Here is a 57,671-nt window from a genome sequence, read left to right on the forward strand (position 1 = left end):
TCAAACTCTCCATAAAAGTTAAGTTTAAATCTTGTATTGCTCAAAAAACTAATAATTGACGTTTACTTCATGTTTTGTTTAGTTTTCAAAGTTCAAATCATCGCGTCTTTAGCGACTTTTTCATATTAACATCTCTTCAACATCGAGTCAACATGTTTTTCATTTTTTTTATTTCTTTGTTTCTTTTTGTCGAACCATCTTGGCGACGTATATAAATATAACATCGCATTTAGAATATGACAAGCTCTTTTTTAGTTTTTTTTATAAAAAAAGAAAAAAATTTATTTTAACTACGAAGGAAGTGTAATACCACATGTCGAATTAGCCATAAACTATATAGAAAAGGGGTTTAGAAAATGGATCTACAACCAGACATTCTCGTAAAATTGCTTATATCAGCAATGCTAGGTTCCGTTATTGGTTTAGAAAGAGAATTAAAAAGAAAACCTCTTGGTTTAAAAACATGCCTAGTCATTTCAATAATGAGTTGCCTATTAACAATTGCTTCAATTAGTTCAGCCTATACATTCCATAGCAGCGACTTTTTAAATATCTCCATGGATCCATTACGCTTACCAGCCCAAATAGTATCGGGAATTGGTTTTCTTGGAGCTGGCGTTATTCTTCGCAGAGGTAACGATACAATCGCTGGCCTAACAACAGCTGCAATGATTTGGGGAGCTTCAGGTATCGGAATAATTGTTGGGGCTGGTTTTTATGCCGCAGCATTTGCTGGAGTTGGGTTATTAATTATCAGTGTTGAATTAATTCCTTATTTAATAAACAAACTCGGTCCAAAAAAATTAAAAGAAAGAGATATAAGCCTAAAGCTAACAGTTATAGGAAAAGAAAATATAAATATTGTGATTGATCAAATAACTGCGCAAGATATAACAGTTAAAAATATTAAAATAAAGGGCTTAAATAATGATGAGCATTATATACAAATGAAATTACTAGTGTTTAATAAACGAAGAACAACAGAAATTTATTATGACATTGAACAAATAGAGAACATCCGTGGAATTGAAATAGAGAGTATATAATAGTGATAACTTATTATTTATTGGTAAAAATAAGTGTTACGAAATTGCGATGGAGGAATAAGCTTGAAAGTATTTCGTAACCAGCCAATCTATTTTAAATCCTATACATTATTTAAAATTACAGTCATTTTATTATCATTGATTGCTATATTTGGAACAATTATTCATTATGCAGAACCTTTTACGTTTCCAACTGTTTGGGATGGAATGTGGTGGTCAATTGTTACTACGTTTACAGTAGGTTATGGTGATTATGTACCTCTTTCTCCAGTTGGACGTTTTTTTGCCGTTATATTAATTTTATTAGGTACCGGATTCGGTTCTTATTATATGATTTCATTCACAGCTCAAACTTTTCGAAATCAAGACGCAGATTTTAGAGGTGCACTTACATTTTCAAAAAAGAACCATATTGTAATCGTTGGTTGGAACGAACGAGTTAAGAATGTAATTAACCAATTGCACGCTTCTTCAATTTCTACCCATATCGTATTAATAGATGAAAGCCTAGAACTATTACCTCCAGAGTTAGGGAAAGTGCATTTTGTAAAAGGCTCTGCTTCCAACGATTCAGTTTTAGAAAAGGCAAATTTTAAATTTGCTAATACAATATTAATTACAGCAGATCAAAATAAAAATGAACAAGAAGCAGATATGCAAACAATTTTAACAATCATTGCAGCAAAAGGCGTTAATCAATCGATTCACTGTATTGCAGAAATCTTAACGAAAAATCAAGTAATAAACGCATATCGCGCTGGTGCCAATGAAATTATTGAAGCTCATTTACTAACTTCATTTGTTATGTCAGGATCGATAATGCATAAAGGTTACTCAGATGTAGTACTTAAACTAACAAATCAATTAGAATCATTTACAGTTAAAATATTAAATGTTGATCAAAAAATGATTGGAAAATTCTATTATGACATTGTAATAGAAGAATTAGACAACGATAAAATGATTATTGGTATAATCCGGGATAAACAAACAATTATTAAACCTGATAAAAGTATTCAGATTGCTAAAGATGATTTCCTAATCTTACTTAATTAAGCATAATTTCTACTTAATTAAAAAGAGCCAATCATAATTTTATGATTTGGCTCTTTTTTTTATAAAAGTTCATCTTCAATTTTCTTAAGAATTTCAAACCCTTTAATTTGATATTTTCTAGGCACTTTAGCATCTGGATCTATCGGTTCTTGAAACTGGTTTAAAGATCCAGTTAAATTCCCTTCATAACCAATATTATCATCAAGTCCCTCATTATAAACGTGTGTTAGTAAAAATGGAGACTCAAATTGAATAACTGCTCCATCCATATCTAAGGATCCTGAAGTGACATTGAATGGAATTCTTAAGTACTGATACCCGTCGTCATCTTGCATTAATAAATCAAAACTTCCATGATCATAGTCCCAATTTGCTCCAATAACAAACCCATGATTTTTTAATTTCCCCTCAATATCATTAAGCGGAAATATTTCATTCTCTAATTTTGACTTTAAAGGATACATATGCTTTTCTCCTCCTTTTTGAATAGTATTTTCTTACTTAACTAAAAACATGAATTTAAATTTTAAATCCATAAAAAAAACCGTTGTTAAAGTAAATTTAACAACGGTTTTTTATTATTTTAAACGTTCTTCTAATTGCATTTTCAGTTCTTCAAAACCTGGTTTTCCTAATAATGCAAACATGTTTTTCTTATATGCTTCAACACCTGGTTGATCGAAAGGATTTACACCAAGTAAGTATCCGCTCATGGCACAAGCAAGTTCAAAGAAGTATACTGTATAGCCAAAAGTATATTCATCTAATTTCGGTAATGTAACAATTAGATTTGGTACTCCACCATCAGCGTGTGCTAGTATTGTTCCTTCAAATGCTTTTTTATTTACAAAATCAACAGTTTTACCTGCAAGATAGTTTAATCCGTCAGAATCATTATCCTCTAATTCAATTGTTAGTTCATGACGTGGCGTTTCAACAGATAATACTGTCTCAAATAAATCACGTCGACCTTCTTGAACATATTGACCAAGAGAATGTAAATCTGTTGAAAAGTTTGCTGAAGATGGATAGATCCCTTTTTGGTCTTTCCCTTCACTCTCTCCAAATAATTGCTTCCACCATTCACCAAAGTATTGTAATGATGGTTCATAATTAACAAGCATTTCAATTGTTTTACCTTTGTTATATAAAACATTTCTTACAACTGCATATTGATAAGCTTGATTATCTTCCAATTCTGAAGTGCTGTACTCGTTATATGCATCTTGAGCACCCTTCATCATTTGTTCAATATCAATACCTGCTGCTGCGATTGGTAATAAACCTACTGCTGTTAAAACTGAGTAGCGTCCACCTACATCATCAGGAATAACAAATGTTTCGTATCCTTTTTCGTCCGCAACAGTTTTTAATGCACCGCGCGCTTTATCAGTTGTAGCATAAATACGGTTTTTAGCTTCTTCAACACCATACTTTTCTTCCAGCAGCTTTCTAAAAATACGGAATGCAATTGCTGGTTCAGTAGTTGTCCCAGATTTTGAAATAACATTGATTGAGAAATCTTTATCTTTTAAAACTTGAATTAAATCATGCATGTATGTAGAACTAATATTATTTCCTACGAAGAACACTTGAGGTGCTTTTCTTTCTTCTTTAGATGCAATGTTAAAAAACGAATGCTGTAACATTTCAATTGCTGCACGTGCACCTAAATATGATCCACCAATTCCGATTACTAAAAGAACGTCTGAATCTGATTTGATTTTCTCTGCTGACTTTTGGATTCGAGAAAATTCCTCTTTGTCATAGTCATTCGGTAACTCTACCCATCCTAGATAGTCGCTACCTGCACCAGTTTTTTCATGAATCGTATGGTGAAATAACTTCACTGCATCTCTTAAATATGCAATTTCGTGATCTTGAAAAAACATTTTTGCTTTTGAATAGTCAAATTTAATATGAGAAGTCATACATCAAACCTCCTTAAATAGTTGTAATACCTTTACAATGTACCTAATTAAATAATTGAAAGCAAGTAAATACAATTAAATTTATGTGAAAATTTTAACAAGAATCAAAATGATAATTTTTCACCTATGTACATAATCAAAATCAAATGAGGGATACTATTTTTGAAGGTCATAAAAAGGAGGTTAACCTATTATGAGTACATTACAACGTATTGCACTTATTTTTACAATTGTTGGAGCTATAAACTGGGGTTTAATCGGATTTTTTCAATTTGATTTAGTAGCAGCAATTTTTGGTGGTGCTGATTCTGCTTTTGCTCGAATTATATATGGTATCGTTGGTATTTCAGGACTAATTAACCTTGGCTTACTATTCAAACCTTCAGAAGAGCTAGGAACACATCCTGAGACAAACGAAGTTAGATAGATATACACAACAAAAAGGAAGGGTATGCCCTTCCTTTTTAATTCGTCATATTTTCTTTCTTCATCTCAACATGAAGCCATTCATTTAATTTTTTATGCAGGGTGCTAAATCCATCTGGTTTTAATTCTCTTAATAATCGAGCTGCATGTTTTAAATTTTCTTCACCATTAAATCCTTGATCGATACTTGCTCCTTTTAAAGACAAACTAATTTTTCCTGTCATCTCATCAATAGACAGTACACGTACATTTACTAACTGCCCAACAGAAATATAGTCTCGAATATCTCGAACATATCCATTAATAATTTCGGAAATATGTACTAGTCCTTGTGTTTGGTGATCAAGTGAAATAAAGGCACCATACGTTTGAATCCCTGTTACTTTACCAGTGTAAACTTTTCCAATATTGTAGTTTTGTGCCATTCAAAACACTCCTAATTTTCGTTCAATTCCACTAACTAAATTTTAGCACACACAGACCAACTTTTAAAGTTTGCTATAAGGCTTATATGAGATACTACCTTTGAAATTCCCTTATTGTATTATAGTCACTTTAAAGGTTGGGCTATTTCATTTTTTTTTAAATAATTACTTATGTTTATTAGAATTGACGAAAAACTTATAATTTAAAAGTATTTTAGTGATTTACATAACATATGGTGACATACGGAGCATTATTAAGATTAGAATGTATTCCTTCCGTTTGGACATAATAATCCAAAAACTTAAAGGAGAGTTTGGATGATGAATCATTCTGGAACAATACAGTCGACATATAAGATTTCTGGTCTTGATGTTTATTATGAACTATACGGATACCACAATTTTAATAAGCAAGATTCAAAAGTATTTGTATTAATTCACGGATTTTTGTCATCTTGCTTTAGTTATCGTAGGCTGATACCATTTATCTCAAAAGAACATGTTGTTGTCGTTATCGACCTACCTCCATTCGGTAAAAGTGGTAAGCAATTAAACTTTAAATATTCGTATGATAACTTCGCTAATGTAGTAATCTCACTTGTGAATCATTTGAAGTTGGAAAACATCTATTTAGTCGGACATTCAATGGGCGGACAGATAGCATTATATGTAACGAAGAAAAAACCAGAACTTGTTAACAAAGTGATTTTATTATGTAGCTCTGGTTATTTAGGCAGAGCAAATCCTCACCTAATCATTTCATCTTATTTTCCTTTTTTCTATCTTTATATAAAGAGGAATTTAGCTAAACAAGGAGTTGTCAATTCTCTAATATCAGTTGTTCATGATCAAAAGCTAATCGATGATGAAATGATAAATGGCTACCAGGAGCCTTTTATGCAAGATGAAATTTTTAGGGCGCTAACTAAGATGATCCGTGATCGAGAAGGAGATTTGAGTCCTGCAGATTTACAAGATATATCTGTACCAACACTTTTAATTTGGGGTGAAAAAGATAAAGTAGTTCCATTAGCGGTTGGGGAAAGATTACATCGTGATTTAAAACATTCAACATTATTTACTTATCCAGAAGCCGGACACTTAATTCCTGAAGAAATTCCCGAACATATTTATGATCGTATATCAAATTTTATATAAATAAAAAAGGGCTGTCTCATAAGTCAGGTAAACTGACATATAGACACCCCTTTTTTATTGTAATAATAACTCATTTTTGTATCTAAATTTTGATTGTGCACGTTAGCTTTTAAACTGGAGATACTAACCAATCCATTCAGAGAATTTTTTAGAGCTTGAATATGGCTTTTATAATTCAAATACTGGCAAAGTAATTATAACCTTTAAACCTTTACCATCACTATTCATAAATTTTATTTTACCGTTGTGCTGGTCAATAATATGCTTTACGATCGCCAATCCTAATCCTGTTCCACCTTCATTTCTAGACCTTGCTTTATCTACACGATAGAACCTTTCCCCTAAATGCGGAATCTCTTCGACTGGAATCCCTTTACCTTCATCGATAATCTCCAGAGTTACTTGTTTATCTTGAGATAAATTGATATAAATGCTTTTTCCCGAAGGTGTATAACGAACTGCATTATCTATTAAATTGTGTATAACTTGTTGGAAACGGTCTGGATCAACGTTAGCAATGATCGATTCATCTAAATTCTTTTGAATTGTAATACCCCGCTCTATTAGTATTTGTGAATATGTTTCGATTGTATCTTCAATTAATTGCGCAATTACGTTCGGCTCTTTATTTAATGGAAACTGTTGTCCATCTAAAGTAGCTAAATCAAGAAGATCCCTTACTAATCTTTGCATTCGACTTGCTTCTTTTTGAATGATGCCAACATACTTTAGTTGTTGTTCTTGTTTTATTACTCCATCTAATATTGCTTCACTATATCCTTTTACATAACTTAACGGCGTTCTTAGTTCATGAGAAACATTAGCTAAAAACTCTTTTCTATTTTCATCTTCTTTTTGTAAAGAATCAGACATTGAATTAAATGCAAAAGCTAGTTTACCTACTTCATCACCACTATTATAGTGGATACGCTCCGTGTAATCACCATTTGCCATTTTATATGAGATTTGTTCCATTCTAGATAACGGCTTAATCATTTGTTTTATTATACTTCTGCCGATTAAAAGAATAATGAAAGCAAATAGCAATGTATTAATCATAAAAATCCATTTTGATTGTTGGATTAGTTCGGTAATACTCCTTAAAGGTAGATTTAAATAAATAATCCCTTCAAGTTTTTCTTTTTTTACAACTGGAACTACGACACCGATTATTTGATGCTTAAATCTTTTTTCAAATCCTGTCTTCGTAATTACTTTTCCTTTTAATAAAGTTTCGCGATCGTCTTCAGTGATAAACGATTCATGACTGACATTGTATGGGATACATGCACTTAAGTCTCTCGGATTACTAATAAATAAAACACTTGCATTTGAAACAGCATCAAATTTTGAAACAAATTTTGAAAAGTCATCAACATTATTTGTTTGATGATAGTGTTTTACTAAGTTAGTACCTTCCTGAATTAAAGTTGAACGAACATATGAAACATATAATTGCTTATATGCAAACTGAAACATTAAAAAGAAAAAGATCGTTGTACAGATTACCATTAAGCAGATTGTTAGCCATAGCTTCTGTAAAAATGAAAGAGAATTTGCTATTTTCCTCATCCGTTTATCCCAAATTTATATCCTACACCCCAAACTGTAGAAATATAATCTGCGTCCTGTCCAAGCTTAATTCTCAATGTTTTTATATGTGTATCAACTGTTCTAGCTGTTCCGAAATAATCAAATCCCCAAACCTTTTCTAAGATTTGTTCGCGGCTAAAAACATAATCTTGATGCTTACAAAAAAATAGCAATAAATCATATTCTTTCAACGTAAGTGATAATGGTTTATCAGATACAAAAACATTCCGGGCTTTTTCATTGATTTTTATCTGACCAATATGAAATATAGAAGAATCCGAGTTTTTTGTTCTTCTTAGCACAGCATCAACTCTTGCAATTAATTCACTAGGGCTAAATGGTTTTACGATGTAGTCATCCGCTCCCATTTTTAACCCATTTACCTTATCCCATTCCTCACCTTTTGCAGTTAAGAAAATAACAGGAACATTTGATGTCTCTCTAATTTGTTTACAAAGTGCCCAGCCGTCCATAATCGGCATCATAATATCTAAAATAATTAAATCATAGTTTGATTGGCTAATTTTATTCAATGCTGTTTCACCATTAATTGCTTGGTCCCAACTATACCCGCTGTTTTCTAAATACATTCCAACTAATTGACAAATTTCTTGTTCATCATCAACAATTAATATCCTTCTATCACTCATGTCGAATGCCCTCTCTTAACAATAATTGGAAAGGTCCTCTCCCTACTGCCGCTTCTTTTTCAATTTTCATCGTTTTAGTATTTATTTGGTACAATTTATTTAAATCATAACTAGCTGCATACGCTGAATGTTTAAATCCAATTGCTGCATATGGGTTCGAGCCAACTTCAATAAATTTAGTCTGATTTACAACGGTAGGATCTAACTTATAAATTTGATTTGTACCATGAGCTATTGTAAACAATCCGTCATCATTTTTAAAAAAAGATATCGGCATTAGAGGAGTATGAAGTGACTTTTGTTTCTTGCCAGTAGTAGTCGAGTATACTTTCACATCTTCATTTTCACTTTCGCCATTTCCGTGTCCACCAACAAATAATTCAGAAGCGTCATTATTTAATATTAGACCAATTGATGTATTTGGTACTTCAATCGTTTGTTCTACTTTATAGTTGTCTAAGTTAATATTAATCACTTTTCTCTCGTTAAATAAACTAACAAATAGTTTATGGTGAGTCGTATCTTCAACCATAGAGATAGGATTTTTACCTATATTCAATTGTTTAAGCACGATACCCTTTTGATCAAAAAAAGTTATCGTATTCTTTTTTCCATTCGTTACAGCAATCGTATGATTACTCTTTAAAGAAATCATATTCGTAATACCAACACCGGCCTTCCAACTCTTGACCTTTTCACCAGTTGAAAGATGGTAAATATCTATATTAGGATCTACTGGATGATATACTGCAATATCCTTTTCATTTTGCAATAAAGCCGCTCCACTGACATCTCTATTTAAATCCCAATCTGCTACTTTATGTAAGTCATGTGGATCAAGAAAAGTTAAACTACCTACTTTTTTATTTATCGAGATGAGTACATTTTCAGAATCCTTAATATGCGACATTTTATTTGGAAAACAGCCCGTACAGAACAAGAAAAGAACGAGTGTGCTAACGAAAGCAATTCGATTCAAAATACTTCCCCCCATAAAGTAATCATATAAAAGAAGCTATCCTTTTATCAAAGATAGGATAGCCTTCGTTCTTATTTAATTTACTGTAACTTCTTTTTCAGTATGGTCATGTAATTCGCCTTTTTCAACATGAACCTTTACAGTGTTTGTTCCTTTATCTTTAAACGTGTACTTAACCTCATATTCACCAGGTGCAACTTCTTTTGCATCTGTATAATCGTGCTTTCCATTCTCATCTTTCCATGTTTCAATTCGAACGTTCGCTTTTTCAAGTGCTTTTCCATCATTCGTCATCAAATGAATCGTAAAAACATTTTCTTTGTTTACATCAAGATTCTCGATACCCATTAAATGAATCATTAGATCGCTATGGTGGTCATCTCCACTATGAGATTCATGTTCACTTTTTCCAGTTTCACTATTAGATGAAGTAGTAGCAGGAACTTTAAAGTCCATTTTAGGCATCGAATGCTGATCTCTAGCAGTCACGTGAGCAATTACATAGTAATCACCTGGATCTGTAAATTTATAGTTTGCTGAATAAATACCATCTTCACCATTTTTTGCATCTAGCATAGCCATACTATCTTCACCTGTTTTACCAATTTCAAATTGAACTTCATCTGCATCAGTAACTGCTTTATTATTCTGGCTCACTTCAGCGCGAAGTGTAACTTCTTTATTTAAATTAATAGCTGATGTAGGAAGAAGAATATTTACATCAACCGGTTTTTCGACTGCATCTTGATTCTTCGCGTTAGAACAACCAGCAGTCATCATAATACTGACAATTAATAAGCTTAGTACCTTTTTCATATGTATTACCTCCTATAATTCTGCCGAGTTAAACAGATCACTTATCTTAATGTTTTAAACAGTTTTAAAGTAAACTCGATAGAGAAAATATCTATATAGCAAAATAAAATGACAAAAACAATCTAACACATAGATGTGATGAAAATGTGATAAACTTCTCCAAAAAAAAGAGACCTTCCTTAGTAAGTCCCCATTTTGAATTATTTTATTCACGTAATGCTTTTTTTTCTTTTGATTCCATTAATTCTGTTATACGCTTTTCTTCCTTTGCCGATGCTCTTTTAATTAGATAAAACGTAATAAAAGCACCAATCATAAAAATAATTAATGAAATAACGGCAGGAATATACTCTGTTTTATCTTCAGGAAAATATAAAAACTCCATCATAGTCCCATCACTCCCACTGCAATTATACAAAGTATCCTAAAATAATCAAAGTAAAATGAGTATTCTCTAATTAAAAAAATCTCTCTTTCGAAAAAGCTTTTGAAATTAATTTAATTAAAAAAATGAGTCACCTAAGATGGGCCAAAATAAATACTGTTTTATTTAAGTTAGTAATTTTTCTAGAGCATTTTATTGTAAACTTTTTTATGTATATTTGATTGGAACGAAAGGGTGCCCGACTCCTATGGGAAATGCGGGAACCTAAGACCCGACAGGCACAGCCGATCAGGTCTCGCCCAATAGAAAGCGAGCATCCTGTAGTGGAAATCTACAATACTCAACTCAATTATCAACAAATAATCTTACCATATTATTATCTAACTTCTCTATCAACAAAATAAAAAACCAACTGATTTAAAATCAATTGGTTTTTAATATGAAGATATTCTTTTCTTTAATAATGAAAAGTCAACTAAGTCTCCTAAAGTCGCTGGAGCAGGCTTTTTCATATATTGCTTATCTTTTTCTACTAATTTATAAATATGATACGTAGTTAAAGCATCATCTAGTGCTTTATGGTGATTTCCAGTTCCATCTTTTCCATATTCTTTCATTGCGTTCCATAAACCCGTTTGATTTTGGTTTCCAAAGAAAGTTTTATACTCGAGGCATAAGTCTCTTACTTCACCATTAATCGGGAACGAAATAGATGCAGCTTCACAATTGTGTTTTAGTACCCTCATATCCATATTGCCCCAAGTGATGACTGTCGTTCTATAATTCTTTGTCGCTTCATTTAATATCTCACCAAGTTCTTTTAATTGTATTCCATTATCAACATTCTCTTGTGAAATATTTAGAAACCTTTTACATCTTGAGGATAACAATGGAAACTGAAGCGGTTTAACAAAAGAAGAATAAGTTTGATTAATCTCGTCATTAATAACACTTACAAAACCAACTTCAATAATTTCCGGAAAAAATTTGATCCCTTTTGATTTTCCATCTGGCATTGTAAATTCAAAATCAATAAATAGGAACTGCTCTTTCATTACCTCACCTCCAGAAAAATAAATTTTCTGATTTTTCCTTATTGTCTTATATGATTAACGAATATTCAAGTAAGACAATTTGACTATTTTCTACTTATTTACTTATTTTATTAATACAACCAATTTGTGTAAAAAATAACATAAGATGCCCATCAAGATGAAAAATCGTGTTAAAATAATATACGTTCGTTTAATTAATTTTAAACGAATTAAAAAATCGAAAGTAGATAGAGGGCTATTATGAAGAAAATTATTGGATTTATTATTATTATAATAAGCTTTCTTGTCTTTTATTTCACATCTCAGCAAGCTATGATGGCATATGAGACTTCAAAAAATATTCCCAAAAAGAAGGTTGAAGAATTACCTGTAGTTTCTTTATCACAGAACAGTGTTTTTTATGACCGAAACAACAATCCTTTTTATATACCTGCTTCTGGTGATAATAGAATAAATTTAAAAAGCAGTGAAATTCCTCAGCTAGTAAAGGATATTTTTATTTCTACCGAAGATCGATATTTTTATTCACATAAAGGTATAGATTTATTTGGTGTTGCTAGGGCATTTATGGTGAATGTGTCCAATAGTGGAATAGAACAAGGAGCTAGTACGATTACACAGCAGCTTGCACGAAATTTATATTTAACTCAAGCACGAACTGTAGAACGCAAAATAAAAGAGATTCAAATCTCACTTCAATTAGAAAAACAGTACACTAAAGATCAAATTTTAGAAATGTACATTAATACAATTTATTTTGCAAATCGAAATTATGGAATTGAAGCTGCTAGTAAAGCATACTTCAGCAAATCAGTTAAAGATTTGAGTATTGCTCAAACGGCTTTCGTTTGTACAATTCCAAATAACCCGACTTTATATGATCCTTTGAGAAACTTTAATAATGCTAAAAAACGCCAAGAAAGAATCTTGGGTATACTTAGAGATCAAGGGAAAATAACTGAAAAACAATATACAGCTGCAATGAAAGAAAAAATTACTTTAAAGAAAGATAGTAAAACACAGGAATATCCCGATTATTATTCTTATGTGGATTCTGAACTTAAAAGAATTTTAGCTGGTAAAAAAGGAAAATTTAATACTAGTAAACTATTAGCAGCACAGCAAACTGAGTTAAAGAAACTAAAAACGCCTGATGAAAGAGCGTTATATTTACAAAATCAGGGCTTGAAAATCTACACAAGCTTAAATCCATCAATACAGCAAGTTACGGTCAGCGCAGTTAATCAAGGAACAATTTCAACGAATACGCAAGGCGCAGCAGTTGTAGTAAAAAATGATACACATGAAATTGTTGCAATTTCAGGTGGAAGAGACTATGAACCTCATAGTCTAAATCGAGCGTTCCAGTCTTATAGACAACCGGGCTCGACAATTAAACCATTATTAGTATATGCACCATATATTGAAACATTTGGTGCTACACCAGATACAAAAGTAAACGCAGATAACTATTGTAAAGGCACATATTGTCCGAAAAATGATAGTAAGAAAGAATACGGAGATGTAACAATCCGTACTGCTATGCAGAATTCATATAATACTGCGGCAGTTAGATTATATGAACAGCTTACACCACGCGTTGGATACACATATTTAGATAAATATGGTTTTAACAAGATTACAACGGAAGACCGAATGGAACTAGGCCGTGCTCTTGGTGGCTTCAATATCGGTATGTCGCCTTTAGAAATGACAGAAGCATACTCCACATTTGGTAATAATGGCGTATACTATCAAAATAGTGCGATTAAAAAGATTACATTAAGAGATGGCACAGTCTTATACGAAAACGAACCAAGATCAGTTCGTGTATACAATCCGTCAACGAACGAAACAATGAGAAGCATGTTAAACTCTGTAGTAAAAGACGGTACTGCTAGACATATTTATATGCCACTGAACTATATAGGTGGTAAAACAGGTACAACGAACGATAATACGAATCTATGGTTCATGGGATTAACTTCAAATTATACGGTTGGTACGTGGATTGGTAATGATAAGCAAAGAATTCCAATACCAAAAAACTATTCTTACCCACCTACTCAACGAATTTGGCAATATATCGTTGTAAATGGTCGACTATATTAATCTATAAACAAAAAAAGTAGCACTTTTGATTCATTCAAAAGTGCTACTTTTTTTAAAATGGCATTGAAGTTTTAAACTTAGCTAAAAGTGTAAATGCGCCATATACTACTCCGCTACCAACTAATCCCCAAATGATTAATTGGATCATGATAAAACCTATAACCCCTATAATTGTGTAGTTAGATTTTTGCTTAATTAAAAATAAGATATAAAATGCAATTACTGCTACTATTAAAACAATAGCAATATACACTAAAGATTTATTTAAAAATATAGCAATTAATCCACCTATTAAAAAGACAAAAGAGTACTTTTTAGTTGCTAATAAGTCTACTCCTTCGTTATCCTTCGAAAATAGCAGTAAAGCAAATTGCCAGATCATATCAGAAATTAATTTGAATCCACTCAAAACTAAATAGAAAAGAAATGCGATACCTATAAATGTAAGAATTCTAATTTCCTTTTCTGGAAGAATATCTGTAAGTGGCTGTAGAATACCAGATACTGATAAGAAGTTTATAGCCAATTGAAAGAAGTTTAGTGTAATCGCGACTGTAAACATAATTATTGATAAAAGTGCATTAAAGCCCGTGTAATATATATTTTTCATCGAATGTCTCCTTTCTTCTCTATCTCAAGAAGTTTTTAAATGATCAAATCCTTAAGTAGAGGATGTCTCGCTTCTCTTCGAAATTTTATATACACAACTTAATTATTTTACCATAAGTTTGTCATAATTTTGACGATTTTTTTCTTTTAAGAATTAGTCCGTTTAAATTTCGTATTTAGGTATGAATTGACTTGTTAGCTGAATGTACAAAAAAAGCTGCTAAATTACAAAAGTAATTTAACAGCGCATTAAATTAATTTCGTTTATCTTTAATAGCAACTGTACATCTTGAGATACAAATCAATTGCTCATCCTCAGAATAGATTTTTATATCCCAAACCATTGTCGTTTTACCAGTATGTACTGCAGTTCCAATAGCAGTTACAACCCCATCACGTACAGATCTAAGATGATTTGCGTTAATTTCAAGACCAAAAGCAAGTTGATTCTCTTGATCAATCATCGAAAACGTCCCTACACTTGCAACTGTTTCAGCTAAAGCAACTGAAGCACCTCCGTGTAAATAACCGAATGGTTGATGTACTTTGTCAGTTACTTCCATTTTCATCACTACTTTTCCCTCTTCAACCGACTCGATCGTCATACCTAAAGCATGCATTAAGGTCATTTTCTCCTCCATTTATTCTCCGCCTCTCGTTTATCATTTCTGTTTTAATACCAGTAGTTGGGCACATAAGTTCAACTACTTCTATTTTATAATAAAAATTCACTTATTTTAAATTCGAGATAATTAAAAGATTTTCCTTTTAAACAAGAAAATAACCAGGTCTACGTTATAATACCCCTTGCTAAAAATTGCAAGGGGTATTTTGTTTATAGTACACCATCAAAACGTTCTTCTGCATATTTTTTTAATCGATCTAATTGTTTAACTAAAATTCGTTTTTCAAACCAACTGAATATGAAGCCCATCATTGATTCCATTTCCAATTTACACTCATAGTCTAAATTGGTTTGATTAGCTCCTATAGAAGATAGGTGATAGATAGCATCAACAGTAAAATTAGAATGCTTTAAACGGACGCTAAGCTCTTTTGGAGGTTTATATGAAATGATTTCTCCTTCGTATTCTTGAATCTCCTCGTCCTCTTTTAGCTTTTGCTTAAATTTATGCCCCACTGGATTTTCTCTATTATAATTTTCATCATACTGATTCTCGATAAACCCATCCATCCACTTTTTCATGTGCTCATCTGAGTCGATTACTTCAAAAACAGCTTCTATCGGCGCATTAATAGTTAAGCTATAATTTGTTGTTTTTGACATAGTCCATTCACCAGCCTAATTTTTTGATTGCTGCCTAAATACTTGTAACGAATTTTGTTCATTCAATCCTTTTAAATCTGATTCAGTAAATCTTCCAGTTCCTTGTTTTATGATATAAACAGTTAATTTCTTCTTTCCCCAATGCTCAAATACATCTCCAACGGTTTGAAAGTATAAATCCAAGTGATGTCCTTTAACGGCTGCACCTTTATCAGCTACGACGCCATAACCGTATCCAGGAATAAATAAGATCGTTCCAATCGGAAAGATATTTAAGTCAGCTGCTATAGTTGAAAATAAATCCCTCTTTACTTCCACACCTGAATAAGTAATTCCGTATGAATGGTCCTTGGGACTTTTCCCTGTCGATTCTCTTCCAGCTGTATATCCTGTTGCTGTAACTGTTACCTTTTTATAATTATTCCAATTCGTATTATGTTCGATGTTTTTTGCCATTGTTTTCATTATGCTTTCGTTTGTAATCGTTGATTTATTTTCTTCAGCAAAAACTTTATTTATTACAATAGCGTCACTAAACCAATCCTTTATAGTAGCTATTTGAACATTGGCAAGGATTTTAAAAGACGAAAACAAAGCAATAATGAATAAAATAGATAAAATAACTCGACTAAATAATTTTTTACTTATACCCAATGAATCATTTCACTCCTTTTCATCTTTTCATCATTCCCTAAAACAAAAAAAATATAAAAAAACTTTCTCAAGCTAGAGAAAGTTAGAACATTTGATATCCATTTTTTCTTAATGACAGTATTACAACACCTGACATAATCGCTCCCACTAGACCAGCTGATAAAATAACAATATCACCTGTTCCAACTGCCATAAGGTTCGCTTTTAATGTCTCAAAAGCACTTGAAGTATTAGTAAAATACTTTATTGTACTAATCTTGTCCACAATCATCACGATTAAAAGAGGATAGATTACTACCATGAACCAAGTCGTTCGAAAAAGCATATTTGCAAGGAAGCCAATTCCAAATGCTAATACGAAAAATAACAATATAGAAATTAGTAAAACCGGAATACTCATCACCATATAAAAAACACACCCCACATTTTTTCTATATACAGTGTAAAACCTTCTCGCCTTGTCGTCAATTTTTTAAATATTCTAACTTTTAAAATATTACTTAATAAAATGATAAGTTGAATATTGGAACTGATCCCCCGGATTTAATCCTTTTACTACTCCCATTGGTTCATTGGGTGGATTTTCAATTAAATATTTAATTAGTAATGATGAGGTAGGATCCTTAAGTAGTTCATCTTCCGATAAAAATCGTGCATCTGATAATTCTTCCTCTTGAATCGAAATAGTAGTATCATCTGCTTGGAGTAAAAAAATTAGCATATTATCACTGATTTCTTCACGAATAACGCCAGTTCTTACACCTATTAATCCAATTAAAGTTGCTTTTACACCAGTTTCTTCACTAATCTCTCTTAGCACTGCTTGATCAACCGTTTCATCTTGCTTTACAAACCCTGCTGGTAAAGACCATAAACCTTTTAATCCGCTATATTTTTTCTTTACAACTAACCATCTTCCGGCAGAGTCTTTAACTAACCCCGCTACTCCTAGCCATACATTGCCTCTTTTACTCATAAATGTTAACCACCTTTTTAGACAAAGAAAAAGCTCGACCTAAGTCGAGCTTTAGACTGACTACCAAGCGCTCGTCTTCATCGTTACATCACTTGCTTTAAGCGGCGCACATTACCTTCTTTGGTAACTCCGCTTTCCAACAAGCATTCGCACCTTTTTAGACAAGCGTTTTTAATCAGTTTGATCTCATTTTTATTTTGACGCCTATAAATATAGCTCGACCTAAGTCGAGCTATATTACTTATAGAAAGTTTAATTTACCTTTTTTAAGAACTAACATCGGTCCGCCAAGTACGAATAAGTAGCGGTTATCGATTACTTTTTTCATAAATGAAGCTTTCCAACCAGTTAATTTTTTACCATAAACTACACCAATTGCATCGTCATGTCCTAATGAACATACAGTACCTTTAATGTCTGGTTTAAATTCTTCTAATTCGCCTCTTCCACGAACTAATACTGATAAGTTGTGTGCCACATTAAATCCTTGTTGAATTGCAATTTGTGCTGTTGGTGGGTATGGACGGTTACTTGCTTCATCAATTAATAAAGCTGAGTCTCCTACGATAAATACATCATCGTATCCTGGAACACGCATATCTTTAGTAACTTTTACACGTCCACGCATTGCTTCAAAACCAGCTTGTTCTACTAATGCATTTCCACGTACACCCGCTGCCCAAACAACTGTTGCAGAGTTAATTTTCTCTTCTACTTCGCCTTTAGCAACGATGATTCCTTCTTCAGTACATTCTTTAATTGCTGTACCAATTTTGAATTCTACGCCCTTTTTCTCTAATTGAGAAACTGCATAATCAACTAACTCTGGATCAAAACCTGGTAATACCATTGGAGCAGCCTCTACACAAATAATACGAACTTTTTCACGATCGATATCATACTCTTTGCATAATTCTGGAACACGATTTGCAAGTTCACCTACAAATTCAATACCAGTGAATCCTGCACCACCAACGATAATTGTTAATAAATCATCGCGCTTTTCAACTGGTGTGTTGTAATATTTAGAAAAGCTATAATCAATATGCTCACGAATTTGACGAGCAGCATTGATGTTAGCAATTGAGAATGCATGTTCTTTTAAACCTTTAATTCCAAAAGTTTCTGACTCAAAACCAAGTCCAACAACTAAGTAATCATAGTTTAATTCGCCGCTAGAAAGAATTACTTTCTTCTCTTCAGGTTTGATTTGAGTAACAGTATCTTGTATAAAGTTAATTTTATCTTGATTAATCACGTCTTTAATATCAAGACGTGTACGGTCATGATGTAATGTACCTGCTGCATTTTCATGTAACCATGTTGCTTGGTAGTGGTAGCTATTTTTATTTACTAATGTAATGTCCGCTTCATTTGCAGATAATGTTTTTTGAAGTCGAGTAGCAGTAATGATTCCACCATACCCAGCTCCAAGGATTACAATCTTAGGCTTATTCATGATATACATACCATCCTTTTAAATTATATTAAGTACTTTCAATTTGCTTTAATATCTCTAAATTTATAAGTAAGCTCAGTAGTGAGCAATCTAATTCATTATAACTTAGTACATTAACGAGCAAACTACTATATAGGGATATTTGTCTAAATATTTCGTAATAATTGTCACAAAATGTTAACAATTAGCCTATAACAATATTAAAGTTTTTTGCATAGAATTTCAAGCATAATCTAAACGCTAGAATTCTCAAAATATTAAGCCAAATTAATTATTTCTTAATTCATCCCCCAGTTTTACTAAAAAAATTTCTACATTAATTTAATGACCCAATTTTATTTTATCAGCATAAAATATGATACTATTTTATAATAGATAACGATCATTTATGCATGAGGGGGTTATTCCGTTATGAAAGATGAAAAAGTATATGATATTACAATAATTGGTGGAGGACCAATTGGTTTATTTACTGCTTTTTATGGTGGAATGAGACAATCTAGTGTAAAAATTATTGAGAGCTTACCTCAACTTGGCGGTCAATTATCTGCACTTTACCCTGAAAAATACATTTATGATGTAGCTGGCTTTCCAAAAGTACGCGCTCAAGAGTTGATCAATAACTTAAAAGAACAAATGAAAAAATTTGAACCTACTGTATGTTTAGAGCAATCGGTTCATTCAATTACAAAAGGTGATGATGGAGTATTCCATTTAGTTTGTAATGATGGATTTGAGCACTATACAAAAGCTATTATCATTACCGCTGGAAATGGTGCATTCCAACCACGTAAACTTGAAATTGATGGTTCTGAACGTTTTGAAAAAGCAAACTTACATTACTTCGTAGATGACATGAATAAATTTGCTAGTAAACGAGTTGTTGTTTTCGGCGGCGGCGACTCTGCTGTTGACTGGTCGTTGATGCTTGAACCAATCGCTGAAAAAGTAACATTAGTTCACCGTCGTGATAAATTTAGAGCTCATGAACATAGCGTAGAAAACTTAATGAACTCTAAGGTAGAAGTATCAACTCCTTTTGTACCTGTTGAAATCGTTGGTACAGAACGTATTGAAAAAGTTATTCTTCAAAATGAGAAATCAAAAGAGCGTCTAGAAATTGAAGTTGATGATGTAATCGTTAACTATGGTTTCGTTTCTTCTTTAGGACCAATAAAAAATTGGGGCTTAAAGATCGAAAAGAATAACATTGTTGTTAACTCACGCATGGAAACAAATATTCCAGGCATTTATGCTGCTGGTGATATTTGTACTTACGACGGAAAAGTTAAACTAATTGCTTCTGGCTTTGGTGAAGCACCTACCGCAATCAATCATGCGAAAGCGTACATTGATCCATCAGCGAAAGTACAACCAGGCCATAGTTCTTCAATGTTCTAATAATAAAATTAATTAATCAAAGAACTGTCTAATAGGCAGTCTTTTTTCGGAAATGTTTGTGATGTATTGAACAATACATCCCAAAATTAGTGAACCATTTCACAACTAACTTCGTAAAAATTCATCTCATTTTTTTATCTACACTATATAATAGTACCTTACTTAAAAAAAGATTCAACAATTTAAACTAAATTTGTAAAAATATTAACAAATAAGAAATTAGTCTAGTTTGTTTAATAGAAAAATTCTATTCTTTTGATTTACATTCTTCCTACTGCCTTCTTTTGTATATTTCATGTATATTATCTAATTCAATATAAACATAATTCTCTTGTTCAAACACATAAAAAACCTCCCCTAATAGTTTGTTTTTCAACATTAACTATCGAGAAGGCTTATGATTCACAAGATTTAATACTTTTAGGGTTGTAATAAAATTGCTTGTGTACACTCAATTTCGCCATGTAATTCATAACCCTAAACAAATCATCAATTTGTTAACACTCTTCAGGAGTACCAGCATTCGTAGCTGTTCTAAAGCTTGAGCCACATCCACATGATGCAATTGCATTAGGATTATCGATTGTAAATCCTCCACCTAATAATGACTCTTTAAAATCAATGACAACTCCTTTTAAAATTGGAGCACTTTCATTATCAATTAAAAACTTAATGCCATGATATTCTAACTCCATGTCATCGTCATTTTTTTGTGGATCGAAACCAAGACCATATGATAATCCAGAGCACCCTCCACCTTTGACACCTAAACGTACAAAAGTATTTTGATCTTCTTCGTTTTCAATCATTTCTTTTATTTTTAAGCCTGCTTGTTCAGTAACTGTAATCATTTATTTCACTCCTCTTTGAGTATAGTATATGCCTTCTGTTATTGTAACTGCTGGGCCTTTCATCAAAACATCGCCATCAGCAGACCAAGTTATTTGTAAATCTCCACCTTGTAAGTGAACAGTAATCGGTTCATCTCGATTATATTTACTTTCTTGGACCATCGCGACTACTGCAGCACAAGCTCCTGTTCCACATGCTTGAGTTATTCCTGAACCGCGCTCCCATACAGAGAAATTTATCTCATTATGCGGCAAACATTCGATAAATTCAACATTTACGCTTTCTGGGAATAATTCATGTTTTTCAACAAATGGGCCTAAAGTTGTTAATGGAGCATTCTTTATATCACTTACTTCAAAAACGGCATGAGGATTTCCCATTGAAACAGCTGAAAATTCATAGTATTCTTCTTCAAATAAAATTTTATCTTTAGCAAATTCTTGTTCATTACCGGTCATTGGAATTTGAGTTCGTTGAAATACTGGTTTGCCCATATTGACTGTTACTTGATTAACAACATTATTTTCTACATGTACTGTTGCTTTTACAATTGTACTTATCGTTTCAATCGTAAATGAATTATTATTTACAATCCCATTTTCAAATGCATACTTTGCAACGCATCTTAAACCATTGCCACAATTTTTAGCTTCTGATCCATCATTATTAAATATTCGCATTTTTACTTCTGCAACTTCTGAAGGACAAATTAAGATTAATCCATCACTACCAATACCTGTATTAACATTTGAAACGTCAACTGCAAGATTAGAAAGTTCTTCTTCTTTTAGTTTTTCTTCAAACATATTTACATATATATAATTATTTCCTAGTCCATGCATCTTTGTATAACGAAAAGAATTCATTTTCATGACTCCCTATTTTTTTTTATTAATATAAGTATAGAATTTAAATGAATTGAGCACAATAAGAACATCCCCCGTTTCTCGATATAGAAACATTTTAAGAGCATTCACTATTTTGAATGCTCATTTTTTTTGCCCTTATTATTCACTTTTATATAATTCAAAAATAGTGTACTCATTAAAATAAAATTTGTTATTTGTAATCTCAATTCTTCTCATACTTTTTACCTAAATATAAATGGTAAGAGATAAGAAAATAAAAAATGGGGTAAGTTGTAAGATAGAGGGGTTTATTGTTGAAATAGCTCGAAAAAACGCAAAAAGCACTGCTAATTTTTAACAGTGCTTTTTATATTAACATATTTTCTTCTAAGAAAATATAAATATTATCAACTAACTCAGTAGCAGTTTCACCAGTTACAACTTCTCCTTCAACTAGTGCAAAAAGTGATAGACTACATTTTCCGCAATATCCAAGGCAGCCATATTCTAGTATGTCTAGATTTGGATCACGTTCTAGTTGCTCTAACGCTTTTTGCGCTCCGTCAGATAGGTTTTTTATACAAAATTCGACTAATGGTCTCACTATTTTTCACTCCTTGCTCTTCATAAAGTTACTCTTTTTTTCTTAAAACGTCAATCCTTTTGAGAATAAATGGAAGGTGCTTTATTTTACCGAGTTAAGCGTTGTTATTTTAGCATAAAATATATATAATATAATTGTCGAAAAATAGAAAATTTTTTTCATTCAACGCTAATAAAACTAAAGGGGAACATCAACTATGAAAAACCTCGTATTACTAGGAGCCGGATATGGAAATATTCGTGTTTTGTCACGTCTATTAACTTCTGATTTGCCTGAGGATGTTCAAATCACATTGATCGATCGAAATTCTTTTCACTGCTTTAAAACTGAATATTATGCATTAGTTGCAGGTACAGTTCCAGAACAGCATATTAGAATTCCATTACCAACTCACGAGAAATTAAAGGTTGTATATGGGGATATTACAACAATTGATACGGCAAACAAGAAAGTAGAATTAAGCAATGGGAAATCAGTTTCTTACGATGATTTAATTATCGGTTTAGGTTGCGAGGATAAGTACCATAATGTACCTGGTGCAATGGAACATACTTATAGTATCCAAACAATTGAAAAAACAAGAAACGCATACGAAAATGTTAACAGTTTACCACCAAATTCTGTAATAGGTGTTGTTGGAGCTGGCTTAAGTGGAGTAGAAGTTGCAAGTGAATTAAGAGAAAGTAGAAGCGATTTACAAATTTTACTTTTTGACCGTGGAAGCCGTATTTTATCAATGTTTCCAGAAAAACTTAGTTATTATGTACAAAACTGGTTTATTGAGCACGATGTTAAAATTATTAGCAATTCAAACATTACAAAAGTTGAGCAAAATACGTTATTTAATCATGATGATGAGATTCATTGTGACGCTGTTATTTGGACAGCAGGTATTCAACCAGTTGAAGTTGTCCGCAACTTAGAGGTAGAAAAAGACAATACTGGTAGAATCGTCGTAACGAAATATCATCACATGCCAAATGATGAACATGTTTATGTAGTTGGGGATTGTGCTGCATTACCATACGCACCTTCAGCACAGTTAGCTGAAGCTCAAGCTGAACAAATTGTAATGGTTTTACAAAAAAAATGGGCAGGTGAAGACCTTCCAGAGGTAATGCCTCAAATAAAATTAAAAGGTATTATGGGATCATTAGGTAAAAAACATGGTTTTGGACTATTTAACGAACGCCCACTTCTCGGACGAGTTCCAAGATTGATTAAATCTGGAATCTTATGGTTATATAAATATCACAATGGTTGATTAATACACGTTCTTTAGATTTACTATATACTAAAGACCCCTTAACTAAGTTGATTGTTAAGGGGCTTTTTTTTATTATTCTGTCTTGTCAGGTCTTATAACTTCTTTTACACTTTCAACCATTCCTAAAAGCTTTGTAGCATCTGTTGGAATGACAAGTTTAGATGCATGACCGTAAGCTACTTTCTCTAATGCTTCCATTGAACGTAATTGAACCATTTCTTTTGTTGGTTCTGCATTTCTCCAAACGTCTAATACAAGTTGTTCTCCTCTAGCTTTAGCTTCAGCAAGTTTAATGATTGCCTCTGCTTCCCCTTCAGCTCGTAAAACTTGAGAATCTTTATCTCCACGTGCTTTTTCAACTTGGCTTAAGCGTTCCCCTTCAGCTTCAAGAATTTTTGATTGCTTTTCTCCTTCTGCTTTCAGGATTTTCGATTCTTTCTCACCTTGTGCATTTAATACTTTTTCACGACGTGTACGCTCAGCTTGCATTTGTCGCTCCATCGCATTTTGGATATCAACAGGAGGAATAATATTTCTTATTTCGACACGATTAACTTTCATGCCCCATTTGTCAGTTGCTTGGTCAAGAACTGCACGAAGTTTATTATTAACTGTATCACGACTTGTTAATGTCTCATCTAAATCTAATTCACCAATTAAGTTACGTAAAGTAGTAGCAGTCAGATTAGAAATCGCAGACAATGGATTAGCAATTTCATATTCATGACGGACAACGTCAGTTACTTGATAAAAGACAACTGAGTCAACTTGAATACTAACATTATCTTTTGTAATCATTGATTGTGGTGGAAAATCTACAACAGTCTCACGTAAAGTTTTTTTACTAGCTACACGTTCAACAAATGGCATTACTATATGAATTCCACTCTCTAATTTACGATGGAACTTACCTAATCGTTCCACTAAATATACTTCAGATTGTCTTACAATACGAATACTTGATAACAAAAGTATTATTACGAATAAAACAATAATACCAATTATAATTGGACCAACCATAGAGCCTACATCAGACATATCATTTCTCCTCAATTAATTTATTTGTCACATACAAAGTTGCACCTTCTATTTTTGTTACAACTACCTTTTCATTTAAAGTTAATGGCTCTGTCGAACGGATTGTCCATTCATCACCATAAACTTTAGTCGTACCTACTTTATCATCAAAAACTTCTACAGAAGCTACTATGAGCTCTTTGCCAAGTAATGCATACACCCCATTTTCGATCGTTTTATGCTGGTGGATTCTCTTAGCAAATTTCTTTGTACTAAGCCATAAAATTATTGCACTAATAATAAAAACAATAAAAGTAAAGGTGTTTGAATCTGTTAAATAATTTACAACTGATGCTAGAATGCTCGCAATACCAATCCATAAGAATACAAAAGTTAATGAGAACATTTCAATAATAATTAATAAAACCCCAATTACAAACAAGTAAAGCGCAACCATCCCACCCCTCCTCCCAGTTCTATATATATGCCAAAAATTGTAATTTATTTTACACTTCTATTCTATCATGTAAATTTAAGCTTTTTGCATAAAAATATTGAATTTTATTAAAACATTTTAATTTTGGAGGAATATCAATTTTAAAAAAACCCCTTACATTTTGTAAGGAGTTAAAAATCATTACTGTTCAATTGCGTTATAAACATCTTTTAATTTTGGATTACCTTCACCAACTACATTTCCATTTACTAATACAACCGGATAGAAAAACTCGTCATTTCTTACACGTTCGGCAAAATCTTCTTTTTCATTATTCTCAACATTAAATATATCAACGTATTGAAAATCAAACGATAAGTCAGGATATTTTCTTTGAAGTGCAGCTTGAAGCCATTCAAACGTTTCAATTGAGGACGGCATTCCTACACAACTAGCACAAATTACTTCAGCCCCAAAAACTTCCACTAAAATTTTATTACTCATTTTCTCCTCCTAGCATACAATAAATGTGTGTCCCAATATTTTCAAACACACAAAAGTACTCTGTAATAGATTTTTTCCTCTTAACTGATTATAATAAAATTAGTGAAAGGAGTCGATATGAATGGACATGAAAGAACAAGTACAAGAAGTTTTAGATAAATTAAGACCGTTTTTATTACGCGATGGTGGAGACGTTGATTTAGTTGATATTGAAGATGGAATTGTTAAGCTTCGCCTTTTAGGCGCTTGCGGTAGCTGCCCAAGTTCAACGATCACTTTAAAAGCTGGTATTGAGCGAGCTTTATTAGAAGAAGTACCTGGCGTAATCGAAGTAGAACAAGTTTTCTAATATTTACCATATTAAAAAGAGAGGGAATTTCCCTCTCTTTTTTGTTTTTCACCGTCTGAATCTGCTATTTTAACCAATTAATTTCTCGGATGCCTAACTTTGATGTTGGTAATCCGATTAAATCATAAAACCCACCTAAAAAAGACTCAAATTCCTTTGTATTTTCAAGATAATAAACTAGCTTGCGTTCATACCGCTTTCTTTCTGAATCACTTCTAGCCAAATAGTAGCCTTCGACCGTTTCAAAATAATGAACTGGAAAAAGTAACCTAGCAAATAATAACCGCCAAGCAAACGTTGATAAAGGACTTTTCTTTTCATAACCATAAAAAAATGAAAGGATTTTCTTTTGATAATTATCCGTGTTCTCTAGATATTCATCTCTCACCCATTCAGCAAGATCACGGCTCGGATGATCATAAATCCACTCAATCGGAACTTTTGCAAAATGAATCTCTTTTAATCGACGCTCCGTCATTTTTTGATGACAGATTGTTGCTGCATCAACAACTTGGGGGGTATCATCTAATTCGGTGTCTACAACATATTGGATCGCATTCTCGGTCATTCCAAGATAATAGGGAAAGGATTCAATAAAAATTTGTTCAAAAAAATTATCTGGGTGGCTATTTACTTTATTTTGCCAAAATCTTTCTAATTGCTCTAGCCTTTTCTCCCATAAATTCTTCCATTGACCAATCCTATTTAATCTTTTTAATTCCTCTGAATATTTTCTGCCTCTCAAATGAAACGTTGCTAATTCTTCCCCATAATTATTACTACGTTCGTTTTGTCTCGTACTTTTAAATAAGGAATAATTATTCCCATCAATTTTACTCACATAATACCCTTGAACATTTTGAACAAAAGTTGCGACTGACTGATCTCCTGTTGAGCTCATAAAGTCACTTAAACCTTTCATTTCCTGTAAATCGTCCTCTTTTAAACTGCCAATAGGAGCTAGAAAATACACCCTATTCCGCTGCCAAAACATGTAATATGACTGTACTTGAAGTAATTCAGCTGGTTGAATTTGATAATGATGAAACATGTCTTGAATGATGTTTTGGTTGCGAATAAACATCACCACTCACATCCTTCTATAACCTACTTATTAATATATATGTCACAAATCCCAAAACCTGTACCATACTTTTTACTTTCAACAGATAAACCGAATGGCCATACACAAAAAAGGAGAAAATGACGTAGTATAAATATGAAAAGTGGAAGTAGGTTGGTCAGCCCTGACAAGCGGTTGTTTTTTAACCTTTAATGGAATTGGCTTATAAACTCGTAAGGCCCTCCGTCGGAACTAGACATCTCGAAAAGTGTTAGCATGTTGCTAGCCACATAGAAAATTAACACGCTTCATAATTTTTTATCTATTATTAGCTTTTTTTATAAAGGGGAATAATGTTCAGGTATCGAATCATATATAATTAATCCTCTTATTTCTTTATTAAATAAAGTAACAATTCAGTGAGTAGACAAAGTCCCGAGAATTTATAGTAATTAAATTAATCGATAAGGAAAAGGTGATGACATGGATTATTTAAATCACGATTTAGAAAAGACTGCATTATCGTTGTTAGAAAAAAGAGGCGTAACACTCGATGATATTGCTGATTTAGTATACTTTTTACAAAGTAAATACCATGAAAACTTATCTATGGATGAGTGTAAACACAATGTTGAACGAGTCTTAACAAAACGTGAGATACAAAATGCTATCATTACTGGTATTGAATTAGATATCTTAGCAGAGCAAGATAAGCTTCAGGAGCCTTTGTTAGCTATTATTAAAAAAGATGAAGGCCTTTATGGCATTGATGAAATAATTGCCTTATCAATTGTAAATGTATATGGTTCAATTGGTTTTACAAATTACGGTTATATTGATAAATTAAAACCTGGTATTTTAGAACGATTAAATGACAAATCAACTGGTTTAGTGAATACGTTTTTAGATGATATTGTTGGAGCTATTGCAGCTGCGGCATCTAGTCGTCTTGCGCATCGTGCAGCGCATAAAAAAGCTGATCAACTTAAAGCTGGGGATGAATAAAAAAAAGGGCTCATAAGTTAATTACTTATGAGTCCTTTTTTTATTTTTAAATGTATTTAATCCACTCTTCTAATGAATCTACTGAATATGTAGGCTGCTTTTCATAATTTGAAAGCATCTCTCTAGTCGTAACCCCAGTATGAACAATTAATGTGTCCACACCAGTATTGATCCCTGCCATGATGTCAGTATCATAGTAATCCCCAATCATTAAAGTATCCTCTTTAGCAACTCCTAATACTTTTAATGCTTGCTCCATAATAATTGATTCTGGCTTCCCTATAAAAATTGGTTTTACTGTAGTCGATACAGCGATTACGGAAGTTAATGAACCGTTTCCTGGTAATAAACCTCTTTCAGTAGGAATAGCGATATCACCATTCGTTGAGATAAACGTAGCTCCATTTCTTACCGCGATACATGCTTTAACTAATTTCTCATAATTAATATCTCGATCTAGACCACTAACAACAAAATCAGGATTCTCATCTGTAATTGTCAAACCAACTTCTTCTAATGCAAATTCTAAGCCCTCTTCACCAATCATATAAACAGTTGCATCTGCTTTTTTCTCTTTCATGAAGTTTGCCGTTGCATTGCTTGTTGTAAATACTTGTTCTTTTGTAGTTGGTATATTGAACGAATTAAGTTTATCGGCTACCTGCTCTGGTCTACGTGTAGAATTATTTGTGACAAAAAGATAAGGAATATTTTTTTCCTTCAGAGCCTTAATAAAATGACTCGCCTCTTCTATTTGTTCCTCTCCACGATACATAGTACCATCTAAGTCGATTAAGTATCCTTTATATTGTTTCATTTTGACACTCCTTACTAGTCAGACTGTTCACTTCGAAAGAATGTAAACAAACTATAATTTATTTTTCTTCATCGCTACTAAAAGCATTGATTACACCTAGCTCTTTATCTAAAAAAGTTTGAACCGCAATCGGGAATTCTTTGTATGCTTCTATATTTTCACTTAATGTAATTACTATATTTTCAGTAATTTTCACTGTATAGTCTTGTAATAAATGTTTTCGAATCGGAATTAACTTCTTTATTGAATCTCCAATAGAAGTAGTAATTACTTTTTCATCCATTAATATATCGACAATATCATCATAACTTCCTGGATCTCTCATTATAAAGCCATCAATCATTGTATTACCAATATCTAACATACTGTCAATTAATAGATGTGTCATTCTTTCCAAAGCTAACTCGTCTGTTTTATTATTTGGTTGGCTATTTGACTCATAAAATTCAAGTAGTGAATTCATTACTTCAATTCGATCTAATATGTTTTGACGATTTACAAAGTACATATGTACACTTCCTTCTCAATTCTATCTTCTACATTTTACGGACTTATATTTATTTTATAGCTAAATTCGAAAAAAATCGACAAATGAAAGCGTTTCTTACCGAATTTTGTTATATTATATAGGTGAATATTTTTTGGGGCTAATTTTTGAAGTATGAATTTGTACTATAGGGATGAAGAAGAATAACCCCATATGCAATTTAGAATGTTTTATAAAGTGTGATGATGCATTTTATATTGCTTTAAAAGTTACTTCCGGTGATTTACTAGAAGGAAACTTTATGCAGTAATTTAGTCGAAGCTCATTCAATTAGAATGAGCGACGTAAATTGTGTGACATATTAAATATCATCATCATCTTAATTAAGTATAATGGAGGAATTAAAAATGTCTGATCGTTTTTTCTTATATGATGACACTACTCAAGCAAAAACCCGTTTTGTAAGCTTTATGGGAGAAGAACAAAGACATGATCTTGCTTTAATCTATTCAGATCGTCATTATGGAAAAGTTATCATTTTAGATATGCTAAGTAACCGATTTGCAATTATTGGACAAGATGATTTAAAAGAAGAAGGATATTTAGAATTTGCTTTTGGAATTTCTGAAGAAAAGGCTGCTGAATTATTAGATTTCTTAAATGAAATCATTTACTAATTTCTTGTGGATAAATAAACTATTTTTATTAAATAATCAGAAAAAAGTGGATAACTATAAAGTTGTCCACTTTTTTTGTGATTAAGTCCTCACTTATACACATTTTGTTGAAAGATTCAAACTTATCCACAAGGTTCATACTGTTTTAAAAAATCAAAAAATAACTTTATCCACAGCTAGAAAATAATAAAAACTGATGGGGAGCCATCAGTTTTTTACTTTTTTTACAACAAAATATTTACATCCAAAATTACAGTATTCATAAATATATTCACGTAACGTGCTGATTTTAGAATCATAAGGGACATTTTTTTGAGAATCATCAAAAAATCCTCTTAGTCTTAGCTGCTCATAGCCCCAGTCTCCTACGATGTAATCGTATTTTGACAGGATTTCAGCATATCTAGCTTTAAAGGCTTCTTCATTGAATCCTTCACGGTAATCTTCAACTATTTCATAACAAATATTCTGTACGCAAACCAAATTGTATTCTCCTTCCTTTTACTCCCATAAATATGTAACCAACATTTTTGGCATACTAATTTTACATTGATTATTAAAAGGTGGTATTAATATGCGAAAATATTTAGTCTGTTTGTTAACTTTATTTTTATTAACTGGCTGTTCATTTGGTCCAAGTAAATCGAGACAATTAAATTATGAAGACGTAACATATCAAAATGAACATCGATCAAATCCAACACCAAAACAATTAAATACAAAGCCAATGGAATTAGGTGATGTAAACGCTAAAATGTCAAATAACTCTTACAAAGATTATGGCTTTTCTAGACTACAAAAGCAAGATGTTTTAGGTAAAGATGGTGATTATACACTAACAATTGATAAACAAGAAGTATCAAAATTCATCTCATATTTAGTTGTAAAGTTACCAGATGTAGATGATGCAGCTGCATTAGTGACAGACCAAGAAGTTTTGATTGCTTATCGAGCAAGTGGAGATAAAGCACTAATTAAATCACAGGTCGAAAAAACGGCACAATCTGCACTACCTACTTACTATCATATCTATACTTCTAATTCAATGAAAAATATTAATAGTATCGAGGATTTAAATAAGTACGGCCAACTTAATGATGGACAATTAGAACAAAATATACAAGAACTAGCTGAAGGATTTGACATAAGTAAACAAAGCATGCATTTTGATCAAATTTCAAAATAATGAATAAAGCACTAGCATAATTTGCTAGTGCTTTATTATTATGCTTGTTTTGCCGCCTCTACTTGTTCGTCAGCATGATATGAAGAACGAACTAATGGTCCAGCCTCACAATGTGAGAAGCCTTTTCCTAATGCTATTTCTTTCAGTGCTGCAAACTCGTCAGGAGTATAATATTTCTTTACAGTTAAATGTGTCTTTGTTGGTTGTAAGTATTGACCTAAAGTAATGATATTTACACCTGCTGCACGTAAATCATCCATTGCTTCGTAAATTTGTTCATTTGTTTCACCTAGACCAAGCATAATGCTTGATTTTGTAGGAATGCTAGGGTTAATCTCTTTTGCTCTACGTAAAAATTCAAGTGATCTGTCATACGTAGCTCTTGCACGAACACGTGGAGTTAACTCTCTAACCGTTTCAATATTGTGATTCATAATATCTGGTTTTGCATCCATTAACATTTTAAGGTTTTCAAATTTCCCACCCATATCAGAAGGTAAAACTTCGATTGTCGTAAATGGATTCGCTTTTCTAACTTCTCTAACTGTTTCAGCAAATACAGCTGCTCCACCATCTCTTAAATCATCACGAGCAACCGCTGTAATTACTACGTGCTTTAAGTTCATTTGTGTTACTGATTCAGCAACACGTACTGGCTCTTGTAAATCAAGTTCAGTTGGTAAGCCAGTTTTTACAGCACAAAAACGACAAGCACGTGTACAAACCGCACCTAAAATCATGAATGTTGCTGTTTTTCTAACTGCCCAACATTCGTGGATATTTGGACAACGAGCTTCTTCACAAACAGTGTGAAGATTTTTTGAACGCATCATTTTTTTTAATTCTGTGTAAGATTCATTTGTATTTAATTTTATTTTTAGCCACTCTGGCTTTCTTAAATATTCTTCCTTTTTTGATGCCATTTGAAATTCCTCCAACGTCTATTCGTTTACGACTTATTTCATTTTTTCTTCCAATAGTATATATATTACTACATTTTTGGTCGATATGAAAAACTTTCGTTTGATTATCCCTATAATTTCCATTTATGAAAGTTGCTCCTTTAACCAAACTATAAATATAAATCAATTTAAAGGATGATGGTTTTGAAAAAAATAATTGTACTTTTTTGTATGGTGGTTATCTTCATAGTACCATCATTTACAAATGCAGAAGAAATTGATCAAGCCGAGCTAAATAAAGAACGAATGGCCTTATATAAAAAAGGAGAAACACTAACCTTTATCCCTTGGTATTATTTTGCGGCTATCGATACATACGAACGAAATGTACGAAGTGTAAGAAGAGATATACCAAAACGCGAAAATGGAGTCCTTTCAATCTATATTAAGCCTGAGGATTGGAGCGGACTTTCAAATCCAGTTAAGAAAGACACTTACGCTCCTACTATTCATTTATTTAGTGGGATTGGTTTAGATGGAAATAATGATGGTAAAGCATCAGTAGAGGATGATGAGGATATTTTATACACTTTTATTCATCGTTTACATTTCTACGGGCCAACAAGACAATATATTCGAATGATGCTTTGGGATTATTACCAAAGAGCAATAACTGTTGATATGATCGATGAGTATGCTCGATTATATCAATATTTTGGAAAATTAAATATTGAAGGAAATGCTTTCCCATTACCAATTAATAGTACACATAGTTACCGTAGTACTTGGGGTGCTCCTCGAAGTTTCGGTGGACGAAGAGTTCACGAAGGGACCGATATATTCGCAAATTATGGGACGCCAGTGAGATCAACCTGCTATGGAATTATTGAAACAAAAGGTTGGAATCGAATTGGAGGATGGAGAATCGGAATTCGAGATTTAAATAATAACTATCATTACTACGCTCACTTAGGTGGTTTTAATAAAGATATTCAAAAGGGTCAAATAGTTGAGCCTGGTACACTAATTGGCTATGTTGGAAGTACTGGCTATGGACCTCCTGGCACATCAGGGAAGTTCCCACCTCATCTACATTATGGCATATACAAAGATAACGGCTATGGTGAATGGTCTTATGATCCATATCCTAGACTTCGACTGTGGGAACGACAAAATAGAAATAAAAAATAACATAAAAAGAGGCTGTCCCATGAGTATTTTTTTATGGGTATCCTCTTTTTATTGAAAGTAAGAATGTGGAACGTGAATAAAGGGCATCCAATAGTCAGATCCTCTTGACCTTTTAGGACACCCTTACTCTCTTTTGAATAGTTTATTTTTTTCCATTTGTTATTGACGGTATTTGTTTTGTATTCGGTGTAAATGGAATATAATTTGGTACTTCTCCATCAATAATTTCAGTAGCAATCGGTACTTCAACTTTAACCTTTGTTGATTTTGTACTAAATGGAATAATTACATTCATGTTTACTTCCACATTCATAATAATTTCGACTACAGAATTATTAAATCCAAAAGGCTTAACTTCCTGCGAAACATTTGCTATCGTATCGCCTACTACAGAAAAGCGCACCGGAATGGTAGGTCCGAGTTTACCTAATAGTACTGTATTTGTAATGACACCTATTGGAACCTTTAAATAGAGTCCGTCATGGTCTGTCTCCATTTTTTTCTTTTCTGCACTCGATAAGGATAAAAATGAAAGATCCCCATTTTCAACTCTACGTATGTTTTCTTCAACATGTCGTGTAGTAGAACCAATAATTTTATTGATTAAATATGTATTCGTACTAATTACTTCTTTCCCATTTCCATCTACATCTCTAACGATAATATCCTGTCCCTTTAATTCCTTAGACGCAGATTCATATGCTTTGTTTACAATTGAAGATGCAATTCGTCTCGTTTGTTTCTCAGAATACTTTAAAATTGTAGGTGAGAACATTTTATCAATTTTCCAAAATGAATAGATAGAAAAGATTAAAAAGACAATGGTAATCACAACATATTTATTAGGGAGTACTTTATCTATTGATTTAAAGATTTGAGTATATCCTAATTTAAAACCAACTAATGATTTATTCTTTGAAACAAAAATTTTTTTCTTTGGAACACGTCTATACTTAAACTTTTTCATTGTATCCATGCCCCCTTACTAATGGGTATGCATGTCACTGCCCGTTCATTCTTATAGTATTTAGAGCACAAAAAAAGATGTTCCAACTATTTCATTGAAACATCTCGTTTACTGATAAACTCTTTGTTTTAACGTTTGATCACATTCGATAATTATCAAACTTAATTCATTCATTAGATTCACTTCGTAAGGAATACTTAGCATTTTACCGTTTTCTTCACTTATTCGAATTATTGGACGATCTGTAGCTGCCTCGTTTTGTCTTGTAACAATTCCACTTCTTCCATCACATAATTTTACATATAATCCGGTCGGATAAATCGTTAGTAATTCTTTAAATATCCCGACTAATTTAGCATCAAACAAGTTATCAATACCGCTACTTAAAAGATTTAATCCTTCACTCGGTAGCATTGCTTGTCTATAAACTCTGTTTGAAGTAACAGCATCATAAAAGTCAGCAACCGCAATTATTTTTGAAAATAGGTGTATATCCTTGCCAGAAATACCTTTTGGATAACCGCTTCCGTTGATCCTTTCATGATGTTGTAATGCACACTGTGCAACTATTCGATGAAGATTTATTGTATCCCGTAACAATTCGTATCCTGCAAATGTATGTTGTTTAATTAACTCATATTCTTCTTCAGTCAAACGGTCCGGTTTATTTAAGATTTTTTTTGGAACAGCTATTTTCCCAACATCATGTAAAAGAGCACCTAATCCTAGTAAATCCAGCTCGCTTGTATTTAGTTCTAACTTGATTCCAATTGCTAATGAATACAGCGTTACATTTAATGAATGTGCAAATATGTTTTTATCATACAATAATACGCTCGACAATAAAGCTAGAGCATCTTTATTAAGTATTAATTCATTTAGAAATGATTCTATTCTACCTTTAAGTTTAGGTGCAACCTTTTCTAATGAAAGCCAATTTAGATAATGTGTTTCGTTTTTGAATTTAACGAACGTGTCATTTATTTTTTTTATATTTTCAATGCGAAATTCGTCTGAAATTGCAGTCTCTGTTTTTATGCTTTCTGATTTTAAAGCATGTACAAAAGCGTATCGTACGTTTAATTCATGTAATCGCTTAATCATCTTTTCCGTTAAAGGAATATTTGCACTAACGACTTTGTTTCCATGTTCATTGTACATTGGTTTTCTTAAAATCATACCCGGAACAAGCGTTGATGTTTCGACAACTCTCATAGATTTCTCCCTGGACTACTTTTTAATAAAATATATGGCGCACCGTAACAGTTAATACATTGATTCTTTTTGTTTTTTTTTCAACATTAGTGAAAATCAAATTTACTTATACTTGTCTACATACTAAAAGCCACTAGAATTTAGTGGCTTTTTATACCATTTTTAATAACGCGTCTCTTCCAATCATTCCTTTTTGAATGCCGAATTTCTCAGCTTCAATCGTAACTGACTCCAAAGGCGCATTTAATAATTCTTCTATTGTTTTTACGCCAACTGCACGGCCAGCAATAATTTTGCGATCGCGTAATCTATCATTCAATAAAGCTACATCTAATGCTCCACACATTATATAACCGTTGTCATTCATGACGACCAATAAAGTAGTTTTTGGCAGTAAGACTGTAACAGCATTAAATGTATGATTATCGATTGTAATTGGGCTTAAATTGATCAAGTTCAACGCTCCTTTCTCATTCTAAAATATGAGAAAAAAACGAAATTGAAGCCTGTCTAATCTTGATAAATTTTATACACTTTTTAAAGCCCAAAATAATACATCTCGAATAAATTCTGGCATGAAAAATCTTTTATGATCGGCATCACGGATTTGCGGAATTAAATGACCAAAAGTAAATAAATCCAAGGTTCCGATTATATATTTGCGATTTAAATCTAATCCTTCTCCATTTATGAAGATATCTTCTTGATAGAAGTGCCTCTTCTTATCACGATCAACAATCATGATTCCATCGTAGACCATTCTCCCGATTACTTTCCCTCTAAAACCAAAGCCCTTCATCTTCAAATGAGTTAACTCTTTATCTTCACAACGATTTAAAGCATCAAGTAATTCCATGCCAGATAAATGGACGAGACAAGGATTAATTGGGTGCGGGCATATTCGATGAATGTCGCCCTTATTAACATGACCTTGTGCTAATCCATCAAGCAAAATACCTGAATTCAGTATACTTACATCCGCCTTAGTCCATTGTCGAAGAGCACTTGCTAATAATTTCGGCAATGGACTATCTTTAAACCAATTCACACTCATGTTACTCGTTAGCAGTGTCACAGGTTCACTTAAAATTTCCCCACTTAACCTCATTAAATTAGCCAACATTATTTTCGTCGTTTCATCTTGATAATATTTAGGTACTTTATGTACTTCAGTAACAGAAGCTTCAGTATTTATTATACTTTTCGATTCTTTATTCAAAGTAATTAAAACTTCACCTAAATAGTTACCATGTTTACCCGTGCCACAAAGTAAAGTTTCCCCAGCATATTCACCATTTGGAAATAAATGATGAGTATGTGCACCTAAAATAATATCAACTCCCGAAAATTGCTCGGCGATTCTTTGGTCATCCCTCATACCTAAGTGAGAAAGTATAATAACTAGATCTGATTGTTCTCTTACAATTGGGAGAATTTCATTCAACGCTTCGAATGGATCTTTTATACTCCAACCTAAAGTTTCATAAAACACAGGATAAGCTACTGTTAATCCAATTACACCAATCTTTACTCCACTTTTTTCATATATTTTATAAGGTTTACTAAAACTCTTAGTATCTACATCTGAGATTGTTAAATTACCTAGCAACACCTCAAATTTTGCATCCGCGTAAAGATTTAAAAGCTCACTTTTAGATAAAGTAATCCCTTCATTGTTCCCTATTGTAACGGCATCAAATTGAGCAGCATTTAAAAGCTCCACATTCCCCTTGCCTAATGTCGCCTCCGAAATTGGATGAAAACGATCAACGAAATCGCCAATATCAAAAGTAAGTGTCGCCTCGCCTTTTCCTTTAGCCAGTTCTCTTTTAGACTTAAGCAAACCGACAATTGTTGGCCACGTTTCAAAGTGGCTGTGAATATCATTTGTATGGAACAACCGAATATTTATTGTCTGACTTGGTTCCATTGTTCCACCATCCCTAATCTAAATATTTTCTATAATTAATTTTATTCCATATAATAACACAACTAACCTCAAAATTAGTGCAATCGTTTCAGTTTTTAATTTTTGATTAATAAATGCCCCAATCTTCCCACCAAACCATGCACCTGGTATAAGTAAAAGGATGTAATAGAAATTTACTTCTCCTAGAGTAATATATGAAATTGAACTACCAAGAGTTGTAAACATTACAACAAACATTGACGTGGCAACGGCCAATTGTGGAGGAAAGCCGAATAAAAATGCCATCATTGGGACTAATAATATCCCTCCACCAATTCCGAATAATCCTGAAATGATTCCAACACAAATAGATAATGAAATTGCGAGTGGTAGACTATAACTATATGTATATGCTTCGCCCTCATCATTTGTATATGTACGTATAATCCCTTTATGTACTTCCTTCGACTTTTTATTTAATTTAGATGAAATAAATAGAAAGATTGAAATACAGATTAAAAATAAACCAAAAAATAACGTAAACCGCTCTGTATTTAAAAGCGAATTGATATATGTACCTAATAAACTACCAGGAACACTACCAATTAAAAATAAAATACCACTCTTATAATCAATTCGTTTTTGCTTATGATACGAAAGGGTGGATGAGAGCGAAGAAAACACAATTGTAATCAGTGAAGTTCCAACCGCAACATGAATCGGCACAGTCGAAAAAGCAGATAAAAAGTGATCAATAGTAAGCAGCATTGGCACAATGATAATGCCCCCGCCTAATCCGATCAATGAACCGACTGTTCCTGCAACTAGTCCTATACTGACTAAAATAAGAATTTGTAGAACGATATCCAACCTAACTTCTCTCCTTCAATATGTAAAAATATACTTTTCTCTATGTTTTACATACTAGTTTAGCATAAAAAAACTCGGATATCTCCGAGTATACTCTAAAGCAATTTAATACAATCTCTTAACCTTTATTTTAAAACACTCAAATTTGCAATCCATGGTCCTACGTCCGTTTTGTATCTTTTTGCCATTACCCTTGCAATTTGCGTGATATGAGTTAAATCATGCACGACCCAGGTAGACAGTAATTCTCTTAACTTAACATGCCCAAGCTCTGGATGAATTCCTTCTAACTCTAGATGTTCTTTCGAATCAACTAATAATTGTAGTTTAATTATATTTTCTGTTCTTACATTCTTGAATTCAAGTAGTCTTTCTTCGATTGATTTCTCATGCTTTTCATTTAAATGCGAAAAACGATCGAACAGAGGAAAGTGGTTGTTACCTTCTTTATATAAGATGCAATTTAACCTCGGAATCCAATTTGTTTTTTCACACTCAATTAAATGATCAATTACCTCAGATGCATTCCACGTTCCTTCACCTTCATTGCAGTTTAACCAAGATTGAGATAAACCAGATAAAAATGATTCTAATGATTTGGGTGTTCTTTCTAAAACTTCAATTGCTTCTTTTAGGTTAAAATTCATAAAAACATCCTCCAAATTATGTTTTTTACAAATCTATTTTCTTGCCAAGTAAATTTTACCATAAATAAACTAATTTAATTTATTAAATACCATTTTAATCTTTCAAACTAGAAAATTCGTAAAAATTACCATAAAGCAATGAAAATAGAAAAAGCACGGCAAGATTGCCATGCTTTTAAGGTGTAGGGGCCTAACATAAAAATCTCAAGATGTTTGATTCTAAACTAAATACTATTCCATTTTCTCTAATTCTGCTTTTATTTTGTCTATTGTCATACCCTTATATTTTAATTTAGGTTCTGGTGCATTCGTCATAGATGGATTTTTTAACTCGTAATTTTTCTCAATAAATGCAAAGTCTGTCATATCAACCTTGCCATCAAAATTAATATCCGCAGCACGCTTATTCGTACCCCAATATGTTTGCATATAAATTGCGTCCATAACGTCAACGACTTGGTCACCGTTCACATCCCCGGCTTCTAATTGCACTTCACCATACATATTGTTCAATTCACCACGATACTGATCACCCGATTGTTTAAACAATGTAATTGGTCTACTATATTTAAAATGACCTGGCACATGAATAGTGAACATCATTTCTTTATTTGTGACAGGCAGCTTAATTGTTGCTTTAGGCCATAAGTATGTCCCATAAATCGATGATGTAACAGGATTAGACACTACAGAACCATTGTATACTTTGTTATTAGAATCGGTAACATATGCAGTCGCACCTATATTTGTATAATCCCTCATGTCTAATTGGTTTCCAACAAACGTGTAATGTAATCCTTCAGCAATAGGTGAAAAAGTTAATTGTGAGAACGATGGTTTCACATAAGATTCTACCGATAAACTAGGAATCGAAATTTCCGCTTTATCTGTATTTACATAAGTAGAAGTAAGATTTTGTAATTGTAAAATCCCTTCATAATACTCTTCATTCTTTACTTTTACTTTAACATCTACCATTGGAGTTGTTCCAGTTATGCCATCTGGGTTATTTATTGCTACATGTATCGTATGTTTATTCAACTCTCCATTACTAGCTAATTCTTTATGTTCTAACTGTATGTTAGATGATTTTTTCAGCAATTCCTGACGAACAGATACACTATCTATTTCAAAATTTTTACCTAAATAACCAAAAGTAAATGTTTGATCATTTAAATTTTTAACATTATTTGCTGTTAGTGTGTAAGTAACTGTATCTCCCATCGTTGGGTTAACATGATCTGGTTTAGCAGCTACGTATTGAGTTCCTTTTTTTACAAAATAGGTTACTTGTGCGTTCGGATAATCAACTGCGCTTGATACACCTACACCAAAGAAACGAACTGGAAGAATTGGGATCGTATCATCAATTGGCATCATCGCATTAAACGTACCATCTGGATTTAAAAGAACATTACCATTTGCAGTATTTGCTGTTTTGTCTGGTTTTAGTAAATCTCTATTATAATAAAACGCTACTTTATTTGCAGTTTGATCCTTAGCAAAGCCGTATTCATTCATCGCTTTAATATTGTCTTCGTCAATTGATCCCGTAACTAGAACTGATTTTTGTCCATCTTCATATTCGTAAACACCATGAGGAAGAGAAGTAATATTAAATTTTGGCGCCGTATTATCTACAAATAAATAAGTGTCTGAATTAAATGTATTCCCTTGGTCATCTGTTGCAATTGCCCTAAATTTATAGTTTCCATGTTTAATAAAATCTGTAAAATGATCAAATTGAGATGAAATATATCCAGGCTCAGAAGAAAACGGCTTACTTTGATCACCTGTAAATGGTGTACTAAACCCTAGGTTTACCGTATTATAACTTGTATTTGGATTTATGCCAGTTCCACTAACATACCCTGAATGTCCCAAGATTTTGTCAGTTTTTGGATCCAAATATAAGAAATCAATTCGTTTTACATGTCCTTTAAATTTAAAGTTCACAAAAAAACCGCTTACTGAAAATACACTTTGATCAAAAGTGGAGTTTGCAGCAATTGCATGTGTTCCTGAAATGTCGAATGCTTCAAATTTGTTTTCTTCATATGTTACACCAAACGGTACTTGGTACACTTCTGCAGGGTTATTCTTGTTAGTATAGGTTACATCCCCTTCATAGATGCCTGTTTCGGCGGTTTTTGGAATCGATAAAAACACGGATGTTTTTTTACTACTATTCCCTTTTACTTTTATAGAATTTTCAGTTAGAACCTTAACTCCGTTTTTCTCTGCGTCTTTTGATCCTCTTAAATCTGTTTGATATTGTACTTTCACATCAAATATTTTAGCTTTTTCCCCGTTGTTACTAATCTTTACGGAACGTGAATCTGATAAGTCTTTTCCTGTTAAAACTACTCTCCCGAAACTAAGTCCACCAGTTTCTTCATTAATTACTTTCGTTTCTCCATTTTCAATCGTATTTGTTTTATCTTTAACTGTAATTTCAATAGTTGAATGAATCGCCTTATATGGATCCACACGCCCTGCCCCTTGCTCAAAAATACTATATGGTTTGCTTAATGAATCTGCAGTATTCATTAAAATACTCTTAACGTCAGATGGTTGTAAATTAGGATTTGCTTCTAGTAAAAGTGCAGATATACCAGCAACAACTGGAGATGCCATCGATGTGCCCGATAAGCGTGCATAAGCATTATCATAATTATCTCCTTTATCACCGTTTATCACATCAGATGGAACCGTAGACATCATCGTCACTCCAGGTGCAACTACTTCTGGTTTTATATCATAATTAGTTAGACTAGGTCCTCTAGAGCTAAATGTAGCCAAGTTATCACCTTGGGTTTTTAGTTCCTTCATCTCACCAAAAGTGAAACTAGTTTTACCAGCATCTACCTTCTCTTTTATTGCCAATCCGTCCACATTGCTTAATGAAAATGTTGGAATGTAATTTTGTCCTTCAGCCAAATAAGCAGGAATATGTCCCTCTGCTGCATTATCATTGAATAAAAGCACCGCAGCTGCACCATTATTTTTTGCAGTCGTAATTTTATCAGCAAGTGGAATATTACTCCCACGGCTTATTAAAGCAATTTTTCCTTTTACATCTTTTCCTGTAAAATCAGCTGCTGCACCCATTCCTGCATAAACAACTGGAAACGATCTTCCTTTTAGGTTTTTGATATCATCTTTATACCCAAACGCCATTGCACGTAAATCTGCTGTGACTGTGTCTATTGTCCCTTTATAGTTTGCCACAGTAAGAGGTACATCACTTGCACCAACAGTAATTGCTAATGCCGCAGCACCTGGCGTACCTAATGTATACATTCCATCACCAGAATTACCTGCAGATAAAACTGCTGTGACCCCATTTAATACAGCATTATTTACCGCTATACTTAAAACATCCATCGGATTATTTGTAGCGGAGCCCAATGACATATTAATAACGTCCATCCCATCCTCAGTCGCTTTCTCAAGTGCAGCGATAATTCCATTAGTTGCACCCGATCCATATGGACCTAATACACGATATGCATATAAATCAGCACCCGGGGCAATACCTGTAGTTGCATATTTACTGTTATTTACACCTCGACCGCCAATTGTTCCTGAAACGTGCGTACCGTGTTCAGTGTAATATGTATTACCACTTGAGTTTTTTTCTGCCTTTCCTGATTTCTTCCAATCCTCGTATGTCGTTTCCATTGGATCATTATCATTATCTACAAAATCGTATCCACCTTTAAAGGCTCCCTTTAAATCCGGATGGTTATAATCCATACCAGTATCTAAAATTCCAACTTTAATGTCTTTACCCGTATGCCCTTCAGCATGTAACTTGTCCACTTGTAAAAAGGAGCGCTCATCAGCCATTCCCAACCCCATCTGTTCTGGAGCAATATCTTTAGTCTGGATTGGCGGTTCCGCATTAATCACTACATCACTATAAACCGCTTTAACAGTTTCCGATTTTAGTAAGTTTTCAACTTGATTTGCAGGAAGTTTCATCGAAACACCATTAAATGTTGTTTTAAACGTACGATTCACTTTGTATGTAGAGGCTTTCTTAGCTCCATTTGCCGAAAATACTTTTGCTAAATCATTTTTAAAAGAAGCATGTGAATCATCTACTAGTTGATCTGCTTCTTCTTCGTCTAAAACTTTACCTTCTGTTGCTGCTTCTAATACTGCTGCTTTTGATGTAGGTTGTTTAAATTCTACAATGATGGAGATTTCCTCTGAACTATTTTTGTCAATATTTGGTGCTAAGTGTAAGCCCGTATCGTTAATTGATTGTAAGCTTACTAGAGCTTTCTTTTGCTCAGGAGTTAAATTATTAAGTAATTGCTCTGTTTGATTCAAACTTCCAGATGAGTTTTCTTGTTGTGAATTGTTGATTATAACTTTTTGAGTTGTCGTAGTTGCATGGGCTTTAGAAGAGGTACTCAAATATGAAGCTAGTAAACTGCTAGAAGCTAATCCTACTCCTAGAGCAACGGTTGAGACTTTTTTTAATTTCTTTTTCATCCTTCAATCCACTCCTCGAAAATAAAAATAATGATGAGGAAAATTGAATGGCTCAATTTGAAATTTCCGGTTACTAATTGCTTCTTTTGAAGCTTAGATATTTCTAATTGAAATTACTCCCATTCAATTTTCATACAATTCGAATTATACAGATAATTATTATGTCTCTCAATCGTATGAAGGCGTGTTATTTTAAGGTGAATATTCTCATAAAATGCTAACAATTCGAGGACTTTTAACACGACACGACATAATTCTCTCAATTATTAACACGACTAAAAGAACCACTGAAATCAAAACAAATGCATCCAATGGTTCTTTTCCTATTAGTTCTTTAACCTCAAAAAACCCTGCTACCAATTGGCAACAGGGTTTATCTTTATTCAATGGATTAACCAATTGAACCTTCCATCTCGAATTTAATCAGACGGTTCATTTCAACTGCGTATTCCATAGGTAATTCTTTTGTAAATGGCTCAATGAAGCCCATTACGATCATTTCTGTAGCTTCTTGCTCAGAAATACCACGGCTCATTAAGTAGAATAATTGCTCTTCAGACACTTTTGAAACTTTCGCTTCGTGCTCAAGAGAAATGTTGTCGTTTAAGATTTCGTTGTATGGAATTGTATCAGAAGTTGATGCATTATCCATAATTAACGTATCACACTCGATATTTGAACGAGATCCAGCTGCTTTACGTCCGAAGTGTACGATACCACGGTACGTTACTTTACCACCATGTTTAGAAATTGATTTCGAAACGATTGTAGAAGAAGTATTTGGAGCTAAGTGAATCATTTTAGCACCAGCATCTTGGTGTTGTCCTTTACCAGCAATTGCAATAGAAAGTGTAAGACCACGAGCTCCTTCACCTTTAAGGATTACTGCTGGGTATTTCATTGTTAGTTTTGAACCAATATTTCCATCGATCCATTCCATTGTTGCGTTCGCTTCACAAACAGCACGCTTCGTAACTAAGTTGAATACGTTATTCGCCCAGTTTTGAATTGTTGTATAGCGGCAGTATGCATCCTTTTTGATGATGATTTCTACTACTGCAGAGTGAAGTGAGTTTGTTGTATAAACAGGAGCAGTACATCCTTCAACGTAATGTACGTGTGCACCTTCGTCAGCAATAATTAATGTACGCTCAAATTGACCCATATTTTCTGAGTTAATACGGAAATATGCTTGTAATGGCGTGTCAACTTTAACACCTTTTGGTACGTAAATGAATGATCCACCAGACCAAACTGCAGAGTTTAATGCAGAGAATTTGTTATCTGTTGGTGGAATTACTTTACCAAAGTGTTCTTTGAAGATGTCTTCGTGTTCACGTAATGCAGTATCTGTATCAGTAAATAAGATTCCAAGATCAGTTAAATCTTGTTTCATGCTGTGGTAAACTACCTCAGATTCATACTGTGCAGATACACCTGCTAAATACTTTTGTTCAGCTTCAGGAATACCTAATTTATCAAACGTATTTTTGATTTCTTCAGGTACTTCATCCCAAGATTTTTCTGTTTTCTCTGATGGCTTTACATAATAAGTAATTTCATCAAAGCGTAAATCAGACATGTCTCCACCCCATTGAGGCATTGGCATATCATAGAAATGTTGTAAAGATTTTAAACGGAAATCTAACATCCATTGTGGTTCATTTTTCATGCGTGAAATTTCTTCAACGATTTCTTTTGTTAATCCACGTTCAGAACGGAAAATCGATACGTCACGATCATGAAAACCATATTTATAATCACTAATATCTGGCAAATTAGTAGACATTTATCTTGCTCCCTTCTAATAGAAGAGGAGGTTTAAAGCTCAGAAGTTATTCTGATTTTAACCCCTTCTCCATCGCTTTCCATGCAAGTGTTGCACATTTAATTCGTGCCGGAAACTTTGAAACACCTTGTAGTGCTTCAATATCATCTAAATCAATTGATTCATCATAATCTTTTCCAAGCATCATATCTGAAAATATTTGAGCAAGCTGTAGGGCTTCCTCTATTTTTTTACCTTTAATTGCGTGAGTCATCATTGAAGCTGATGCCATTGAAATTGAACAGCCTTCACCGTCAAAACGAGCCTCCGATACAATTCCATCATCAACCTTTAAACGAAGTTCAATGCGATCACCACAAGTTGGGTTATTCATGTTTACTGTTAAATCGTTTTCTGATATTGCCCCTACCCCTTTATTACGAGGGTTTTTATAATGGTCCATTATCACGCGACGATATAATGCATCTAGATCTATATTTCGATTAATAGACATCGCTAAAGTACTCCTTCGTTTTTACTAGTCCTTTTACAAAAGCATCTACATCTTCTTTTGTATTATACAGATAAAAACTTGCACGAGCTGTAGCTGATACCTTTAACCATCTCATTAATGGTTGAGCACAATGATGACCTGCACGAACAGCAATTCCTTCTACATCTAATACAGTTGCAACATCATGTGGATGCACATCTTCCACATTAAATGTTACTAGTCCTGCACGATGCTTCGGACCATAAATTGTTACACCTTTCACAGTAGATAACTGCTCAAGTGCGTAATTTGCAATCTCGTGTTCATGCTTCTCGATATTATCCATACCGATTTCCGTTAAGAAATCAATTGCAGCTCCTAAACCAACTGCACCAGCAATGATTGGCGTTCCACCTTCAAATTTCCAAGGTAGTTCTTTCCAAGTAGAATCTTGTAAGTCAACGAAATCAATCATTTCCCCACCGAATTCAATTGGCTCCATATTTTCAAGAAGTTGTTTTTTACCATAAAGTACACCGATACCTGTAGGGGCGCACATTTTATGACCTGAAAAAGCGTAAAAATCGCAATCTAAGTCTTGAACGTCAACCTTCATATGTGGCGTACTTTGTGCACCATCAACTAGCATGATTGCTCCATGCTGATGAGCAATTGCTGCAATCTCTTTAACAGGATTAATCGAACCAAGTACATTTGAAACGTACATAATTGCAACTATTTTTGTATTTGAGTTAATTGTAGCTTTTGCTTGCTCAACGCTAATTGTTCCATCTTCTTCTAATGGTATATATTTTAATGTTGCGCCAGTAGCTTTAGCAACCTGTTGCCAAGGAATGATGTTACTATGATGTTCCATATAAGAAATCACAATTTCATCTCCAACTTTTAGGTTCGTTCTTCCGTAACTAGCAGCAACTGTATTGATTGCAGTAGTAGTACCTCTAGTAAAAATAATCTCTTCGATCGATGATGCATTAATAAATTTACGTACTTTATCACGAGCTCCCTCGTATGCATCAGTAGCTTTCGTTCCAAGAGTGTGTACACCTCTATGAACGTTAGAATTAATTTCTTTATAATAGTTAGCAACAGCATCAATTACTTGAACAGGTTTTTGTGAAGTTGCAGCACTATCCAGATATACTAAAGGATGTCCATTTACTTCTTGATTTAATATCGGAAAGGCTTCACGGATTGCTTTAACATCCATTACTTAACCTTCCTCTCAATTACATCAACAAGCATTTTTTTAACTTCTTCAATTGGTAATTCCGAAACTACAGGTGCTAAGAATCCGTGAATAACTAAGCGCTCTGCTTCTTTCTTCGGAATACCGCGACTCATTAAGTAGTAAAGTTGAGTTGGATCTACTTTACCAACTGAAGCAGCATGACCTGCCATTACATCATTTTCATCAATTAATAGAATTGGGTTTGCATCACCACGAGCTTTTTCACTAAGCATTAATACACGAGAAGTTTGTTGTGCATTAGACTTAGAAGCACCATGTTCAATTTTACCAATACCATTAAAGATTGAAGTAGCAGCATCTTTGGATACACCATGTTTTAAGATCCAACCTTCAGATCCTTTACCATAATGTATAATGCTTGTCGTAAAGTTTTGAGTTTGCTCTCCACGACCTACAGTTACCATTTTCAAGTCACCGAAAGATCCGTCTCCAATTAGGTTTGTAACATTTTCAAAAATTGAGTTTCCGTCGTTCATAAGTCCAAGTGCCCACTCAATTTTGCTATCGCGACCTGCGTGTCCACGACGAACAACATATGCAGTAACGCCTTTAGCTAAAGTATCTACAGCTCCATAACGAACTTTTGCATTATCTAAAGTAATTACTTCTGTTACAACATTTACAACAGCCGCATCTAAATCAGCAGATGTAGAAACATAGTTTTCAACATAAGTAACTTCACTGTTAGCTTCTGCAACAACAAGAACGTGGTTATAAGCAGGAACAGTTTCACCGTCTACTACGAAAATAGATTGGACTGGTTTTTCTAATACTACATTTTTAGGAATGTATAAGAAAGCTCCACCGTTAACTAATGCTGCATGTAGAGCAACTAATTTATTTTCATCGACTTTAACAGCCTCTGTCATAAAATATTTTTTCACAAGATCTTCATGATCTTTAATTGCAGTGTGTAAATCTACGAATACTACACCTTTTTCTTTCGCTTCTGAAGAAAGAGAGTGATATACTGCAGACCCATTATATTGTACGTAAACTGATTGATCAGCGTCTTCATTCATTAAAGCAGTTACTGATTCAGGTAATTGTTCCTTCGTAGGAACATTGCCAGTTGTAACATTAAATTCTTTTCCAAAGAAATCCCATTTAGAGATATTTGTTTTATCTGGCTTTGGAAGAGAAAGTATTTCAGCTTTTGCAAGTGCATTTAAACGGAACTCTGTGAAATATGCAGGTTCGTTTAACAGTGCAGAAAGCTGCTTTACTGTTTCTTGACTAAATGGAATTGTAGTACCAGTTGTCATGCGAATCCCTCCTATCCGATTAAGCTTCTTGCCCAACAGTCTCGTCTTCGATACCTAACTCTTGTTTAATCCAGTCATATCCTTCAGCTTCTAAACGAGCAGCTAATTCAGGACCACCTGATTTTACAATGCGACCTTGCATCATTACGTGAACGAAGTCAGGAGTAATGTAGTTTAATAAGCGTTGGTAGTGAGTGATGATTAGGCAACCAAACTCTTCTCCACGCATTTCGTTAACACCTTTAGAAACAACTTTTAACGCATCGATATCTAAACCAGAGTCGATTTCATCAAGGATTGCAATCTTAGGTTGAATCATCATCATTTGAAGAATCTCATTACGTTTTTTCTCTCCACCTGAGAAACCTTCATTTAAATAACGTTGAGCCATTTCTGGATCCATTTCTAAGAATTCCATGTTTTTGTCTAAAGTACGGATAAATTTCATTAAAGAAATTTCATCGCCTTCTTCGCGACGTGCGTTCACTGCTGAACGTAAGAAATCTGCGTTTGTTACACCGCTAATTTCACTTGGGTATTGCATAGCAAGGAAAAGACCAGCTTGAGCGCGCTCATCAACTTCCATTTCTAATACATCGTTGCCATCAAGCTCGATGCTACCACCAATTACCTCATATTTAGGATGACCCATAATAGCAGATGATAAAGTTGATTTACCAGTACCATTTGGTCCCATGATTGCGTGAATTTCTCCGCCTTTTACTTCAAGGTTTACACCTTTAAGAATTTGCTTTCCTTCAATCGCTACTTGAAGGTCTTTTATTTTTAATGTAGAAGCTCCCATTTTACACCCTCCATAATAATACAAATAAAATTCTATAAAATAGAAAATGGCTATTTTAAGTTCATTCTCATTTTATTCTCATTCTAATCTTAAAGCAATTAAAAAGTATTTTCAAGCTGTGCACTATTTTACCAAAAAAGTTTTATCCCGTGTAAATTTTTTTCACAAAAAAAGAATAAATAAAGATACTATATATATAGGAAATAAAAAATCTAATATCACATCTATAAAAAGGAGAATTTTATGTCTAAATCAACTAAGCTCTCACCTGATCAACAGAAATTTGCGATAAACCAACTACAAACATATTTCTTAAACGAAAGAGACGAAGAACTTAGTGAGCTAAGTTCAATGCTGCTATTAGACTTTATCTCACAAAAACTTGGACCAATGTTTTACAACAAAGGCATCGAAGACTCTCAAAGATTCATGGCCGAACGAGTTGAAGATCTTTACGCACTATTATTAAAAGAACAGATTGAAGATTAAGATTAGATTTTGCATACTCTGTCGTACATACTTAATTTAGATTATTCATTATTTATATAGTTGTTCAATTTATTCTTTCTATTGTCAAAACAAAACTATGATTTAATGCAGACTATACCATTATTTACGAAAATGCTTAATTTCATAAATCAAATTATTAAAAAATTAAGGGAAAGAGCCTTCTTTTAAATGAAGATTCTTTTTACGCTGTTGAAAAATGAAATTATCTATCAATAAGCAATATTTTCAATGTAAAAAAAGCTGATGTTGTTCAAATTCTCACTTTCCATGGGGCGAGATTCCCTTTTTCAATAATGAACATTGTATATTTCACCACAAAACACAAAGAACCTTCGTCTAAAAAATGAAGGTTCTTTTTTCGTGGTGAAGTTTATTGATAAACCTGAACAGGTATAAAGACTTCAGGCATACCAGCAGCATATGCAGCTACTTCGTATTCTTTAAAAATCAACTTGATTCCTGCATGGTCAAATGCCCATAATCGATTTTTATCACTCAAGTCAATCTCATTCGGAGATTTTATTAAAACATATCCTTTATATTTCTTTTGCAATTGTTGATAAGCATATTCTTGGACTGATTTTGTATTTTCGTTAATTAGCTTAGATAATGGGACTATTTCACCGGTTTTAACATCAAAATTATTTGTAGTTCCTGATGTCATTCCATGCGCTCCACCTGTGTATGAATATTCATTATAAATGATACTTAATTTATCAAGATTATTATAAAGTACTTTATAAGTAAAAACATATTCATAAGGTCTCCATGGGCCTTGGCTAGAATCCCATTTTGCCTTAGCTTCTTTCTCATCTTCCAATAGTTTTAAACGATTATTATTGGCTGTATCTGCCCCTTGTTTTAAAAGATTATTTATCGTTTGTTGTGCTGTTGAATTAGGTGCTCCACTGATTTGTGGATATTTAATAGGTGCATCATTTAATTTTTGTTCACTGATTTTAATATGTCGGGTTAATGCATTTTCCTTGATTGGCGTTTTTGTTTCAGCATTACTAGACAAAGTAAAGCTGAAATTAATACTACCAATCATTAGTAATAATAAGAAATAATAAACAAGTTTTTTCAATAGACTCCTCCTACTTTCTTTATCAAAAAATAGTATGAGTATCTTTTAATGTATTTATGAAATAATTTGCTATCCTCATAAGAGTATTCTAGTAATTATCAAATTCTATTTAACTAATTTAAACAATTTCATTGCTACATCCAGTGTAATTGGTTTCATTTTTTGACTATTAGAAAAGACAATTACAATTGTTTTTGAGATTGGATCGAAGACATTTATACAATCAATTCCACGAAAGACTCCATGATTATATACATATCCCCCTTTATTATAAATTCCGAACGCATAATGATGTTGATATGGCTTAATAAATTGAACAAAACTTTTATTGGATATTAGTTTATGCGATAAGAGTGCCTCGTCCATTTTTTGTATTCCTGTAACTGTTGAATAAATATCACCACAGCCTAGTAGGTAGCTAAAATTTGGAAGTCGTAATTGCTTCGGTTCGCTGTTAGTTTGAATTAATTTATATCCTATTGCATGATTCTCTTTTTTGTAAAAATCATTCCCTTGTCCAATTTCAGTAATTTTCGCTTTATCAAAAATATTTGTTTTAACACTTTCTCCATATGATTTCCCAGTTACTTTCTCAATAACGTAAGCAAGTAACATATAATTTGCGTCATTATAATCCCATTTGTTTAACGGTTTATACTGGCTATTTGATTTAATTATTTCTTTAATTAGATTGGTTGATGAAATCGTATTAAATAACTCTTTTTGCATTTTAATTCCAGAAGTATGTGAAATTAAATGAAATAAAGTTAATTTTGACCCATTCGGAAAATTCGGTATGTATTTTGAAATTGGATCGTTAAAAGAGATCAAACCTTTTTCATTTAATTGCATTAACGATGTGGCAACAAAAAATTTAGAAATCGAAGCAACTGGATAATAAGTATTTGGTGTATTCGGTAACTGACTAGTGACATTTCGATATCCATATCCCTTTTTAAAAATATTTTCTTCATTTTTGCTAACAAGTACGACTCCGTTAAAATGAATCTGCCGTAAATAGGTATCCATTGCTCTCGTATTCTTATTTTTGTTAGTAGAAAATTCCGTTTTACCTTCTTTAAAGTGACTCGAAACCTTTGCCTTAGTAGGGCTTTTATGCCAGATAAAACTACAAAGAGGAAGCATTACAATAAAAAAACAAGTTATCACTAATAGATAAAACTTTTTCATTAATCCACCATCCCTGTAGAGTAGAGATTTTTGGGAACCACTATCCTTCTCCAACTAAAATCAAAATCACCTTTACTTAATTGTAATAACGATCTCGTCCATTATTTTTTATATTTTCATTAGAAAAAATTTACCTTAATTTTAACAATTTATTATCTAACGCTTAATTAAAAGGGTGTATGGTTAATTTTTTATTTTTTCTTCGGTGTTATAATACGTCTAGCTAAAAATTAAGAAAGGTGAAAACAAATGGACAAAATCCATATTTTTCGTTCAAAAACCTTAAGATTTTTGTTTTATACTGCGTTTTATTTATCAATTTTACTTGCACTACTGTACTTGTACGGATTTAAAGATGCTTTTACTGGCACCTATATATATAACGATTTTTAGGACGTGAAAAGATGAAATCAATTATTGAACAAATAGACTTATGGGCTATCAATACCCCAGACACGATTGCTTTTCAAAATAGTGATTATTCATTAACTTATAAAACTTTAAAACAACAATCAGATGCCATTGCTAGTTGGATCGTTAAAAATAATTTTGGGAATAAGCCAATTATTGTATATGGTCACATGCAATTAGATATGATTTCAACTTTCTTAGGATGTGTAAAAGCAGGTTGTGCTTATATCCCGGTTGATGAGTCGATTCCTTTTGAAAGGCTCAAAAAGATGATAACTAACTCTGGGGCAACTTTATTAATAACTCCAAAGGAATTTTCATTAGAATTTGAAGCAATTAAAGTCATAAATCTTGGCGAACTACAAAAGATTATTCGTTCTACAAATCTAATTGATTCTTTAACTGATTTCCATGTTAAAGACGATGAAACATTTTACATTATTTATACTTCTGGAAGTACTGGCGATCCAAAAGGAGTTCAAATTACTGAAAAAAACTTACGCAGCTTTTCCGGGTGGATTTTAAAAGATTTTAATTTACAAAAAGGACAACGATTTTTGAATCAAGCACCTTTCTCTTTTGATTTATCAGTGATGGATTTATATCCTTCATTATTATCAGGTGGAACACTTATTGCAGTTGAAAAATCATTGATTGAACGACCTAAATTATTATTCGATTATTTAATGGAAAGAGATCTCGAAGTTTGGACTTCTACACCATCCTTTATAGAGATGTGCATGATGAATCCAGATTTTAACGAAGCCTTCCTACCTAAATTAAAGACTTTTCTCTTTTGTGGTGAAGTACTTTCGAATAATACCGCTAAACAGCTTTTATCTCGATTTCCTAATGCGGAGATTTATAATACTTATGGTCCAACGGAAGCAACTGTTGCAGTAACATTTGTAAAAATTACAGAAGAAGTGATCAACAAATATTCACCGTTACCGATTGGCGCACCAAAAGACGATACAATTATTTACATTATGGATGAGTTGGGGAATCCACTCCCTGAAGGGTCAACTGGAGAAATTATTATAGCAGGTCCAAGTGTTAGTAAAGGCTATCTTAATAATCAATTAAAAACTGAAGCAGCTTATGACCAGATCAATGGAATGAATGCCTATAAAACTGGTGATTCGGGTTACTTTGAAAATGGTCTGCTATTCTATAAAGGTAGAATTGATTTCCAAATAAAGCTACACGGTTATCGTATTGAAATTGAAGATATTGAAAATAACATTAGAAAATTACCATTAGTTCATTCTGCAGTTGTATTACCAGAAATGAAGGATGGTAAATGTATAAATTTACACTGCTTAGTGGTCGTTAAGAAACATAATTTTGAAAAGGAATATCACTTAACACGTTTTTTAAAAGAAGAATTAACTAAATTTATGCCAACTTATATGATACCGAGAAAATTTAGCTATCAATCAAGTTTGCCAATGACTACTAATGGTAAAGTAGATCGAAAAAAATTATTGGAGCAAGTATACCAATGATTCCATATGGTACTTTTACGTTTTTTGGTATTTTATTTGTTCTATTAATCCCAGCGGTCATAATAGGCTTTTTAGGAAAAAGATTAACTCACTACACATCATTTCTTACTTTTGTGTTTTTATTAATAATCTTTTCCTCTTCTAAAATACAAACCTTCTATTTAGTTGGCTATATACTCTGGGTAGTCATTTTAATAAAAGGTTATAGTGTTTATCGAAAGAAAGCGAACCATTCCTTTGTTTATTATTCAAGTGTATTTTTATCGATTTTACCTTTAATTATTGTAAAGGTATCACCAATCTTTGAAAGTACTACAATCTTAGGTTTTTTAGGGATATCCTATTTAACGTTTAAGACAACACAAGTAATTATCGAACTTCGTGACCAAAGTATAAAGGGAATTAAAACTGCTGATTTCTTGAGGTTTTTATTGTTTTTCCCAACTATTTCTTCTGGTCCAATCGATCGATTTAGAAGATTTCAACAGGATTCTCAAAAGGTACTAACAGCTATTGAATATCGTGAGTATTTTCAAATTGGAGTTCATAAAATATTCATTGGTTTTCTCTATAAATATATAATTGGATATTTAATTAACACACACATCGTTGAAACTCGGTTTGCATTAGGGCATACATTTGTTTCAAATCTGACGTATATGTATGCATATAGTTTGTATTTATTTTTTGATTTTGCAGGCTATAGTGCATTTGCGATCGGTGTCAGCTATTTAGTAGGTATTAAAACCCCTGAAAACTTTAATATGCCATTTATTAGCCGGAATATAAAAGATTTTTGGAATCGCTGGCACATGAGCCTATCTTTTTGGTTTCGAGACTATATATATATGAGAATTGTATTCTTACTTACAAAGAAAAAAATCATTAAAAACAGAAGAAATATTTCATATATCGGATATACCACCCTATTTTTAGTAATGGGTGCATGGCATGGACTTCAAATAAATTATCTACTCTATGGCTTATATCAAGCAATATTGATGTGTAGTTTTGATTGGTTTGAACAGTTCAATAAGAAAAAAAAGATTTGGAAAAATAATAAACTAACACATTTATTAGCGGTCATTATTACATTTCACTTTATTTGTTTTGGATTTTTAATATTTTCAGGACATCTAGTGAACTAAAGGAGCCATCTATATAATGGAAAATTTAAGAGAAGAAGTTTTAAAAATTTTAGCTGATTTATGTAATACGGATGAAGTCATCGAAAACCCAGATGTACTTATTTTCGAAGATGGATTATTAGATTCATTTGGAACGGTTAGCTTATTAGTCGAAATTGAGGAACAAATCGGTATTAACGTAACGATTTCTGACTTTGATCGCGAGGAGTGGGCAACACCAAATAAGATTATTTCAATTCTAGAGGCTAGAAGATGAAAAAGGTCCAATTTTTTGGTATGATAACGGCTATTTTCATATTTTTACTTGCCCTATATCTTCCAAATTCTTTTTATGAACTTTTTATTACAAAAGAGAGATTAAATAACACAGCAGCATCTTTAAACCCTAAAACATTTCAAGGCACTTTACTTCAAGATAAAATGTTAACCGACCCGAAATTTTTACCGATTTTTGGGTCTTCTGAACTTGCCAGAAGAGACACCTTCCATCCTTCTAGATTTTTTATGGGAGAAAAAAATGAATTCACCCCATATTTAATTGGTAGAGGAGGATCACAAAGTCTCGTTCATTTTCTTGATTTAGCCTCTTTAGGTGATGGAATAAAAAATAAAAAAATCGTATTTGTCTTGTCTCCACAATGGTTTATTCGACGTGGAATTAATAATACTCATTTTTCACCAAATTATTCTGCGCTTCAAACTTATTCATTCGTTCTTAATAGTAAAATTAATCGTTCAGTAAAGAAACAGGCTGCAAAGAGGCTTTTAACGCTATCTATCATAAAAAAAGACTCTTTGTTAGTAACACAATTAAAAGCATTAACTTCAACTAACAAACAAATTAAGTTCAAGGCATTTGTTGAAAAGCCTCTAGCTTACACATATTTTAAAATACTTGAAAAGAAAGATCTTTTTGAAACTGTTATTATGGATCCAGATAAAAATTTCCACTTAACAAAATCAAAGTATGAAGATTTACCCTGGAATAAAGTTGCTAAAGCCGCCGATAAAATAGGTCGTAGTCAATCCAGTTCGAACCATTTTGGGATTAATAATAAATACTATAAAAAATATATCCAAAATCGCCTTGTTACATTTAAAAATTCTAAACGAAATAAAAACTATAGTGTATCACCAGAATATGATGACCTTCAAATGGTATTAGCGGTATTAAAGCAAGAACATACTAAAGCGTTGTTTATTTCCGTTCCAGTAAATGGCCCTTGGTATGATTACGCCGGATTCCCTAAAAAAGTTAGAGAGGTTTATTACAAAAAGGTAAAAAAACAAATTGAAGATGCAGGTTTCCAAGTAGCTGATTTTTCTTCTCATGATTACGATAAGTTTTTCCTAAAAGACACAATTCACTTAGGCTGGAAGGGTTGGGTATATGTAGATCGATCTTTAAATAAGTTTTATTCAGTAAACCATACTCCCCCTACCGCAAGTTTAAATCATAGATATTAATAAAATTCAGACTGTTGACAAGCGCTCGCAATCAGCCTGAATATCAATTTTTGGGACTATGTCTACATTCTACATTCGTTAAAAAAAGCAGACCTTTGTCTGCTTTTTTTCATGTAAAGGAAGCAATATGATGTTGATTTCCACTATAGGATTCTCGCTTTCCATGGGGCGCGCCTGCGGGGTCTTTAGCCTTCCCACACCTCCCATAGGAGTCGAGAACCTTTCCGTTCCAATCAACTTCTCAAAATAAAAAGCGTGCAATAAATAACCTTACTAAATACCTTTAGTTAGAAAAAAAGAAATTAAATACTCAATTATTTTGATAACATTAGTAAATCTTCTATTTATAAACCAATAATTGAATGTGTTCTTCAAACAATTAGCACTTCAATAATTTATATTCTGATAAAGAGGAACTACTAAAGTTTGTTAGTATTACACAAACAAATTATCTTTTAAAACAAATAAATAATAACATTACAAGAAATTTACCATCAAATAGATCACTTAGTAACATTTTAACTAATGATCTGCATTTTTTTGTCTCCAAATAATAAGCGTGTATTTTTACTAAGCAAACTAAAAAGTAAATATATTCTCGAATCAGCCAAATACTAAATAAACAAAAACTTAAAACTTGATTTATAATAAAAAAGTTAACATTCATAAAATTAAATTGTTGAAGGAAGGTTTCTATTTTGGCACATATTTTAGTAGCAGGTAAAATTCCAGAAAAGGCTGAGGAACTTTTAAAAGATCATCATGTCACTGTTTTTGAAAATGAGCAATTAATTACTGAAGACCAATTATGTGAATTAGTTAGTGAGGTTGATGCAATTTTAAGTTTGCTATCTACTCCTATTACAAAAAGAGTAATTGATTCAGCTAAAAATGTAAAAATTATCGCTAATTACGGAGCAGGATTTAATAATATCGATGTTGATTATGCATCTAGTAAAGGAATCCATGTTTCAAACACACCAATGGTTTCTACAGACGCAACTGCGGAGTTAACTTTTGGAATTCTTTTAGCTATTTCTAGAAAAATAGTCGAAGGAGACGAACTTTGCCGCACAAAAGGTTTCGAAGGATGGGCTCCATTATTTTTTAGAGGAACAGAAGTATCCGGAAAAACGATTGGAATTTTTGGTTTTGGAAATATCGGACAAGCAGTAGCTAAGCGTGCTAAAGCATTTAATATGAATATTATTTATAATCAACCAAGAAGATTAAGTAATGAGCTTGAACAAGAATTAAATGCAACTTATGTATCATTAGAAGAATTAATACAGACTTCTGACTATATATCACTTCACTGCCCTTATAAACAAGAGCTACACCATTTATTTGGTAAAGATGAGTTCACAAAAATGAAAGATACTGCCTTCTTTATAAACGCTGCTAGAG

At 32.7% G+C, this 57,671-nt stretch carries 60 protein-coding genes (1 of these 60 running past the window's edge); 19 read left to right on the forward strand and 41 right to left on the reverse strand.

Annotation, left to right across the window (positions count from 1 at the left end; all coding sequences use genetic code 11):
• The first annotated feature begins 356 nt into the window (after positions 1 to 356).
• Both ACFCYN_RS06245 and ACFCYN_RS06250 read left to right on the forward strand, forming a co-directional pair.
• The gene (locus ACFCYN_RS06245) at positions 357 to 1,046 is read left to right on the forward strand and encodes an MgtC/SapB family protein (protein ID WP_098119591.1); all 690 of its coding nucleotides are present in this window, start codon (positions 357 to 359) and stop codon (positions 1,044 to 1,046) included.
• 63 nt (positions 1,047 to 1,109) lie between these two features.
• Positions 1,110 to 2,102 (forward strand): potassium channel family protein, encoded by a 993-nt coding sequence (locus ACFCYN_RS06250; protein ID WP_375948221.1) that lies wholly within the window; start codon positions 1,110 to 1,112, stop codon positions 2,100 to 2,102.
• Between the two features lie 59 nt (positions 2,103 to 2,161).
• Here the strand turns inward: ACFCYN_RS06250 and ACFCYN_RS06255 are convergent, their stop codons facing one another.
• Both ACFCYN_RS06255 and ACFCYN_RS06260 read right to left on the reverse strand, forming a co-directional pair.
• Positions 2,162 to 2,566 carry a YugN-like family protein gene (locus ACFCYN_RS06255; RefSeq protein WP_375948223.1) on the reverse strand — a complete coding sequence of 135 codons (405 nt, stop codon included), beginning with the start codon at positions 2,564 to 2,566 and terminating at the stop codon, positions 2,162 to 2,164.
• A gap of 114 nt (positions 2,567 to 2,680) precedes the next feature.
• Entirely contained in the window at positions 2,681 to 4,033 is a 1,353-nt protein-coding gene (locus ACFCYN_RS06260) for a glucose-6-phosphate isomerase (protein WP_375948225.1), read from the reverse strand.
• 193 nt (positions 4,034 to 4,226) lie between these two features.
• On the opposite strand from ACFCYN_RS06260, the gene ACFCYN_RS06265 reads away from it, so the two are divergent.
• Positions 4,227 to 4,460, forward strand: a complete 234-nt coding sequence (locus ACFCYN_RS06265) for a DUF378 domain-containing protein (RefSeq protein WP_172446110.1) — start codon at positions 4,227 to 4,229, stop codon at positions 4,458 to 4,460.
• Between the two features lie 37 nt (positions 4,461 to 4,497).
• Here the strand turns inward: ACFCYN_RS06265 and ACFCYN_RS06270 are convergent, their stop codons facing one another.
• Complete coding sequence (locus ACFCYN_RS06270) at positions 4,498 to 4,884, reverse strand: CvfD/Ygs/GSP13 family RNA-binding post-transcriptional regulator (protein WP_098119595.1); 387 nt, start codon at positions 4,882 to 4,884, stop codon at positions 4,498 to 4,500.
• A gap of 321 nt (positions 4,885 to 5,205) precedes the next feature.
• On the opposite strand from ACFCYN_RS06270, the gene ACFCYN_RS06275 reads away from it, so the two are divergent.
• On the forward strand, positions 5,206 to 6,042 hold the full coding sequence (locus ACFCYN_RS06275; protein WP_375948377.1) for an alpha/beta fold hydrolase: 837 nt from the start codon (positions 5,206 to 5,208) through the stop codon (positions 6,040 to 6,042).
• A 168-nt stretch (positions 6,043 to 6,210) separates the two neighbouring features.
• Here ACFCYN_RS06275 and ACFCYN_RS06280 read toward each other — a convergent pair whose 3' ends face one another.
• The 6 genes from ACFCYN_RS06280 to kapD all read right to left on the reverse strand — a co-directional run bounded on the left by ACFCYN_RS06280 (position 6,211) and on the right by kapD (position 11,520).
• Entirely contained in the window at positions 6,211 to 7,614 is a 1,404-nt protein-coding gene (locus ACFCYN_RS06280) for a sensor histidine kinase (RefSeq protein ID WP_375948228.1), read from the reverse strand.
• Positions 7,611 to 8,285 carry a response regulator transcription factor gene (locus tag ACFCYN_RS06285; protein ID WP_375948230.1) on the reverse strand — a complete coding sequence of 225 codons (675 nt, stop codon included), beginning with the start codon at positions 8,283 to 8,285 and terminating at the stop codon, positions 7,611 to 7,613. The genes ACFCYN_RS06280 and ACFCYN_RS06285 overlap by 4 nt, the downstream gene beginning before the upstream one ends.
• Positions 8,278 to 9,264 carry a YncE family protein gene (locus ACFCYN_RS06290; protein WP_375948232.1) on the reverse strand — a complete coding sequence of 329 codons (987 nt, stop codon included), beginning with the start codon at positions 9,262 to 9,264 and terminating at the stop codon, positions 8,278 to 8,280. The genes ACFCYN_RS06285 and ACFCYN_RS06290 overlap by 8 nt, the downstream gene beginning before the upstream one ends.
• 75 nt (positions 9,265 to 9,339) lie before the next feature.
• On the reverse strand, positions 9,340 to 10,080 hold the full coding sequence (locus ACFCYN_RS06295; protein ID WP_375948234.1) for a FixH family protein: 741 nt from the start codon (positions 10,078 to 10,080) through the stop codon (positions 9,340 to 9,342).
• A gap of 205 nt (positions 10,081 to 10,285) precedes the next feature.
• Positions 10,286 to 10,468 carry a hypothetical protein gene (locus ACFCYN_RS06300; protein WP_098119601.1) on the reverse strand — a complete coding sequence of 61 codons (183 nt, stop codon included), beginning with the start codon at positions 10,466 to 10,468 and terminating at the stop codon, positions 10,286 to 10,288.
• 431 nt (positions 10,469 to 10,899) lie between these two features.
• Positions 10,900 to 11,520: a 3'-5' exonuclease KapD gene (gene kapD, locus ACFCYN_RS06305; RefSeq protein ID WP_172446115.1), complete on the reverse strand. Its 621-nt coding sequence runs from the start codon at positions 11,518 to 11,520 to the stop codon at positions 10,900 to 10,902.
• A gap of 240 nt (positions 11,521 to 11,760) precedes the next feature.
• Here kapD and ACFCYN_RS06310 point away from each other — a divergent pair, with 240 nt between their 5' ends.
• Positions 11,761 to 13,632 (forward strand): transglycosylase domain-containing protein, encoded by a 1,872-nt coding sequence (locus ACFCYN_RS06310; protein WP_172446116.1) that lies wholly within the window; start codon positions 11,761 to 11,763, stop codon positions 13,630 to 13,632.
• Positions 13,633 to 13,684: 52 nt separating this feature from the next.
• Here ACFCYN_RS06310 and ACFCYN_RS06315 read toward each other — a convergent pair whose 3' ends face one another.
• The 7 genes from ACFCYN_RS06315 to ACFCYN_RS06345 all read right to left on the reverse strand — a co-directional run bounded on the left by ACFCYN_RS06315 (position 13,685) and on the right by ACFCYN_RS06345 (position 18,618).
• Positions 13,685 to 14,242: a DUF5366 family protein gene (locus ACFCYN_RS06315; RefSeq protein WP_172446117.1), complete on the reverse strand. Its 558-nt coding sequence runs from the start codon at positions 14,240 to 14,242 to the stop codon at positions 13,685 to 13,687.
• 253 nt (positions 14,243 to 14,495) lie between these two features.
• Entirely contained in the window at positions 14,496 to 14,882 is a 387-nt protein-coding gene (locus ACFCYN_RS06320) for a PaaI family thioesterase (protein ID WP_375948237.1), read from the reverse strand.
• A gap of 194 nt (positions 14,883 to 15,076) precedes the next feature.
• Entirely contained in the window at positions 15,077 to 15,529 is a 453-nt protein-coding gene (locus ACFCYN_RS06325) for an SRPBCC family protein (protein ID WP_375948239.1), read from the reverse strand.
• Positions 15,530 to 15,544: 15 nt separating this feature from the next.
• On the reverse strand, positions 15,545 to 16,183 hold the full coding sequence (locus ACFCYN_RS06330; protein WP_375948241.1) for a 3D domain-containing protein: 639 nt from the start codon (positions 16,181 to 16,183) through the stop codon (positions 15,545 to 15,547).
• 82 nt (positions 16,184 to 16,265) lie between these two features.
• Complete coding sequence (locus tag ACFCYN_RS06335; RefSeq protein ID WP_375948379.1) at positions 16,266 to 16,583, reverse strand: YuiB family protein; 318 nt, start codon at positions 16,581 to 16,583, stop codon at positions 16,266 to 16,268.
• Positions 16,584 to 16,679: 96 nt separating this feature from the next.
• Positions 16,680 to 17,159: an NUDIX domain-containing protein gene (locus ACFCYN_RS06340; protein ID WP_375948243.1), complete on the reverse strand. Its 480-nt coding sequence runs from the start codon at positions 17,157 to 17,159 to the stop codon at positions 16,680 to 16,682.
• Positions 17,160 to 17,400: 241 nt separating this feature from the next.
• Positions 17,401 to 18,618, reverse strand: a complete 1,218-nt coding sequence (locus ACFCYN_RS06345; protein ID WP_172446122.1) for an NAD(P)/FAD-dependent oxidoreductase — start codon at positions 18,616 to 18,618, stop codon at positions 17,401 to 17,403.
• A gap of 411 nt (positions 18,619 to 19,029) precedes the next feature.
• Here ACFCYN_RS06345 and ACFCYN_RS06350 point away from each other — a divergent pair, with 411 nt between their 5' ends.
• Positions 19,030 to 20,019 (forward strand): NAD(P)/FAD-dependent oxidoreductase, encoded by a 990-nt coding sequence (locus ACFCYN_RS06350; RefSeq protein WP_375948245.1) that lies wholly within the window; start codon positions 19,030 to 19,032, stop codon positions 20,017 to 20,019.
• Positions 20,020 to 20,516: 497 nt separating this feature from the next.
• Here the strand turns inward: ACFCYN_RS06350 and ACFCYN_RS06355 are convergent, their stop codons facing one another.
• From ACFCYN_RS06355 to ACFCYN_RS06365, 3 genes are all read right to left on the reverse strand, one after another.
• Positions 20,517 to 20,870, reverse strand: a complete 354-nt coding sequence (locus ACFCYN_RS06355; protein ID WP_172446124.1) for a HesB/IscA family protein — start codon at positions 20,868 to 20,870, stop codon at positions 20,517 to 20,519.
• Positions 20,871 to 21,737, reverse strand: coding sequence for a diaminopimelate epimerase (gene dapF, locus ACFCYN_RS06360; RefSeq protein WP_172446125.1), 867 nt, complete (start codon positions 21,735 to 21,737; stop codon positions 20,871 to 20,873).
• Positions 21,738 to 22,086: 349 nt separating this feature from the next.
• Positions 22,087 to 22,323: a YuzB family protein gene (locus ACFCYN_RS06365; protein ID WP_216853911.1), complete on the reverse strand. Its 237-nt coding sequence runs from the start codon at positions 22,321 to 22,323 to the stop codon at positions 22,087 to 22,089.
• 196 nt (positions 22,324 to 22,519) lie between these two features.
• On the opposite strand from ACFCYN_RS06365, the gene ACFCYN_RS06370 reads away from it, so the two are divergent.
• Entirely contained in the window at positions 22,520 to 23,587 is a 1,068-nt protein-coding gene (locus ACFCYN_RS06370; RefSeq protein WP_172446126.1) for an NAD(P)/FAD-dependent oxidoreductase, read from the forward strand.
• Positions 23,588 to 23,662: 75 nt separating this feature from the next.
• Here ACFCYN_RS06370 and ACFCYN_RS06375 read toward each other — a convergent pair whose 3' ends face one another.
• The 3 genes from ACFCYN_RS06375 to ACFCYN_RS06385 all read right to left on the reverse strand — a co-directional run bounded on the left by ACFCYN_RS06375 (position 23,663) and on the right by ACFCYN_RS06385 (position 25,547).
• A complete protein-coding gene (locus ACFCYN_RS06375) occupies positions 23,663 to 24,628 on the reverse strand; it encodes an SPFH domain-containing protein (protein WP_216853912.1) in 966 nt (321 codons plus the stop codon).
• A gap of 1 nt (position 24,629) precedes the next feature.
• Positions 24,630 to 25,064: an NfeD family protein gene (locus tag ACFCYN_RS06380; RefSeq protein ID WP_375948249.1), complete on the reverse strand. Its 435-nt coding sequence runs from the start codon at positions 25,062 to 25,064 to the stop codon at positions 24,630 to 24,632.
• 180 nt (positions 25,065 to 25,244) lie between these two features.
• Positions 25,245 to 25,547, reverse strand: a complete 303-nt coding sequence (locus tag ACFCYN_RS06385; protein ID WP_098119614.1) for a DUF1462 family protein — start codon at positions 25,545 to 25,547, stop codon at positions 25,245 to 25,247.
• A gap of 121 nt (positions 25,548 to 25,668) precedes the next feature.
• Between ACFCYN_RS06385 and ACFCYN_RS06390 the strand changes: the two genes are divergently transcribed.
• On the forward strand, positions 25,669 to 25,896 hold the full coding sequence (locus tag ACFCYN_RS06390) for a NifU family protein (RefSeq protein ID WP_025671774.1): 228 nt from the start codon (positions 25,669 to 25,671) through the stop codon (positions 25,894 to 25,896).
• Positions 25,897 to 25,960: 64 nt separating this feature from the next.
• Here the strand turns inward: ACFCYN_RS06390 and yutH are convergent, their stop codons facing one another.
• Entirely contained in the window at positions 25,961 to 26,959 is a 999-nt protein-coding gene (yutH, locus tag ACFCYN_RS06395) for a spore coat putative kinase YutH (RefSeq protein WP_098119680.1), read from the reverse strand.
• 483 nt (positions 26,960 to 27,442) lie between these two features.
• On the opposite strand from yutH, the gene ACFCYN_RS06400 reads away from it, so the two are divergent.
• Complete coding sequence (locus tag ACFCYN_RS06400; RefSeq protein ID WP_172446128.1) at positions 27,443 to 27,964, forward strand: phosphatidylglycerophosphatase A family protein; 522 nt, start codon at positions 27,443 to 27,445, stop codon at positions 27,962 to 27,964.
• Positions 27,965 to 28,010: 46 nt separating this feature from the next.
• On the opposite strand, the gene ACFCYN_RS06405 is transcribed toward ACFCYN_RS06400, so the two are convergent.
• On the reverse strand, positions 28,011 to 28,781 hold the full coding sequence (locus ACFCYN_RS06405) for a TIGR01457 family HAD-type hydrolase (protein ID WP_375948252.1): 771 nt from the start codon (positions 28,779 to 28,781) through the stop codon (positions 28,011 to 28,013).
• A gap of 58 nt (positions 28,782 to 28,839) precedes the next feature.
• Complete coding sequence (locus tag ACFCYN_RS06410; protein WP_375948254.1) at positions 28,840 to 29,289, reverse strand: DUF86 domain-containing protein; 450 nt, start codon at positions 29,287 to 29,289, stop codon at positions 28,840 to 28,842.
• 386 nt (positions 29,290 to 29,675) lie between these two features.
• On the opposite strand from ACFCYN_RS06410, the gene ACFCYN_RS06415 reads away from it, so the two are divergent.
• Positions 29,676 to 29,945 (forward strand): DUF3055 domain-containing protein, encoded by a 270-nt coding sequence (locus tag ACFCYN_RS06415; protein WP_375948255.1) that lies wholly within the window; start codon positions 29,676 to 29,678, stop codon positions 29,943 to 29,945.
• Positions 29,946 to 30,152: 207 nt separating this feature from the next.
• Here ACFCYN_RS06415 and ACFCYN_RS06420 read toward each other — a convergent pair whose 3' ends face one another.
• Entirely contained in the window at positions 30,153 to 30,428 is a 276-nt protein-coding gene (locus ACFCYN_RS06420) for a YutD family protein (RefSeq protein ID WP_098119619.1), read from the reverse strand.
• 91 nt (positions 30,429 to 30,519) lie between these two features.
• On the opposite strand from ACFCYN_RS06420, the gene ACFCYN_RS06425 reads away from it, so the two are divergent.
• On the forward strand, positions 30,520 to 31,131 hold the full coding sequence (locus tag ACFCYN_RS06425) for a YhcN/YlaJ family sporulation lipoprotein (protein ID WP_172446132.1): 612 nt from the start codon (positions 30,520 to 30,522) through the stop codon (positions 31,129 to 31,131).
• Between the two features lie 38 nt (positions 31,132 to 31,169).
• On the opposite strand, the gene lipA is transcribed toward ACFCYN_RS06425, so the two are convergent.
• A complete protein-coding gene (gene lipA, locus ACFCYN_RS06430) occupies positions 31,170 to 32,054 on the reverse strand; it encodes a lipoyl synthase (protein ID WP_025671523.1) in 885 nt (294 codons plus the stop codon).
• Positions 32,055 to 32,231: 177 nt separating this feature from the next.
• On the opposite strand from lipA, the gene ACFCYN_RS06435 reads away from it, so the two are divergent.
• The gene (locus ACFCYN_RS06435; protein WP_172446133.1) at positions 32,232 to 33,224 is read left to right on the forward strand and encodes a M23 family metallopeptidase; all 993 of its coding nucleotides are present in this window, start codon (positions 32,232 to 32,234) and stop codon (positions 33,222 to 33,224) included.
• A 142-nt stretch (positions 33,225 to 33,366) separates the two neighbouring features.
• Here ACFCYN_RS06435 and yunB read toward each other — a convergent pair whose 3' ends face one another.
• The 12 genes from yunB to sufC all read right to left on the reverse strand — a co-directional run bounded on the left by yunB (position 33,367) and on the right by sufC (position 48,942).
• Complete coding sequence (gene yunB, locus ACFCYN_RS06440; protein ID WP_172446134.1) at positions 33,367 to 34,191, reverse strand: sporulation protein YunB; 825 nt, start codon at positions 34,189 to 34,191, stop codon at positions 33,367 to 33,369.
• 108 nt (positions 34,192 to 34,299) lie between these two features.
• Complete coding sequence (locus ACFCYN_RS06445) at positions 34,300 to 35,406, reverse strand: HD-GYP domain-containing protein (RefSeq protein WP_375948258.1); 1,107 nt, start codon at positions 35,404 to 35,406, stop codon at positions 34,300 to 34,302.
• A 151-nt stretch (positions 35,407 to 35,557) separates the two neighbouring features.
• A complete protein-coding gene (locus ACFCYN_RS06450) occupies positions 35,558 to 35,860 on the reverse strand; it encodes a YunC family protein (protein WP_098119625.1) in 303 nt (100 codons plus the stop codon).
• A 72-nt stretch (positions 35,861 to 35,932) separates the two neighbouring features.
• A complete protein-coding gene (locus ACFCYN_RS06455) occupies positions 35,933 to 37,336 on the reverse strand; it encodes a bifunctional metallophosphatase/5'-nucleotidase (protein ID WP_375948261.1) in 1,404 nt (467 codons plus the stop codon).
• A gap of 18 nt (positions 37,337 to 37,354) precedes the next feature.
• Positions 37,355 to 38,185: a sulfite exporter TauE/SafE family protein gene (locus ACFCYN_RS06460; RefSeq protein ID WP_375948262.1), complete on the reverse strand. Its 831-nt coding sequence runs from the start codon at positions 38,183 to 38,185 to the stop codon at positions 37,355 to 37,357.
• A gap of 125 nt (positions 38,186 to 38,310) precedes the next feature.
• On the reverse strand, positions 38,311 to 38,832 hold the full coding sequence (locus ACFCYN_RS06465; protein ID WP_375948264.1) for a DinB family protein: 522 nt from the start codon (positions 38,830 to 38,832) through the stop codon (positions 38,311 to 38,313).
• A 231-nt stretch (positions 38,833 to 39,063) separates the two neighbouring features.
• Entirely contained in the window at positions 39,064 to 43,338 is a 4,275-nt protein-coding gene (locus tag ACFCYN_RS06470) for a S8 family serine peptidase (RefSeq protein ID WP_375948266.1), read from the reverse strand.
• 391 nt (positions 43,339 to 43,729) lie between these two features.
• Entirely contained in the window at positions 43,730 to 45,127 is a 1,398-nt protein-coding gene (gene sufB / locus ACFCYN_RS06475; RefSeq protein WP_172446139.1) for a Fe-S cluster assembly protein SufB, read from the reverse strand.
• Positions 45,128 to 45,173: 46 nt separating this feature from the next.
• The gene (sufU, locus tag ACFCYN_RS06480) at positions 45,174 to 45,620 is read right to left on the reverse strand and encodes a Fe-S cluster assembly sulfur transfer protein SufU (RefSeq protein WP_172446140.1); all 447 of its coding nucleotides are present in this window, start codon (positions 45,618 to 45,620) and stop codon (positions 45,174 to 45,176) included.
• Entirely contained in the window at positions 45,610 to 46,830 is a 1,221-nt protein-coding gene (locus ACFCYN_RS06485; protein ID WP_375948268.1) for a cysteine desulfurase, read from the reverse strand. Before ACFCYN_RS06485 ends, sufU begins: the two co-directional genes overlap by 11 nt.
• A complete protein-coding gene (sufD, locus tag ACFCYN_RS06490; protein ID WP_375948270.1) occupies positions 46,830 to 48,137 on the reverse strand; it encodes a Fe-S cluster assembly protein SufD in 1,308 nt (435 codons plus the stop codon). The genes ACFCYN_RS06485 and sufD overlap by 1 nt, the downstream gene beginning before the upstream one ends.
• A gap of 19 nt (positions 48,138 to 48,156) precedes the next feature.
• Entirely contained in the window at positions 48,157 to 48,942 is a 786-nt protein-coding gene (gene sufC / locus ACFCYN_RS06495) for a Fe-S cluster assembly ATPase SufC (RefSeq protein WP_091023520.1), read from the reverse strand.
• 243 nt (positions 48,943 to 49,185) lie between these two features.
• On the opposite strand from sufC, the gene ACFCYN_RS06500 reads away from it, so the two are divergent.
• On the forward strand, positions 49,186 to 49,431 hold the full coding sequence (locus tag ACFCYN_RS06500; protein WP_098118597.1) for a DUF2164 family protein: 246 nt from the start codon (positions 49,186 to 49,188) through the stop codon (positions 49,429 to 49,431).
• Positions 49,432 to 49,822: 391 nt separating this feature from the next.
• On the opposite strand, the gene ACFCYN_RS06505 is transcribed toward ACFCYN_RS06500, so the two are convergent.
• Together ACFCYN_RS06505 and ACFCYN_RS06510 are read right to left on the reverse strand one after the other, a co-directional pair.
• The gene (locus tag ACFCYN_RS06505) at positions 49,823 to 50,539 is read right to left on the reverse strand and encodes a DUF3298 and DUF4163 domain-containing protein (RefSeq protein ID WP_375948272.1); all 717 of its coding nucleotides are present in this window, start codon (positions 50,537 to 50,539) and stop codon (positions 49,823 to 49,825) included.
• A gap of 105 nt (positions 50,540 to 50,644) precedes the next feature.
• Positions 50,645 to 51,730, reverse strand: a complete 1,086-nt coding sequence (locus ACFCYN_RS06510) for a serine hydrolase domain-containing protein (protein ID WP_375948273.1) — start codon at positions 51,728 to 51,730, stop codon at positions 50,645 to 50,647.
• A gap of 249 nt (positions 51,731 to 51,979) precedes the next feature.
• Here ACFCYN_RS06510 and dltX point away from each other — a divergent pair, with 249 nt between their 5' ends.
• The 6 genes from dltX to ACFCYN_RS06540 all read left to right on the forward strand — a co-directional run.
• Entirely contained in the window at positions 51,980 to 52,123 is a 144-nt protein-coding gene (dltX, locus tag ACFCYN_RS06515; RefSeq protein WP_098118600.1) for a teichoic acid D-Ala incorporation-associated protein DltX, read from the forward strand.
• 11 nt (positions 52,124 to 52,134) lie between these two features.
• Positions 52,135 to 53,649 carry a D-alanine--poly(phosphoribitol) ligase subunit DltA gene (gene dltA / locus ACFCYN_RS06520; RefSeq protein ID WP_375948275.1) on the forward strand — a complete coding sequence of 505 codons (1,515 nt, stop codon included), beginning with the start codon at positions 52,135 to 52,137 and terminating at the stop codon, positions 53,647 to 53,649.
• Complete coding sequence (gene dltB, locus ACFCYN_RS06525; protein WP_375948277.1) at positions 53,646 to 54,797, forward strand: D-alanyl-lipoteichoic acid biosynthesis protein DltB; 1,152 nt, start codon at positions 53,646 to 53,648, stop codon at positions 54,795 to 54,797. Before dltA ends, dltB begins: the two co-directional genes overlap by 4 nt.
• A gap of 16 nt (positions 54,798 to 54,813) precedes the next feature.
• Positions 54,814 to 55,053 (forward strand): D-alanine--poly(phosphoribitol) ligase subunit 2, encoded by a 240-nt coding sequence (dltC, locus tag ACFCYN_RS06530; protein WP_098118603.1) that lies wholly within the window; start codon positions 54,814 to 54,816, stop codon positions 55,051 to 55,053.
• Entirely contained in the window at positions 55,050 to 56,264 is a 1,215-nt protein-coding gene (gene dltD, locus ACFCYN_RS06535; RefSeq protein ID WP_375948279.1) for a D-alanyl-lipoteichoic acid biosynthesis protein DltD, read from the forward strand. Before dltC ends, dltD begins: the two co-directional genes overlap by 4 nt.
• A gap of 698 nt (positions 56,265 to 56,962) precedes the next feature.
• Positions 56,963 to 57,671: the 5' portion of a 2-hydroxyacid dehydrogenase family protein gene (locus tag ACFCYN_RS06540; RefSeq protein ID WP_375948280.1), read on the forward strand. Its footprint extends 263 nt past the window's final position; only the first 709 of its 972 coding nucleotides appear in the window; it begins with the start codon at positions 56,963 to 56,965; its stop codon lies beyond the right edge, outside the window.

The sequence above is a fragment of the Gottfriedia sp. NPDC056225 genome, assembly GCF_042267765.1.
Lineage (GTDB): Bacteria > Bacillota > Bacilli > Bacillales > Bacillaceae_G > Gottfriedia.

Excerpts from the sequence above, each read along its gene's own strand:
- ACFCYN_RS06340 (WP_375948243.1), bottom strand. The coding sequence starts at position 17,159 with ATGAGTAAAAGAGGCAATGTATGGCTAGGAGTAGCGGGGTTAGTTAAA.
- ACFCYN_RS06310 (WP_172446116.1), top strand. The coding sequence starts at position 11,761 with ATGAAGAAAATTATTGGATTTATTATTATTATAATAAGCTTTCTTGTC.
- sufU (WP_172446140.1), bottom strand. The coding sequence starts at position 45,620 with ATGTCTATTAATCGAAATATAGATCTAGATGCATTATATCGTCGCGTG.
- ACFCYN_RS06255 (WP_375948223.1), bottom strand. The coding sequence starts at position 2,566 with ATGTATCCTTTAAAGTCAAAATTAGAGAATGAAATATTTCCGCTTAAT.
- ACFCYN_RS06280 (WP_375948228.1), bottom strand. The coding sequence starts at position 7,614 with ATGAGGAAAATAGCAAATTCTCTTTCATTTTTACAGAAGCTATGGCTA.
- ACFCYN_RS06470 (WP_375948266.1), bottom strand. The coding sequence starts at position 43,338 with ATGAAAAAGAAATTAAAAAAAGTCTCAACCGTTGCTCTAGGAGTAGGA.
- dltA (WP_375948275.1), top strand. The coding sequence starts at position 52,135 with ATGAAATCAATTATTGAACAAATAGACTTATGGGCTATCAATACCCCA.
- dltD (WP_375948279.1), top strand. The coding sequence starts at position 55,050 with ATGAAAAAGGTCCAATTTTTTGGTATGATAACGGCTATTTTCATATTT.
- ACFCYN_RS06405 (WP_375948252.1), bottom strand. The coding sequence starts at position 28,781 with ATGAAACAATATAAAGGATACTTAATCGACTTAGATGGTACTATGTAT.
- ACFCYN_RS06410 (WP_375948254.1), bottom strand. The coding sequence starts at position 29,289 with ATGTACTTTGTAAATCGTCAAAACATATTAGATCGAATTGAAGTAATG.
- lipA (WP_025671523.1), bottom strand. The coding sequence starts at position 32,054 with ATGGCATCAAAAAAGGAAGAATATTTAAGAAAGCCAGAGTGGCTAAAA.
- ACFCYN_RS06355 (WP_172446124.1), bottom strand. The coding sequence starts at position 20,870 with ATGATTACAGTTACTGAACAAGCAGGCTTAAAAATAAAAGAAATGATT.
- ACFCYN_RS06260 (WP_375948225.1), bottom strand. The coding sequence starts at position 4,033 with ATGACTTCTCATATTAAATTTGACTATTCAAAAGCAAAAATGTTTTTT.
- ACFCYN_RS06510 (WP_375948273.1), bottom strand. The coding sequence starts at position 51,730 with ATGAAAAAGTTTTATCTATTAGTGATAACTTGTTTTTTTATTGTAATG.
- sufB (WP_172446139.1), bottom strand. The coding sequence starts at position 45,127 with ATGTCTACTAATTTGCCAGATATTAGTGATTATAAATATGGTTTTCAT.
- ACFCYN_RS06400 (WP_172446128.1), top strand. The coding sequence starts at position 27,443 with ATGGATTATTTAAATCACGATTTAGAAAAGACTGCATTATCGTTGTTA.
- dapF (WP_172446125.1), bottom strand. The coding sequence starts at position 21,737 with ATGAATTCTTTTCGTTATACAAAGATGCATGGACTAGGAAATAATTAT.
- ACFCYN_RS06465 (WP_375948264.1), bottom strand. The coding sequence starts at position 38,832 with ATGAATTTTAACCTAAAAGAAGCAATTGAAGTTTTAGAAAGAACACCC.
- dltB (WP_375948277.1), top strand. The coding sequence starts at position 53,646 with ATGATTCCATATGGTACTTTTACGTTTTTTGGTATTTTATTTGTTCTA.
- ACFCYN_RS06295 (WP_375948234.1), bottom strand. The coding sequence starts at position 10,080 with ATGAAAAAGGTACTAAGCTTATTAATTGTCAGTATTATGATGACTGCT.
- ACFCYN_RS06370 (WP_172446126.1), top strand. The coding sequence starts at position 22,520 with ATGAAAAACCTCGTATTACTAGGAGCCGGATATGGAAATATTCGTGTT.
- yunB (WP_172446134.1), bottom strand. The coding sequence starts at position 34,191 with ATGAAAAAGTTTAAGTATAGACGTGTTCCAAAGAAAAAAATTTTTGTT.
- ACFCYN_RS06325 (WP_375948239.1), bottom strand. The coding sequence starts at position 15,529 with ATGTCAAAAACAACAAATTATAGCTTAACTATTAATGCGCCGATAGAA.
- ACFCYN_RS06435 (WP_172446133.1), top strand. The coding sequence starts at position 32,232 with ATGGTTTTGAAAAAAATAATTGTACTTTTTTGTATGGTGGTTATCTTC.
- ACFCYN_RS06415 (WP_375948255.1), top strand. The coding sequence starts at position 29,676 with ATGTCTGATCGTTTTTTCTTATATGATGACACTACTCAAGCAAAAACC.
- ACFCYN_RS06345 (WP_172446122.1), bottom strand. The coding sequence starts at position 18,618 with ATGAATAAGCCTAAGATTGTAATCCTTGGAGCTGGGTATGGTGGAATC.
- ACFCYN_RS06275 (WP_375948377.1), top strand. The coding sequence starts at position 5,206 with ATGAATCATTCTGGAACAATACAGTCGACATATAAGATTTCTGGTCTT.
- ACFCYN_RS06455 (WP_375948261.1), bottom strand. The coding sequence starts at position 37,336 with ATGGAACCAAGTCAGACAATAAATATTCGGTTGTTCCATACAAATGAT.
- ACFCYN_RS06245 (WP_098119591.1), top strand. The coding sequence starts at position 357 with ATGGATCTACAACCAGACATTCTCGTAAAATTGCTTATATCAGCAATG.
- sufC (WP_091023520.1), bottom strand. The coding sequence starts at position 48,942 with ATGGGAGCTTCTACATTAAAAATAAAAGACCTTCAAGTAGCGATTGAA.
- ACFCYN_RS06320 (WP_375948237.1), bottom strand. The coding sequence starts at position 14,882 with ATGGAGGAGAAAATGACCTTAATGCATGCTTTAGGTATGACGATCGAG.
- ACFCYN_RS06385 (WP_098119614.1), bottom strand. The coding sequence starts at position 25,547 with ATGAGTAATAAAATTTTAGTGGAAGTTTTTGGGGCTGAAGTAATTTGT.
- kapD (WP_172446115.1), bottom strand. The coding sequence starts at position 11,520 with ATGAAAGAGCAGTTCCTATTTATTGATTTTGAATTTACAATGCCAGAT.
- dltX (WP_098118600.1), top strand. The coding sequence starts at position 51,980 with ATGGACAAAATCCATATTTTTCGTTCAAAAACCTTAAGATTTTTGTTT.
- ACFCYN_RS06335 (WP_375948379.1), bottom strand. The coding sequence starts at position 16,583 with ATGAGTATTCCGGTTTTACTAATTTCTATATTGTTATTTTTCGTATTA.
- sufD (WP_375948270.1), bottom strand. The coding sequence starts at position 48,137 with ATGACAACTGGTACTACAATTCCATTTAGTCAAGAAACAGTAAAGCAG.
- ACFCYN_RS06300 (WP_098119601.1), bottom strand. The coding sequence starts at position 10,468 with ATGATGGAGTTTTTATATTTTCCTGAAGATAAAACAGAGTATATTCCT.
- ACFCYN_RS06265 (WP_172446110.1), top strand. The coding sequence starts at position 4,227 with ATGAGTACATTACAACGTATTGCACTTATTTTTACAATTGTTGGAGCT.
- ACFCYN_RS06315 (WP_172446117.1), bottom strand. The coding sequence starts at position 14,242 with ATGAAAAATATATATTACACGGGCTTTAATGCACTTTTATCAATAATT.
- dltC (WP_098118603.1), top strand. The coding sequence starts at position 54,814 with ATGGAAAATTTAAGAGAAGAAGTTTTAAAAATTTTAGCTGATTTATGT.
- ACFCYN_RS06375 (WP_216853912.1), bottom strand. The coding sequence starts at position 24,628 with ATGTCTGATGTAGGCTCTATGGTTGGTCCAATTATAATTGGTATTATT.
- ACFCYN_RS06390 (WP_025671774.1), top strand. The coding sequence starts at position 25,669 with ATGGACATGAAAGAACAAGTACAAGAAGTTTTAGATAAATTAAGACCG.
- ACFCYN_RS06270 (WP_098119595.1), bottom strand. The coding sequence starts at position 4,884 with ATGGCACAAAACTACAATATTGGAAAAGTTTACACTGGTAAAGTAACA.
- ACFCYN_RS06445 (WP_375948258.1), bottom strand. The coding sequence starts at position 35,406 with ATGAGAGTTGTCGAAACATCAACGCTTGTTCCGGGTATGATTTTAAGA.
- ACFCYN_RS06485 (WP_375948268.1), bottom strand. The coding sequence starts at position 46,830 with ATGGATGTTAAAGCAATCCGTGAAGCCTTTCCGATATTAAATCAAGAA.
- ACFCYN_RS06285 (WP_375948230.1), bottom strand. The coding sequence starts at position 8,285 with ATGAGTGATAGAAGGATATTAATTGTTGATGATGAACAAGAAATTTGT.
- ACFCYN_RS06380 (WP_375948249.1), bottom strand. The coding sequence starts at position 25,064 with ATGGTTGCGCTTTACTTGTTTGTAATTGGGGTTTTATTAATTATTATT.
- ACFCYN_RS06350 (WP_375948245.1), top strand. The coding sequence starts at position 19,030 with ATGAAAGATGAAAAAGTATATGATATTACAATAATTGGTGGAGGACCA.
- ACFCYN_RS06425 (WP_172446132.1), top strand. The coding sequence starts at position 30,520 with ATGCGAAAATATTTAGTCTGTTTGTTAACTTTATTTTTATTAACTGGC.
- ACFCYN_RS06500 (WP_098118597.1), top strand. The coding sequence starts at position 49,186 with ATGTCTAAATCAACTAAGCTCTCACCTGATCAACAGAAATTTGCGATA.